Source organism: Paracoccus ravus, assembly GCF_004522175.1.
Taxonomy (GTDB): Bacteria; Pseudomonadota; Alphaproteobacteria; order Rhodobacterales; family Rhodobacteraceae; genus Paracoccus; species Paracoccus ravus.
Window position 1 is genome coordinate 1 of the sequence record NZ_SDEB01000027.1, and the last position, 50282, is coordinate 50282.

General features: G+C 60.8%; 42 protein-coding genes, 1 tRNA gene and 2 pseudogenes. 21 read left to right on the top strand and 24 right to left on the bottom strand.

The features are described 5' to 3' along the window. Nucleotides 1–492 precede the first annotated feature (492 nt). A complete protein-coding gene (locus tag ESZ60_RS17010) occupies nucleotides 493–2136 on the bottom strand; it encodes an alpha-glucosidase (RefSeq protein WP_134681955.1) in 1644 nt (547 codons plus the stop codon). A 124-nt stretch (nucleotides 2137–2260) separates the two neighbouring features. Between ESZ60_RS17010 and glgB the strand changes: the two genes are divergently transcribed. From glgB to ESZ60_RS17040, 6 genes are all read left to right on the top strand, one after another. Next, on the top strand, nucleotides 2261–4453 hold the full coding sequence (gene glgB / locus ESZ60_RS17015) for a 1,4-alpha-glucan branching protein GlgB (protein ID WP_134681916.1): 2193 nt from the start codon (nucleotides 2261–2263) through the stop codon (nucleotides 4451–4453). 15 nt (nucleotides 4454–4468) lie between these two features. Beyond that, entirely contained in the window at nucleotides 4469–5728 is a 1260-nt protein-coding gene (gene glgC, locus ESZ60_RS17020) for a glucose-1-phosphate adenylyltransferase (RefSeq protein ID WP_134681917.1), read from the top strand. Further along, complete coding sequence (gene glgA / locus ESZ60_RS17025) at nucleotides 5725–7158, top strand: glycogen synthase GlgA (protein WP_167620204.1); 1434 nt, start codon at nucleotides 5725–5727, stop codon at nucleotides 7156–7158. Before glgC ends, glgA begins: the two co-directional genes overlap by 4 nt. Next, nucleotides 7155–9245, top strand: coding sequence for a glycogen debranching protein GlgX (glgX, locus tag ESZ60_RS17030; protein ID WP_134681919.1), 2091 nt, complete (start codon nucleotides 7155–7157; stop codon nucleotides 9243–9245). The genes glgA and glgX overlap by 4 nt, the downstream gene beginning before the upstream one ends. 155 nt (nucleotides 9246–9400) lie before the next feature. Next, a complete protein-coding gene (locus ESZ60_RS17035; protein WP_134681920.1) occupies nucleotides 9401–11800 on the top strand; it encodes a glycogen/starch/alpha-glucan phosphorylase in 2400 nt (799 codons plus the stop codon). A gap of 136 nt (nucleotides 11801–11936) precedes the next feature. Next, nucleotides 11937–13358 (top strand): mechanosensitive ion channel family protein, encoded by a 1422-nt coding sequence (locus ESZ60_RS17040; RefSeq protein WP_167620205.1) that lies wholly within the window; start codon nucleotides 11937–11939, stop codon nucleotides 13356–13358. Nucleotides 13359–13394: 36 nt separating this feature from the next. Here the strand turns inward: ESZ60_RS17040 and ESZ60_RS17045 are convergent, their stop codons facing one another. Next, nucleotides 13395–13631 (bottom strand): chemotaxis protein chel, encoded by a 237-nt coding sequence (locus ESZ60_RS17045; protein WP_245155750.1) that lies wholly within the window; start codon nucleotides 13629–13631, stop codon nucleotides 13395–13397. A gap of 108 nt (nucleotides 13632–13739) precedes the next feature. Between ESZ60_RS17045 and ESZ60_RS17050 the strand changes: the two genes are divergently transcribed. From ESZ60_RS17050 to ESZ60_RS21410, 3 genes and pseudogenes are all read left to right on the top strand, one after another. Next, nucleotides 13740–15296, top strand: a complete 1557-nt coding sequence (locus tag ESZ60_RS17050; protein WP_245155752.1) for a flagellar hook-length control protein FliK — start codon at nucleotides 13740–13742, stop codon at nucleotides 15294–15296. Between the two features lie 5 nt (nucleotides 15297–15301). Continuing rightward, on the top strand, nucleotides 15302–15970 hold the full coding sequence (locus ESZ60_RS17055) for a flagellar hook capping FlgD N-terminal domain-containing protein (RefSeq protein ID WP_134681923.1): 669 nt from the start codon (nucleotides 15302–15304) through the stop codon (nucleotides 15968–15970). A 291-nt stretch (nucleotides 15971–16261) separates the two neighbouring features. Next, a pseudogene (locus ESZ60_RS21410) lies at nucleotides 16262–16474 on the top strand (IS110 family transposase); the annotation flags it as partial. A gap of 287 nt (nucleotides 16475–16761) precedes the next feature. Here ESZ60_RS21410 and ESZ60_RS21890 read toward each other — a convergent pair. From ESZ60_RS21890 to ESZ60_RS17090, 6 genes and pseudogenes are all read right to left on the bottom strand, one after another. Next, nucleotides 16762–16962, bottom strand: a pseudogene (locus ESZ60_RS21890) (hypothetical protein); the annotation flags it as partial. Nucleotides 16963–17304: 342 nt separating this feature from the next. Beyond that, nucleotides 17305–17607, bottom strand: coding sequence for a hypothetical protein (locus ESZ60_RS17070; protein WP_134681926.1), 303 nt, complete (start codon nucleotides 17605–17607; stop codon nucleotides 17305–17307). Continuing rightward, nucleotides 17597–17929, bottom strand: a complete 333-nt coding sequence (locus tag ESZ60_RS17075; RefSeq protein ID WP_134681927.1) for a hypothetical protein — start codon at nucleotides 17927–17929, stop codon at nucleotides 17597–17599. The genes ESZ60_RS17070 and ESZ60_RS17075 overlap by 11 nt, the downstream gene beginning before the upstream one ends. Then, nucleotides 17926–18483, bottom strand: coding sequence for a hypothetical protein (locus ESZ60_RS17080; RefSeq protein WP_134681928.1), 558 nt, complete (start codon nucleotides 18481–18483; stop codon nucleotides 17926–17928). Before ESZ60_RS17080 ends, ESZ60_RS17075 begins: the two co-directional genes overlap by 4 nt. Further along, on the bottom strand, nucleotides 18480–18911 hold the full coding sequence (locus tag ESZ60_RS17085; protein WP_134681929.1) for a hypothetical protein: 432 nt from the start codon (nucleotides 18909–18911) through the stop codon (nucleotides 18480–18482). The genes ESZ60_RS17080 and ESZ60_RS17085 overlap by 4 nt, the downstream gene beginning before the upstream one ends. Further along, on the bottom strand, nucleotides 18902–19606 hold the full coding sequence (locus tag ESZ60_RS17090; protein ID WP_134681930.1) for a hypothetical protein: 705 nt from the start codon (nucleotides 19604–19606) through the stop codon (nucleotides 18902–18904). The genes ESZ60_RS17085 and ESZ60_RS17090 overlap by 10 nt, the downstream gene beginning before the upstream one ends. Before the next feature lie 5 nt (nucleotides 19607–19611). Between ESZ60_RS17090 and ESZ60_RS21710 the strand changes: the two genes are divergently transcribed. Continuing rightward, nucleotides 19612–19746 (top strand): hypothetical protein, encoded by a 135-nt coding sequence (locus ESZ60_RS21710; protein ID WP_280634009.1) that lies wholly within the window; start codon nucleotides 19612–19614, stop codon nucleotides 19744–19746. Between the two features lie 210 nt (nucleotides 19747–19956). Here the strand turns inward: ESZ60_RS21710 and ESZ60_RS17095 are convergent, their stop codons facing one another. Next, nucleotides 19957–20325 (bottom strand): hypothetical protein, encoded by a 369-nt coding sequence (locus ESZ60_RS17095; RefSeq protein ID WP_134681931.1) that lies wholly within the window; start codon nucleotides 20323–20325, stop codon nucleotides 19957–19959. A gap of 494 nt (nucleotides 20326–20819) precedes the next feature. Between ESZ60_RS17095 and ESZ60_RS17100 the strand changes: the two genes are divergently transcribed. Next, nucleotides 20820–21431 carry a hypothetical protein gene (locus ESZ60_RS17100; protein WP_134681932.1) on the top strand — a complete coding sequence of 204 codons (612 nt, stop codon included), beginning with the start codon at nucleotides 20820–20822 and terminating at the stop codon, nucleotides 21429–21431. Nucleotides 21432–21774: 343 nt separating this feature from the next. On the opposite strand, the gene ESZ60_RS17105 is transcribed toward ESZ60_RS17100, so the two are convergent. The 3 genes from ESZ60_RS17105 to ESZ60_RS17115 all read right to left on the bottom strand — a co-directional run bounded on the left by ESZ60_RS17105 (nucleotide 21775) and on the right by ESZ60_RS17115 (nucleotide 25014). Beyond that, nucleotides 21775–23079 (bottom strand): sensor histidine kinase, encoded by a 1305-nt coding sequence (locus ESZ60_RS17105; protein WP_134681933.1) that lies wholly within the window; start codon nucleotides 23077–23079, stop codon nucleotides 21775–21777. Then, on the bottom strand, nucleotides 23080–23778 hold the full coding sequence (locus tag ESZ60_RS17110) for a response regulator (protein WP_134681934.1): 699 nt from the start codon (nucleotides 23776–23778) through the stop codon (nucleotides 23080–23082). A gap of 858 nt (nucleotides 23779–24636) precedes the next feature. Further along, nucleotides 24637–25014, bottom strand: a complete 378-nt coding sequence (locus tag ESZ60_RS17115) for a hypothetical protein (protein ID WP_134681935.1) — start codon at nucleotides 25012–25014, stop codon at nucleotides 24637–24639. Between the two features lie 717 nt (nucleotides 25015–25731). Here ESZ60_RS17115 and ESZ60_RS17120 point away from each other — a divergent pair. Further along, nucleotides 25732–26556, top strand: coding sequence for a hypothetical protein (locus ESZ60_RS17120; RefSeq protein ID WP_134681936.1), 825 nt, complete (start codon nucleotides 25732–25734; stop codon nucleotides 26554–26556). Between the two features lie 375 nt (nucleotides 26557–26931). On the opposite strand, the gene ESZ60_RS17125 is transcribed toward ESZ60_RS17120, so the two are convergent. The 5 genes from ESZ60_RS17125 to ESZ60_RS17145 form a co-directional block, all read right to left on the bottom strand. Further along, entirely contained in the window at nucleotides 26932–29604 is a 2673-nt protein-coding gene (locus tag ESZ60_RS17125) for a DUF3987 domain-containing protein (protein ID WP_134681937.1), read from the bottom strand. A 225-nt stretch (nucleotides 29605–29829) separates the two neighbouring features. Beyond that, a complete protein-coding gene (locus ESZ60_RS17130; RefSeq protein WP_134681938.1) occupies nucleotides 29830–30207 on the bottom strand; it encodes a hypothetical protein in 378 nt (125 codons plus the stop codon). 98 nt (nucleotides 30208–30305) lie between these two features. Beyond that, nucleotides 30306–31052 (bottom strand): hypothetical protein, encoded by a 747-nt coding sequence (locus tag ESZ60_RS17135; RefSeq protein WP_134681939.1) that lies wholly within the window; start codon nucleotides 31050–31052, stop codon nucleotides 30306–30308. 549 nt (nucleotides 31053–31601) lie between these two features. Next, a complete protein-coding gene (locus tag ESZ60_RS17140) occupies nucleotides 31602–31886 on the bottom strand; it encodes a hypothetical protein (protein ID WP_134681940.1) in 285 nt (94 codons plus the stop codon). Between the two features lie 218 nt (nucleotides 31887–32104). Next, complete coding sequence (locus ESZ60_RS17145; protein ID WP_134681941.1) at nucleotides 32105–32716, bottom strand: helix-turn-helix domain-containing protein; 612 nt, start codon at nucleotides 32714–32716, stop codon at nucleotides 32105–32107. A 182-nt stretch (nucleotides 32717–32898) separates the two neighbouring features. On the opposite strand from ESZ60_RS17145, the gene ESZ60_RS17150 reads away from it, so the two are divergent. After that, the gene (locus tag ESZ60_RS17150) at nucleotides 32899–33135 is read left to right on the top strand and encodes a helix-turn-helix domain-containing protein (RefSeq protein ID WP_167620206.1); all 237 of its coding nucleotides are present in this window, start codon (nucleotides 32899–32901) and stop codon (nucleotides 33133–33135) included. Between the two features lie 26 nt (nucleotides 33136–33161). On the opposite strand, the gene ESZ60_RS17155 is transcribed toward ESZ60_RS17150, so the two are convergent. The 6 genes from ESZ60_RS17155 to phaC form a co-directional block, all read right to left on the bottom strand. After that, nucleotides 33162–33380 (bottom strand): helix-turn-helix transcriptional regulator, encoded by a 219-nt coding sequence (locus tag ESZ60_RS17155; protein ID WP_134681943.1) that lies wholly within the window; start codon nucleotides 33378–33380, stop codon nucleotides 33162–33164. Between the two features lie 157 nt (nucleotides 33381–33537). Continuing rightward, complete coding sequence (locus tag ESZ60_RS17160) at nucleotides 33538–34746, bottom strand: tyrosine-type recombinase/integrase (RefSeq protein WP_280634010.1); 1209 nt, start codon at nucleotides 34744–34746, stop codon at nucleotides 33538–33540. 101 nt (nucleotides 34747–34847) lie between these two features. After that, nucleotides 34848–34937: transfer RNA gene (locus tag ESZ60_RS17165), tRNA-Ser, on the bottom strand. Between the two features lie 43 nt (nucleotides 34938–34980). After that, nucleotides 34981–35571, bottom strand: coding sequence for a polyhydroxyalkanoate synthesis repressor PhaR (gene phaR, locus ESZ60_RS17170; RefSeq protein ID WP_134681945.1), 591 nt, complete (start codon nucleotides 35569–35571; stop codon nucleotides 34981–34983). Between the two features lie 161 nt (nucleotides 35572–35732). Next, on the bottom strand, nucleotides 35733–36191 hold the full coding sequence (locus tag ESZ60_RS17175) for a phasin family protein (protein WP_134681946.1): 459 nt from the start codon (nucleotides 36189–36191) through the stop codon (nucleotides 35733–35735). Nucleotides 36192–36310: 119 nt separating this feature from the next. Continuing rightward, complete coding sequence (phaC, locus tag ESZ60_RS17180; protein ID WP_425331327.1) at nucleotides 36311–38524, bottom strand: class I poly(R)-hydroxyalkanoic acid synthase; 2214 nt, start codon at nucleotides 38522–38524, stop codon at nucleotides 36311–36313. A 120-nt stretch (nucleotides 38525–38644) separates the two neighbouring features. Here phaC and phaZ point away from each other — a divergent pair, with 120 nt between their 5' ends. Continuing rightward, nucleotides 38645–39970, top strand: a complete 1326-nt coding sequence (phaZ, locus tag ESZ60_RS17185; protein WP_167620207.1) for a polyhydroxyalkanoate depolymerase — start codon at nucleotides 38645–38647, stop codon at nucleotides 39968–39970. 558 nt (nucleotides 39971–40528) lie between these two features. Here phaZ and ESZ60_RS17190 read toward each other — a convergent pair. After that, the gene (locus ESZ60_RS17190; protein ID WP_134681948.1) at nucleotides 40529–41269 is read right to left on the bottom strand and encodes an alpha/beta fold hydrolase; all 741 of its coding nucleotides are present in this window, start codon (nucleotides 41267–41269) and stop codon (nucleotides 40529–40531) included. A 130-nt stretch (nucleotides 41270–41399) separates the two neighbouring features. Here ESZ60_RS17190 and thrS point away from each other — a divergent pair, with 130 nt between their 5' ends. The 7 genes from thrS to ESZ60_RS17225 all read left to right on the top strand — a co-directional run bounded on the left by thrS (nucleotide 41400) and on the right by ESZ60_RS17225 (nucleotide 49699). Further along, nucleotides 41400–43346 (top strand): threonine--tRNA ligase, encoded by a 1947-nt coding sequence (gene thrS / locus ESZ60_RS17195; RefSeq protein ID WP_134681949.1) that lies wholly within the window; start codon nucleotides 41400–41402, stop codon nucleotides 43344–43346. 223 nt (nucleotides 43347–43569) lie between these two features. Then, nucleotides 43570–43776 carry a cold-shock protein gene (locus tag ESZ60_RS17200; protein WP_011747293.1) on the top strand — a complete coding sequence of 69 codons (207 nt, stop codon included), beginning with the start codon at nucleotides 43570–43572 and terminating at the stop codon, nucleotides 43774–43776. Between the two features lie 141 nt (nucleotides 43777–43917). Next, complete coding sequence (locus tag ESZ60_RS17205) at nucleotides 43918–45384, top strand: class I adenylate-forming enzyme family protein (protein WP_134681950.1); 1467 nt, start codon at nucleotides 43918–43920, stop codon at nucleotides 45382–45384. Next, nucleotides 45381–46022 carry a DsbA family oxidoreductase gene (locus ESZ60_RS17210; RefSeq protein ID WP_134681951.1) on the top strand — a complete coding sequence of 214 codons (642 nt, stop codon included), beginning with the start codon at nucleotides 45381–45383 and terminating at the stop codon, nucleotides 46020–46022. The genes ESZ60_RS17205 and ESZ60_RS17210 overlap by 4 nt, the downstream gene beginning before the upstream one ends. Before the next feature lie 99 nt (nucleotides 46023–46121). Next, complete coding sequence (locus tag ESZ60_RS17215; RefSeq protein ID WP_134681952.1) at nucleotides 46122–48386, top strand: adenosylcobalamin-dependent ribonucleoside-diphosphate reductase; 2265 nt, start codon at nucleotides 46122–46124, stop codon at nucleotides 48384–48386. A 286-nt stretch (nucleotides 48387–48672) separates the two neighbouring features. After that, a complete protein-coding gene (locus tag ESZ60_RS17220) occupies nucleotides 48673–49140 on the top strand; it encodes a hypothetical protein (protein ID WP_134681953.1) in 468 nt (155 codons plus the stop codon). A gap of 289 nt (nucleotides 49141–49429) precedes the next feature. Next, on the top strand, nucleotides 49430–49699 hold the full coding sequence (locus tag ESZ60_RS17225) for a hypothetical protein (RefSeq protein WP_134681954.1): 270 nt from the start codon (nucleotides 49430–49432) through the stop codon (nucleotides 49697–49699). The last annotated feature ends 583 nt before the right edge of the window (nucleotides 49700–50282 follow it).

Consider the following 50282-nt stretch of genomic DNA (forward strand, 5'->3'; position numbering starts at 1 on the left):
GGTTTCCCTAGAGAGCCGATATGCAAACTTCTCAATCGTATAACGATCAGACCGCCCGCATATCTCTTCAGATATCTCGCAATGTCAAAAAGCAGGGGAAACAAAACAACCTGAACCGCGCCATTTCCTTCGTGGCGCCGTCAAGCCATCAGACTTCCCGATTTTCCCAGAACCAACCGCCGTTCCCAGCGCCCCGTTCCGTCCCGTCTCAGCGTCTCGCCGTTTCGGTGAGGCGGTATTTAGGCCGCAGCTCCAAAGACCGCAAGACGAAAAATGACGAAAATGCGAATTAAATGACAAGGCGCTGAAATTACTAAGATTTACCGTAGACACCCCGCACGACCCAGGCCACGGCCCCTTCCGCAAAGGCCAGCCACACTCCGCAAACCACGCCTGCCGAGCCTCCGGAAACCCGCTTCAAGGCCCTGCAATTCCTGGGCCAATCCCGTCGCACGGGCCACGCCGACCCGCCCCGTGAATCACCGCGAGCCATCAGATCCGGACCGCTGCCTTCGGCGCCCGCTTGCCCCGGAAAGCCGAAATCTCGACCGACGATCCCGGCAGCAGAGCATAGCCATTCCCCGGAAGCGTCACCCCCTCTGCCCCGATCTCGGCGACCGAGAGCGGGTCGAGCGACGCCTCCCCATGCAGCTTCACCAACTGCGGCCCGGGCGAGAGGTTGAAGATGCAGGTCGTCACCTCGCCCTCATACGTGCGGCGAAAGGCGAGGATTGGCTCCGGCATGTCAATGAAGGCAATATCGCCCCAGCGCAGCGATGGGCGCGACCTGCGCAGGGCCAGCATCGCGCGATAGGCCGAAAGCGTGCTTTCCGGCCCCGTTTGCCGATCCACGGCCAGAGCCGCCTGCGGTGCCTTCACCGGCAACCAAGGCTTGCCGCTCGTATAGCCGGCATTGGGCGCATCGGCCTCCCAGGCCATGGGCGTCCGGCAGCCGTCGCGGCCCTTGATCTCGGGCCAGAAGCGCAGCGCCTGCGCGTCGGTCAGTTCCTCATAGACCAACTCGCTTTCGGTCTGGCCGAGCTCCTCGCCCTGATAAAGGCAGATCGCGCCGGGAAAGCAGCAGAGCATCGCAATGGCTTGGCGGGCCAGCGCCTCGCGGCTGACCGCATGCCTTTCCCAGCGCGAGATATGGCGCACCACATCATGGTTCGAGAAGCTCCAGCAGGAATGGCCGTCCGGCGCACCCTGACGCACCCCCTCGATCGCGCGCCGAAAATGGGCGGCGCTGAATTCCGGGCTGAGCATCTCGAAGGAGTAACACATGTGCAGGCGATCATGGCCCGCCGTATAGGCCGCCATGATCTCGATCGCGGTCGGTCCGCCATCGCCCACCTCGCCGACCATCATGCGCTCGGGATAAAGGTCGGTCAGGGCGCGCAGGCGTTTCAGGAAGGCGACATTCTCGGGGCGGTTCTTGGAATGGACATGCTTCTGGAAGCCGAACGTGTCGGGGCCGGTATGTTCGGGATTGGGCGGGTTGTCGCGCAACTCGCGGTCATGGATGTAGTAATTCACCGTATCCAGCCGGAACCCGTCCACGCCCAGTTCCAGCCAGAACCGCATCGTCTCGAGCAGGGCCTCCTGCACCTCGGGGTTCCAGATGTTGAGGTCGGGCTGCTCGGTCAGGAAATTATGCATGTAATATTGTCGGCGCTGCGGCTCCCATTCCCAGGCCGGGCCGCCAAAGACCGAGGGCCAGTTGTTCGGCGGCGTGCCATCGGGCTTCGGATCGGCCCAGACATACCACTCGGCCTTGGGATTGCTGCGATCACGGCGGCTCTCTGCGAACCAGGGATGGACGTCGCTGGAATGGCTGATGACTTTGTCGATGATGACTTTCAGCCCCAATTCATGCGCCCGTGCGACCAGCGTCCGGAAATCGGCCAGCGTTCCAAAGATCGGGTCGATATCGGTGTAATTCGAGACATCATATCCCATGTCCTTCATCGGCGAGGTAAAGATCGGCGACAGCCAAATCGCATCCGCGCCCAGCTGGGCAACATGGTCGAGCCGGCGCGTGATGCCGGGCAGATCGCCGATTCCGTCGCCATTGCTGTCCTGAAAGCTGCGGGGATAGATCTGATAGATCACCGCGTCGCGCCACCATTCGACCATCACTGCCCTCTTTTTCACCGCATTCCCGTCCTGCCACCAAAGCACGCGCCGAACGTTCGGCAAATCCTGTTATGCGCGAATTAGGCCGATTGCCCGAATCTTCGGCCTTGGTAGAGTGGTTTGGATGGGAAAGCTCAAATCACCCCCATATCCGGGCGACGAAGACCTTGCGGCATTGCGTGAAGGCAGCCTTGGCATGCCCTTCGACGTGCTGGGTCCGCATGAGGCGAACGGGCGACGCTGGCTCACGGCATTTCATCCGGGACTGACGGCGCTCTGCGTCGTCACGCCCTCGGGACAGATCCCCCTGCCCCGTTACCAGGGAGATGTCTTTTTCGGCCCGATCCCCGAGGGTCCCTATCGGCTTTTCGCCGAAGCGGGCGACGGCACCTCCTGGGAATTCGAGGATCCCTATCGCTTTGGCCCCGTTCTAGGAGAGATGGACCTGCATCTCTTCGGCGAGGGAACCCATCGCCGCCTTTGGCAGGCGCTGGGGGCGCATCTCATCACGCATGACGAGATCGCCGGTGCGCATTTCGCGGTCTGGGCCCCGAATGCCCGCCGCGTCTCGGTGGTTGGCGATTTCAACGCCTGGGACGGCCGGCGTCATCCCATGCGCCGCCTGCGCGAAAGCGGTGTCTGGGAGATCTTCCTGCCCCGCCTGTCCGAGGGCACGCTTTACAAATACGAGATCCTCGATGCGCAAGGCGATGTCACCCTCCGGGCCGATCCCTTCGGATATGGCAGCCAGCACCCGCCAGAAAAGGCGAGTATCCTGCGCGACATCACCGGCTATGGCTGGCACGATCAGGACTGGATGGCGCATCGTGCGGGAAAGCAGGATCGCAGCGCCCCGGTTTCCATCTACGAGGTGCATCTGGGCAGTTGGAAGCGCCGCCGCGACGAAGGGAACCGTCCACTCTCCTACAAGGAGCTTGCCCGCGACCTCGTGACCTATGCCAAGGAGATGGGCTTTACCCATCTGGAACTGCTGCCGGTCAGCGAGTTTCCATTCGATGGCTCATGGGGATACCAGCCGGTCGGGCTTTTCGCCCCGACCATCCGCTTTGGCCCGCCGCATGAGTTCCGCGACCTGATCGACGCGGCGCACCGCGCGGGCCTCGGCGTGATCCTCGACTGGGTGCCGGGTCATTTTCCGACCGATGCGCATGGGCTGGCGCGTTTCGACGGCACGGCGCTCTACGAGCACGCCGACCCGCGCGAAGGATTCCATCAGGACTGGAACACGCTGATCTATAATTACGGCCGGACCGAGGTGCAGAATTACCTGATCGCCAACGCGCTTTACTGGCTGCAGGAATACCATCTGGACGGGCTGCGCGTGGATGCGGTGGCCTCGATGCTCTACCGCGACTATTCGCGCCAGCCGGGGCAATGGATCCCGAACAAGGATGGCGGGCGCGAAAACTACGAGGCGATCGATTTCCTGCAGCGCATGAACATCGCCACCTATGGCGCGGTCCCCGGCATCATCACAGTGGCCGAGGAAAGCACCTCCTTCCCAAAGGTCTCGGCCCGGGTCGATGCGGGCGGATTGGGCTTTGGCTATAAATGGAACATGGGCTGGATGAATGACACGCTGCGCTACATGTCGCGCGAGTCGATCCATCGCAAATACCATCACGACCAGATGACCTTCGGGCTGATCTATGCCTATTCCGAGAGTTTCATCCTGCCGATCAGCCATGACGAGGTGGTTCATGGCAAAGGCAGCATGCTGCGCAAGATGCCCGGCGACGAATGGCAGCAATTTGCGAACCTGCGCGCCTATTACGCCTTCATGTGGACTCATCCCGGCAAGAAGCTCTTGTTCATGGGCTGCGAATTCGGCCAGGCCGAGGAATGGAACCACAATGACCAGTTGAACTGGAACGCCGCCGAGCGCCCGCTGAATGCCGGCCTGCAAAGGCTTGTACGCGACCTGAACCACCTTTACCGCGACACCCCTGCCCTGCACATCCATGATGCGGATCCCGCGGGATTTCGGTGGATCCGCAACGATTCCGAGCAATCGGTGATTGCCTATCAGCGATGCGGCGACGACGGCGATGCCTCTGTGGTGGCAATCTGCAACATGACACCCGTTCCACGTCATGGATTTCGGATCGGATTGCCCCATGCCGGCGTTTGGAGCGAGGCGATCAATACTGACGCTGCCGTCTATGGCGGAAGCGGGCAAGGCAATATGGGCCGCGTCAGGGCGGCGGCAGAGCCGCTGGACGACCAGCCCGCCTCTGTCGAACTGACATTGCCGCCGCTTTCGGTGGTGATCCTGACTGGGACGGAAAATCGGTAAGGGAGGTGACGGGCGATGGTGGAGAACGGGCGACTGACACGCAGGGCCATGGCCTTTGTTCTGGCAGGCGGGCGCGGCAGCAGGCTGCACGAATTGACCAACAGGCGGGTTAAGCCCGCGGTCTATTTCGGCGGCAAGACCCGGATCGTCGATTTCGCTTTGTCCAATGCCGTCAATTCCGGCATCCGCAAGATCGCCGTCGCCACGCAATACAAGGCCCATAGTCTGATCCGGCATTGTCAGCGCGGCTGGAATTTCTTTCGCGCCGAGCGCAATGAGTTCCTGGACATCCTGCCCGCCTCTCAGCGCACCTCGGAAGAGCATTGGTATCGTGGCACGGCCGATGCGGTGACGCAGAACATCGACATCGTGGACAGCTATGACGTGGATTACATCATCATTCTGGCAGGCGATCATATCTACAAGATGGATTACGAGATCATGCTGCGCGAGCATGTGCAAAGCGGCGCGGATGTCACCATCGGCTGCCTGACGGTTCCGCGTGCCGAGGCCACCGCTTTCGGCGTCATGGGGGTCGATGAGACGGGCCGCGTCACCTCGTTTCTCGAAAAGCCCAAGGATCCTCCGGCGATTCCGGGCGATCCGGATCATGCGCTGGCCTCGATGGGGATCTATGTCTTCAACTGGGCCTTCCTGCGCGACCTGCTTCTGGCCGATGCCGAGGATGCGCAATCCAGCCATGATTTCGGCAATGACCTGATCCCCGACATCGTGGCACGCGGCAAGGCCATGGCGCATCGCTTCGATGTTTCCTGCGTCCGGGACGAGGGCGCTCCGGCTTATTGGAAGGATGTCGGGACGGTTGATGCTTTTTGGCAGGCCAATATCGACCTGACGGATTTCGTGCCCGAACTGAATCTCTGGGACCGGGAATGGCCGATCTGGACCAATGCGATCAGCGTGCCGCCCGCGAAATTCATCCATGACGAAAAGGACCGGCGGGGCGTTGCCATCTCGTCTATGGTCTCGGGCGGCTGCATCATCTCGGGCACCGAGATCCGCAACTCGCTGCTCTTCACCGAGGTCCATACCAACAGCTTTGCCGTTCTGGATTACGCGGTGGTGCTGCCCTATGTCACGGTCCATCGCTCGGCCCGGCTGCGCAAGGTGGTGATCGACCGGGGCGTCACCATCCCCGAGGGGCTGGTGGTCGGCGAGGACCCGCTGGAGGACGCCAAATATTTCCGCGTCAGCCCGCGCGGCGTGACGCTGATCACCCAGGACATGCTGGACAAGCGGGCGGCCATGCTTTGATGAGGGTTCTCTCGGTCGCATCCGAATGCGCCCCTTTCGTCAAGACCGGGGGGCTGGCCGATGTCGTGGGCGCCCTGCCCCGCGCGCTGACCGCCGAAAGGGTCGAGATGCGGACCCTGCTCCCGGGTTATCCTGCCGTCATCGCGGCGCTGGGGAGCGATGCCGCGCAGATCGCCGAACTCGATGACCTCTTTGGCGGAACCGCGCGGCTGATCGCCGGGCACGCGGCGGGGCTCGATCTGATCGCGATCGACGCGCCACATCTCTATGCCCGCACGAGCGGACTCTATAGCGACGCGCATGGCCATGACTGGCCCGACAATCCCGAGCGTTTTGCCGCCTTGTCCTGGGCCGCCGCCCATATTGCCACGCTTGGCGCGGGCGGTTGGCACCCGCAGGTCCTGCATGGCCATGACTGGCAGGCGGGCTTCATGGTCGAATATCTGCACCGGATGGGCAATGAGGACACGCGCAGCGTCCTGACCATCCATAATATCGCCTTTCACGGCATAGCCGGGGCGGAAAGGCTACACGCGCTGCGCCTCGATCCTTCGCGTTTTCATTCGGCGGGCTATGAATATTGGGGCAACATCTCGGCGCTGAAGGCCGGGCTGATCGGGGCCGATGCTCTGACCACGGTCTCGTCGCGCTATGCCGAAGAACTGATGACGCCGGAGTTTGGCCTCGGCCTCGACGGCGTGATGCGCTCGCGCCGCGAGGATCTGACCGGCATCCTGAATGGGATCGACAGCGAAGTCTGGAACCCCGCGACCGATCCCGCGATCACCCCCTATAGCACTGCGCGCGGCAAGGCCGCGAACAAGGCCGCCTTGCGGGCCGAGTTTGGGCTGCCCGAAGCCAGCGGGCCACTTTGCATCATTGTCTCGCGCATGACCCATCAGAAGGGGCTGGATCTGGTGCTGGAGGCCCTGCCCGCATTGCTGGATCACGGCGGGCAACTAGCGCTGCTGGGCTCGGGCGAGCGCGGGCTGGAACACGCCTTTACCTCGCTGGCCGAGCACCAGCCCAATGTCGGCGTCCGCATCGGCTATGACGAGGCGTTGTCGCATCGCATGATGGCCGGGGGCGATGCGATCCTCGTGCCGTCGCGCTTTGAGCCTTGCGGCCTGACGCAGCTTTACGGGCTGCGCTATGGCACCTTGCCTTTGGTCGCCCTGACCGGAGGGCTCGCTGATACCGTCATCAATGCCTCGCCCGCCGCCTTGGCGCGCGGCGTCGCGACCGGATTGCAATTCGCCCCCGTCACCGCCGAGGCGCTGCGCAACGCCCTGACCACGCTCTGCCGCCTTCATGCCGACCCCAGCGTCTGGGCCAAAATGCAGCGCAACGCGATGGCGCAGCCGGTCGGCTGGGACCAGTCGGCCCGTGCCTATGCGCAGCTCTACGAAAGGCTGATTGCGGGACCATGACACCGGGCTTTGCAATCACCGCCGGGCATCCGGCCCCCTTGGGCGCGACCTTCGACGGCGCGGGGGTGAATTTCGCGCTGTTCTCGCAATTCGCCGAGCGGGTCGAGCTGTGCCTTTACGATGCGCGCGGGGCGGAAACCCGGATCGCCCTGCCCGAGCGCGACGGGCATGTCTGGCATGGCTATATCTCGGGGCTGCGGCCGGGCCAGAAATACGGCTATCGCGTTCACGGTCCATACCTTCCCGCCGCGGGGCATCGCTTCAACCCGAACAAGCTTCTGATCGACCCCTATGCCAAGCGCCTGACCGGAGGGCCGATCCAGAACGACGCGCTTTTCGGCTATATGGCGAGCACCAAGGACGATCTGAGCTTCGACCCCCGCGACAGCGCGCCCTATATGCCGCGCTCGGTCGTGGTCGATCCCAGCTTCTCATGGGGCGCGGATTTTCCGCCGCGCTATCCGATGATCGACACGATCATCTATGAGGCGCATGTGAAGGGCCTGACCGCCGCGCGGTCCGATATCCGCGATGGCGGGACGTTCCTCGCCATGGCCTCGGAGCCGATCCTCGACCACCTGAACCGCCTCGGCATCACCGCGATCGAATTGATGCCAGTCCATGCCTTTGCCGATGACGCCTTCCTGACCGCCAAGGGCCTGCGGAATTACTGGGGCTACATGTCCTATGGCTTTTTCGCCCCCGAGCCGCGCTACATGCGCGATGGCGATATCGCCGAGTTCCAGCAGATGGTCTCGCGCTTTCATCAGGCAGGCATCGAGGTCATTCTCGACGTGGTCTATAACCACACCGCCGAAGGCAATGAGCTTGGCCCGACTCTGTCCTTTCGCGGTCTGGACAATGCCTCCTATTACCGGCTGGCCGAGGACCCGCGCTATTACGTCAATGACGCAGGGACGGGAAACGTGCTCGACCTCGACAAGCCCTTTGCGCTGCGGCTGGTGATGGATTCGCTGCGCTACTGGGTCGAAGTCATGCATGTGGACGGGTTCCGCTTTGATCTTTGCTCGGTGCTGGGACGCTCGGGCGGGGTGTTCGATCGGGACGGGTCGTTCTTTCGCGCCGTCGGGCAGGATCCGGTCCTGAACCGCGTGAAGCTGATCGCCGAGCCTTGGGATATTGGCGAGGGCGGCTATCAATTGGGCAGCTACCCTGCGCCCTTCGCCGAATGGAACGACCGCTACCGCGATCAGGTCCGGGGCTTCTGGCGCGGCGATGCGGACCGTCTGGGCAAGCTCGCCAAGCGCGTCGCCGGATCGGCCGCGCGCTTCGACCATGACGGGCGGGCGGCGACGGCCTCGGTGAATTTCATCTCGGCCCATGACGGCTTCACGCTGATGGATACGGTCAGCTACAGCGAGAAACACAATGAGGCCAATGGCGAGGACAACCGCGACGGCCACAACCACAACCTGTCGGACAATTGCGGCGTCGAGGGTCCCAGCCCCGACCCCGAGATCAATGCCCGCCGCGCCCGCAGGCGGCGCAACCTTATGGCGACGCTGCTGCTGTCGCAGGGCACGCCGATGATCCTTGCTGGCGACGAGCTTGGCAATTCGCAGGGCGGCAATAACAACGCCTATTGTCAGGATAATTCGATCGGCTGGATCGGCTGGGATGCGCAGGACGCGAATTTTCTTGAGTTCTGCCAGCGCGTCATCGCCTTTCGCAAGGCCAACCCGATCCTGCGGCAAAAGCGTTTCCTGCATAGCCAGCCCCGCGAACAGGACGGTATCCCCGATCTCTTCTGGCGTCGCGCCGATGGCGCACCGATGGAGGTCGAGGATTGGTCCGATCCCGAGCTGCGCCTGCTCGCCGCCGAGATGCGCATGGCCTCGGGCACGCCAGATTACGCCAAGCTGCGCGGCGCAGTGTTTCTGGTGCTGAATGCCGGACCCGATGTGACCGTGCATCTGCCCGACACCGCCCGGCGCGGCATCTGGCGCAGGCAGATCGACAGCAGCCGCTTTGGCCCCGTCGATGAGCCTGCGGGCGAAACCGAACATATTGCCGCTGACAGCGTCGTGGCCTTCGTGCTCGCAGATGAGCGGGACCGGAGCGCCTGAGATCGGCCTTCTTCCGGGGCAGAGGCGCTGTTTTGCGGGCAGTTCCGCTGGCCCCGCCCCCTCGGCCTCACGGCCGAGTATGCAATGCGGGGCAAAACTGGCAGCAATATGCTGTCAGCCTGTTCGACGAAGCATCCCGACCGATTTCACCAGCCATGAGGCCAGAATTGTCCGAGCTTCCTTCTGCCCAAGATCTCGCGGATCAGATCCTGTACCACCTGACCCATACGCAGGGTCGCGGACCCGAATTCGCCACTGTCTTCGACTGGCGGCTGGCGGTCAGCTATACAATCCGCGACCTGATCGTGACGCCCTGGATGGCCGGGCACCGTGCCTCGCGGGATGGCAAGCTGAAGCGGGTCTATTACCTGTCGATGGAATTCCTGATCGGGCGCATTCTGGGCGATGCCATCGTCAATCTTGGCCTCGATCAGCAGATGGATGCGGCTCTGGCCCAGCTTGGCCTCGACAAGACCGATATCCTCGAAGATGAGCCCGACGCGGCCTTGGGGAATGGCGGCCTCGGGCGGCTTGCGGCCTGTTTCATGGAATCCCTCGCGAGCCTGGGAGTTCCGGCCTTCGGCTATGGCATCCGCTATGAGCATGGGCTGTTCCGCCAGCGTTTCGAAGGCGGCCAGCAGGTCGAGACGCCCGAGGATTGGCTGAACCAGCCCCATCCCTGGGAATTCACCCGCATCGATTACAGTTACACGATCGGCTTCAAGGGCCATGTCGAGAACGTGGACGGCCACAGCGTCTGGCATCCCGGCGAAAGCGTCATCGCGCGGGCCTATGACACGCCGGTCATCGGTTGGCAGGGAAAATGGGCCAATACCTTGCGGCTTTGGGGCGCGCAGCCTACGAACCTGTTCGATCTGCACCGGTTCAACGCGGGCGATTATGCCGCTGCCGCCGAGCCCGAGGCTCTGGCCCGGACGCTGTCGCGCGTGCTCTATCCCGATGACACGACCGATCAGGGCAAGGAATTGCGGCTGAAGCAGGAATATTTCCTGACCTCGGCGGCGCTTCAGGACATCATCCGCCGCTTCACCGCAGAACATGGCGAGGATCTGGCCTTGCTGCCCGACAAGGTGGCGATCCAGCTCAATGACACCCATCCCGCCATTGCCGGACCGGAACTGATCCGTCTCTTGATGGACGAACACGGGCTGAGCTTCGATCAGGCGCTCGACATTGCCCGGCGCACCTTGAACTACACGAACCACACGCTTTTGCCCGAGGCGCTCGAGCGCTGGTCCACCTGGCTGATGGGCGATGTCCTGCCGCGACATCTGCAGATCATCCAAATGATCGACGAGGCGCATCGCGCGGCGACGCATCGCCCGCCCCATACCGGCATCATCGAGCATGACGAGGTGCGGATGGGCGAGTTGGCCTTCATCATGGCGGGGCATGTGAATGGCGTCTCGGCGCTGCATACCGATCTGGTGCGCAGCACGGTATTTGCCGATCTGCACAAGCTCCACCCCGAGCGCATCCTGAACCAGACCAATGGCGTGACGCCGCGACGCTGGCTGCGCCTCGCGAACCCGCCGCTGTCGCGCCTTTTGGACCATACGATCGGCGCGGGCTGGACCGGCGATCTGGACCAGTTGGAAGGCCTCGAGGCCCATGCCGAAGACGCGGGATTTCTGGCCGCGCTGCGCGGGGCTAAGCGCCAGAACAAGGTGGTCTTGGCTAACGGGCTGCTGTCGGATCTGGGGATCAAACCAGACCCCGAGGCGCTGTTCGATGTGCAGGTCAAGCGCATGCATGAATACAAGCGCCAGCTTCTCAACATTCTCGAGACGATCGCCCTGTGGCACCGCATCCACGAATCCCCCAATGGCGACTGGACGCCGCGCCTCAAGATCTTTGGCGGCAAGGCGGCACCCGGCTACTGGACAGCCAAGACCGTGATCCATCTGATCAATGACGTGGCGCGCAAGATCAATGACGACCCGGTGACCTCGAAATTCCTCAAGATCGCCTATCCGCCGAATTACAATGTCTCCATGGCCGAGCGGCTGATCCCCGCCGCCGACCTGTCCGAGCAGATCTCGACCGCCGGGAAAGAAGCCTCGGGCACGGGCAATATGAAATTCACCATGAACGGCGCATTGACCATTGGCACGCTCGACGGGGCCAATGTCGAGATCCGCGAAATGGTCGGGGCCGAGAATTTCTTTCTCTTCGGGCTGACCGCCGCCGAGGCCGCCGCAGAAAAGGCACGCCCCGGCCATGCTCGTGCGGCGATCGAGAAAAGCGAGAACATGAAAGTTGCGCTGCAACTGATCGCCGAAGGACGCTTCGGTCGCCCGGAACAGTACTTTGCGCTGCTCGACCGGACCTGGAATGACGATCCCTTTCTTGTCGCGAGCGATTTCGAAAGTTATTTCGCCTGCCAGCGCCGGATCGACGCCACATACCGCAATCATCGAGACTGGGACCGGATGACCGCGCTGAACATCGCGAGGTCAGGCTATTTCTCGTCCGACAGGACCATCCGCGGCTATATGGCGGATATTTGGAAGGTCGGTCCTGCGACGCCCTGAGGCGTGAACAAAAAGCAGACAAAAGCCGCACATGCCACGTTTTGCTGTGTTACCTTCCGTGGTTGAGGACGCAAAGCAAGGACCGGCAGGCTCGTCGCCTACGGTGACACGACATTTCGAAAAGGGGACGATCTGCATGATGTTCTTGGGAAATGACGGAAATCGAAAGAGCCGGCTTGTCGCCACCTTGGCCTTTTGCGGCGGGATGCTCTTTGGCGCATCCGGGGCTCTTCATGCGCAGGTGCTGATGCCCGCGGATGATCCGCCGCCCCCCGTCTCGCAAGAGGATGTCCGCACCGCCCTGACCGAGATCATCGCACCCGGCGACGACAGCAAGCCCATCACCAACGCCAATCTCGAGATTGCCACCGAAGAACTGGATCTGTTGCTGAAACCCCTGACGCTGGACCAGCTCAAGATCGAGATGTCGGGCTGGCAGGACAGTCTGCGCAAAGCCGTGGCCGATCTCAGCGCCGCCGAGGCGGATCTGGCGCGCCTGAACGCCGAATTGGAAAAGGACCAGCCCGCAGATGCGCAGCCCGAAGGCGCGGAAACTCAACTCACCCCGGAACAAGAGGCCCTGACCGAAGAAATCGGCGGGTTGCGCGAGACGCGAACCCATATCTCGGACCGCTTTCGCGAGGTCATGGACGCCTATGAGGACAAGGGCGGACCGCCCGAGGACACCGCCAATTACCGTGCCTATATCAAGGATGTCGGCGGCGTCGATCTGGACATGACCAACCTTCATTCCGCCTGGCTCACTCTCAAGGTCTGGGCCGAGGCAGAGGATGGCGGCAGACGCCTTGCACGCAGGATCGTGACGGTTCTGCTCTGGACGATCGGCGGGATCTTTGTCGGCTGGTTCCTCAGCCTCATCGTCAATCTGGGGCTGCGCAAGACGCGACTGACCTCGAAGCTGATGCGGCATTTCCTTCGCCGCTGGATCGCCAGGATCGGCGGGTTGATCGGATTTCTCATCGGCCTGTCATGGATCGGCACGAATATGACCCCGATCCTCGCGGGCCTTGGCGCCGCAGGCTTCATCCTGGCCTTCGCGCTGCAGAACACGATCAGCAATTTCGCCAGCGGCATGCTGATCCTGTTCCTGCGCCCCTTCGATTCCGGCGACGAGATCGAGGCGGCCGGCGTCGCTGGTGAGGTCGAGCGCGTTTCCCTGTTCTCGACCCATCTGAGCACAGCCGAGAACCGCAAGGTCATCGTTCCCAACAACAAGATCTGGGAGGATGTGATCGTCAACTCGACGGGTGCCGACACCCGCCGTCTCTCGCTGGAAATCGAGGTGGACGCCTCCAAGCACAGCCTCGAAGAGGCCGAGTCCATGCTGCGCAAGCTGATGGAAGAGCATCCGGACGTGCTTGACGATCCGGCCCCCAGCCTGACGCTGAGCGCCGTCAGCGGCGACGCCTATACATTCACCTGCTGGCCCTGGGTGCGCACCGCCGAGCGCGACCGGGTCCGCTGGGATCTGGTGTCACGGTTCGGCCGGGAACTGAACGTGGTCAAAGGCGCGACCAAGCCCGCCCCTGCCTCCTGACGGTGGCGCAACGGCCCCAGTTCGCGTGATCGGCGCTTACAGTGCCTGGCCGAGGCCCAGATCGATCCGTTTCGCAATGGACTCTGCGGTGATCTCATTTGCCCAACTGAAAAACTGCTCCTCGCCGATCCCGCCGCCGAACGCACCGGAGATCGGCTTGGGCCCCGCCACCTTGAGCATTTCCGCAAGGAACAGTTTCTCGATGCCTGTGGTCGCACTTGCTTTTTTGCCGGCGGTCGAAATGGCCGCCATATTGTTATTCTGGATTTCCATTGCCGTCATCCCTTTGCTCTCGGGCACCCTCCATAACCTGCCCGAGTAAAAATTTGGTAATTTCTCAAAGGTAAGACAGAGAGGCGATATTGAAGGAATCACGCCTTGATGGAAAATGTCAGATCGCTTTTGTTGCCGGGCATTCCGGTGCTCACCGGACAGAAACTGGAAACTCCCGAAAGCGAAGCTGTCAATTTCGAACAGTTCCTAAGGCAAACCATCGCGAAGGAAACCTTACCGGCTGAGGCCTTGCCATTGGCCGAAAGCGACGAACCGGCCCCTGAACTCGTGGAACTGTCCTTCAAACACGGCGACCCTGCCGGGGAAAAAGACGAAGGCCAGAAATCCCGGATTTCCCGCGTTGATGTCACAGCTGAAATCGTCGCCGATCCTGTCCAGCCGTCGATCGTGCCCCGGTCAAGCACCGAGACTGCCGATGACGAAGCATCGGCCCCCGGTGTTTTTGACACGCATTTTACCGATAAGGGCGCATTGGCCGAAATACCGAGGCCGAGGACTTCTCGGCCCGCAGATCAGACGGATCCACCATCGGCTTCCGAACAACCGACCGAGATTGGCGCGCCCCTACCCTTGCCGCATCCGGATTTCTCACGACGTGAGGAAAACCCAATTCGCCCGACACTCTCGCTTTCGGCGGCACCCGGATCCCTTCCCCAAGAGAACGGCGAAACCGCTGAAACGAAGCTGACCCCCGAGTTTTTGGAAGGCGAGGCTTTTTCCGCCGGACCCCTGCCCCCAACGATCCCGCAAGCCGTGAACAGCATCCCGGGCGCGACCGCGACCCTGGCTCCCCCATCGCAGGTCGGGTCGGAAAACTCCCTTCCCGAGGACAGCGCCCAACTTCCAGACATAGCGAACATCCCCGGCCCTCTTTCGGCCCCCGTCACGACCGCGACATGGCCGGTCCCTTCCGCAAATCACAGGCTGGTTCTCTCAAGGGGGTATGATCTCCAACCCATAATTCAGCCGCCCTCGCCTCGGGACATGATCTCGCCTCCCAGCGATGAGCCGTCCGAAACGGCCATGCCCCCCTCTCGGCCGATCGCGAAGGACGGCCCCCTTTCTGCGCCCTTGCCCCCATCCTCTGAGGCGACCCCGCCCCCGCCCCCGTCAGAAATATCCATCCCGATCGAGAAGATGGAGATCTCGGATAGATCAGAGCCAATTCCTTCTGAGATCATCTGGCACAAGGCAGCCCCCATGCCCGGCCATGTCGTTGCGCAAGCTGTCTCTCCGGTTCCGGTCGCTGCGGAACCGCGCGAAATCGCCCGCCATCTCACAGAACGGTTGAGCGCCGGCGATGACGACGTGATCGAGATCACGCTGACACCCGAGGAGCTTGGAAAGGTCCGGCTGATCGTGGTGAACGGGGACAAGCTGACCATCTCGGTCTATGCGGACAACCGCGAGACGCTGGAACTGATGCGCCGCAATGCCGACGCCCTCAGCCGCGAATTGCGCGACGCCGGCCTTTCGGGGGCCTCGTTGACCTTCGGAGACCGGGAAGGCGGCGCCCAGCACCCCAAGTTCACCCAACGAAACTCAGCATTCGTCGGGGCTGAACCCTTACTCGAAAGCGCTGCCGAACGGCCTGAGACGATCAGAGAGGCCCTATCGCTTCGCCGGCTGGACATGAGGATTTGACAGCAATGGTAAACAGCGTTTCCGGAACGGGCAGCGTCGCTGCGGCGACAACCAGCCTCGCATCCTCCTCGGCATCCGCAACCGACGGCAGCGATTACATGACGTTTCTTCGCATGTTGACCACCCAGGTTCAGAACCAGGATCCTTTGAATCCCATGGCAAGCACCGACTTCGCGGTGCAACTGGCGACATTCTCGGGGGTCGAGCAGCAGATCCAGACGAATAATCTGCTGTCACAAATCTTGTCGGGCACCACCGGCTCGACCCTTGCGCAATATGCCGACTGGATCGGGCGCGAGGTTCTCACCTATAGCCCTGCGGTATATGACGGCGATCCCATAACCGTGCAGACCGCTGGTTACTCTGCCGCGACCTCGGCAAATCTGGTGGTGCGGGACTCGTCGGGTACCGAGATCATGCGCCAGACAATTCCCGTCGAGGCGACCGAGTTCGAATGGAGCGGATTTGACGAGGCCGGAACGCAACTGCCGCAAGGCGTGTATCAGCTTCAAACAGAATATTTCGAGAATGATGCGGTCGTCGCGACCGGCGTAGCGGCCGTATTCTCCGAGGTCACCGGCGTCGAGGCATCGGATCTTGGATCGGTAATCCTCCTGAAGGGGGACACCTCTGCCTTGGTAGATGACGTGTTGAAATTGCGTAGTGCCAGGTAAGTGACCTGCGCGCCGAAGGACCGCTGAGTCTAGGGCCCGTGGACATGCAGATTCCTGTTGCGGCGGATGTCTGATTCGAGCTTTCCCAAAGCGACGCCTGAATGGACGAGCAGCGGTTTGTGGTGACGGGTGATATTAGGGTGCGGCTTGAACCGTATAGCCACCGTGGGGGAAGGGTGGCAGCGGTGCATCCGGCTAGGTCATGTTGATGGCGTGGATGCCCCCATCTGACGGCATCGCAATGTGCCAATGTGATGAGTGTTGAAGCCATCACAGAGGGAGGGAGCATCCATGTCCGGGGTTACAATTATTGGGATTGATCTGGCAAAGCGCATTTTCCACCTGCACGGAGCTGACGGCGACGGGTCTATCGTGTTTCGCAAGAAACTCAGCCGTAATCCGCTACTGGGGTTCAAGTCGCAGGTTCCTCGGTGTGTCATCGCCATGGAGGCGTGTGCCACGGCGCACGGCTGGGGCCGCGATTTCGAGAAACTTGGACATGAACTGCTGGATCTGCTTGGGCTCCTTGGAAAGCTTCCCAAGTTCGATGTGCTTGTCCTTGGCGTCGCTGAGCAGACGAGGAACCCGCCCCGTATCGAGGATGTCGAGGGTGAGCTTCTCCTGAGCTGAGAGCTCCCGGTCGCCGTCTTCTTCGTCGGAACCTCTCCGGCCAACGCCAGCAGCCTCCAACTGAGCCAGAGAGGCCTTGGGATCAGCATTGCCAGCCCGATGGCCTTCCACAGCGCATCAAGCCGCAGCGTATGGCTGTTGGCGAGCTTGCAGGCCCGAGCCTTGTCCGAGGTTTTCAGGGAGAAGAAGAGCTGATCAGGCTTCTTTCGCGTCACCGGATCACGGTGCAATTCACGACAATCGGCAGGGATGCGGCGGCGGAAATAGTCGGTATTGGACTTGAGCTGGATGTGCCGACACATGACACGAAAAGATCCGAATTCGAAGAGCAGGAACACGATGTGTAACCTGAGGCACCTCATCTGAGCCGATATTTATCTGATTATAAATAATAAATCATGATGTTATGGCGGACAGTGAGTCCTTGGTCAGTATTGGTAAAAAAGGATAATTCGCTGGACCCACACACAGACCCTCTTTGCGCGATCTGGCCGAAATGGAAAGGCGGCTCCAAAAAGGAACCGCCCCTAATCCGTGACCTACCACGCCTTGCCGTAACTTGCCCATCCATACCGTGACCGCCACGCCTCACCGAGCCACTCCAAACCCGGACGAACCACGACTCGCCGCGCCGCGCCCTGCATCCCGTTGCCGGGGCTGCATTACGTCAAGCCTAGCGCCACGGATTCCAGCCGGTCAAGCCGTCAGTTCAGGCTCCGCGCCCGCGCGGCCTCGGCGTCGGCCTCCAGCAACGCGGCCAGCCTCTTAGCACTTGGCATTCCGCATTCCATCAACGCCTCGGAAGTCACGGCGGCGCAATGCCGGTGAATGGTTCCATCCTCGCCCATCCTGACCAAAACCAGCCCCTCGGCACCGGCAGGCAGCGCGGTCTCGGTGGCCTCGATTTCGTGCCGCAACAAGGGTCGGACAAAAGGCCGATGGTTCGTAATACGCAACCAGACGCTATCAAGTTCGGCCAGCACGGCGGCAAAGGAGTCAGTTGTCATAGATATTCACGCGGCAATTCTTGACCAGCATCTGGGCGAAGGCTTCCACCGACCGGCAGGTGATCCCCCCAAAGTCCTTTTCCAGATCGCGCAGCATGGATTCCAGATCGTCGCCCAGCTTCGCCAGCATCATGTCGGTGCTGGCCTGTTCACTGTGCGGATCGCGCCGGGCAGCTAGGCGCAGGTCTCGAAACTGACTTTGGTTGTAGTGGCTGCGCAGGGTGCATTGCACGAATTCCCGTTCCGGCAGGTGCAGGAAGCGGGAAAAAGCGGCGGCGATGGCGGCGCGATCTTCAATGGCGTAGTGCGGTTGGTCGGTCATGTCGGGACTCCTGCTGTCAGGGCCTCACGGGCGGCTCGTAGCGCCCTCTCGGCTTCAAGGAAGGGTAGGAAGGCAGGCAAGCGAAGTGGCTCTCCTGCGGCTTCCTGCGTGGCTGTGGTGATGGCCTTGACCAACCGGGCGCGGCCCCTGAGTCCAATCCTCTGGTCGAGGGTTTGGGCCGCGCGTAGGACAACGCCCGGCGTCAGAGGTGGACCGCTCCAACCGGCAGCCAAGGCCAAATCGGCATCCGACAACATGGCGGCTATAGAGGCGCGGTGTTGCTTGCTGCCTAATTCGTCCATCGGGACCACGGCCAAGCGCGCAGGACCGTCTGGCAGGGCAGCCAGAGGCCCCAGCGCGGTCAGTGCCAGCACCTGCTTGACCAGAGGTTCGGGCAAGCCGTGGCCCTCGGCCAGCGCCACCGCGCCTTCCTCGCCATCGGCAAAGACCACTATCCGCAACAGGTCGTATTCGAGGCGGGTCACGCCTAGTTCGATCAAGGCAGGACCAAGGGCGAGAACATGCCGCATTTCGTGCAGGGCGATGGCGCTCATGCCGGTGCCCCCCGGCCAACGCGCAGGCTTGCAGCCAACAGGCCCTCGGCCACGCCTTCCGTCAATTCTGCGCGCTTTTCCGTCAGGTCGGCGCAAAGCTGATCGAGGCTTGCCAGATGACAAGCCAGAACCGCCTCGCCTGCCTGATCCACGGCCAGCTTGCGTTCGAGTTCGGTTTTCACCTCCACCAGTGTCCGCGCGACCTCGGCGTGAGTCTCAAGCTGCGCCGCCCGGACGGTCTTGCAAATGTCGTGCGCATTCCGAACCGAGAAGGCCACGATTCTGGCTTCCACAAATTCGATCAGTTCCCACGCATTGAGGCGCGCGAGAGGGGAATTCGGGGCTTTCTGTTTCCACGCCCACCAACGGTTTCGCAGGTCTTTAGCCTTCACGATCCGAGGGTCGTTTTCCAAGTCGGTCATTGCCACGCGGCCTCCGCTGCTCGCTCGATTTCATGGACCACCCTTGCAGCCCGCGACCTCTTTTCAGCCCGCGCAGCCTTCACCCTCGATTGGGCCGCCTCGGCGCAAATCTCGCGCAGTCGGGCATCCGAGGCCCCAGCAGCCAGCGCGGAGTCGATCTGGCTTTTCGTGACGGGGCTGCAATCGAACCGTTGCAAGATGGCGGTCGGATTGGAACCGGGATGCGCCAACGCGGACTCGGTGGCATATCCGAGGTGTTTGCGGATTTCCGAGGCGCGCTTATACGCGGAGTCTGCGGATTCGCTCATCGCATGGGCTGCCTTGCGCAGGCGCTCGATGGTCGCGGCGACCGATGATCTGTCGGCATCGGGGGCGAGGCGGTTCAAGAATTCCAAGGTCGCGCGGGCTTCCATCGCGCAGGTGGTGGCCTTGCCTCCGTCCAGAATATCCTCGCCAGCCAAGGCGCGGGCGGCGGCGTCGAGGTCTTTGGCTGCCTTATCGGCGCAGCGCACCAAATCCTCTAGGGTCCGAAGGTCGGCTTGCAGGTCGCGCAGCCGGGCAAGGGCGGCGTCGGGATCGAGGTTGCCAACGCGGTCCAGCAGGTCCAACGCGGCTTTATTCACGACGCGGCCAAGGATGCTGGGATACGCCGCGCTCAACGCGATCCGGCCTTTGCAGAAGCCGAAAACCGGGCGGCTCAATTTTCGTGCGATCATGGGGTTCGGGCCTCTCGGTCGAGATGCTGGGCGAGGTCGCGCAGGGTCCACAAGTCGCGCTCCAGATCGGCGGCGACGGTTCGGGCATCGTGGCAAGGCAGGACGGCAGCCAGTTCGGCAGCTAGTTCCAATGCGTTCTCGATGGCGATGATTGCAGATCGGCAGCGCGTGACGGCGAGTGCCAGCCCGAAAGAACGGGCGTCAATGTCGGTGTCTCGAAGGTGCCTCGTCATCGCTGGGCCTCATGGGTTTGAGTCACGTCCAGACCAGTTTGCGCCTGCGGATAAAATGAGTCAAGGCAATGAAAATACAGGAAAAGTGTATTACGATCGGGGCTATCTAAACCGCCCAATGCGGCCCTTTTCCGTTGATGTATTACACCAGAGGTCGGCGGCATCAGGATTAGGCCGCGCGAGGATGTCGGAGGCCCATGCCAGCATGTTGCGGCGATCATCGTCAGAAACCGGCAACCCGAATGTGGCCCTGTTTCTGATCTCCAGCGCACCGAGGGCGGCGATGGCGGCAGCCAGCCGGGCGAAAGCGTAATACAGTGTCACGCGGTCCTCGGTGCGGGCCGCAATACAGGCGGCCACATCGCGGTGAAGCTGGGCCGGTGCTCGGTTGTAATCCCATTGGTTCGCGCGCCAATGCGCAATCCATTCGTCGGCAGTCCAAGTGAAATGCGGTGAAGGATGGCGGCCCATATGCGCGGTTCCTAATCCTGGGGGCGGTCGAGGTGCGACGCATCGGGCGCGGGTGCGGTCAGTATCGGAAAGAGTGATAGGACACGTCAGAACCGCGCGCTCGGTCGAGTGGGTGCTGCGTTTCTCACATTGTCGTCGTGATTTCGTTGAGTATCTGGATCATCGCGGAAAAACGAAAAATCGCTTTGGCCCTTCCAGACATTAGGGCAAGCGGCAGGATAGTCCGAGTGTCGCAGTGCGACGGAAGGCGTGGCCCAAACCTGCCATCGGCCCGTGCGTCTATATGTTTCAGGTGCAGCCTTCATTTCCATTATTAACAACAAGCGTAGAACTTAACTTGGAGTACCATTGACAAAGCCGCCCTTGCCTGATTCCAACGGCGTTGGCTTCAGCTACCTAAGAGTGACCGGATGTCAGAACCAATAAAACATGACGCCCAACGGATAATCGATAATGCGTGGGATTACATTAGTTCAGACGACATGATCCTAAACTTGACCTCGGAACTCATTGGCATAATCGCAACTCTAGTCGTTGTTTCAATGCTTGGCGGGTGGTTTGTGCGACGATCTGCGGCAAGGATATTTGAACAAAAATGGGCCGCGTTTCGCAACGACTTAGCCTCGTGGATCCTTGTTAGCCAGAAGCAATTGGAAGAAGATTTCTTCTACTTAGGCAAAGATATGATCCGGATTGCAGAAAAACCTGTAAGTGAAATAAATGCAGAAGACATTGATTTTTTTCGACGAAAACGAAAGTCATGCCTGATTCGTTGCTCAGAACTTCTGGCGATATTCGAGCGCGCTCACTTTTCATTGAGAACCCGCGACATTACTCCAGCATCAAAATACATCACGGCCTTAAGGACGGAGTTCCTTCAAAAACTGGACAGCGGCGCTTCACACTTCGAGCAATTTGACGCACGGTTAACTATGCATCTCCAAGGATTATGCGACTTGCAGTCTTACATGGTAGTTGATAAAGGCATAACTTACAGGGATATCTTAATTGCCTCGGCAAATGAAGCGGATACCGAAATTATGGGGACAGATCGAGAAGCCGTTCTGCGGTTGGGTAGAGCACTGGCAGAACAGCTGAAAAAATAGTTTGAACTAAGTAAACGGCAATTGAATTTTATGTGCTGATGCTGCGATCTCGGTCATTTATGAGACGCGCAGCGAAAGATCGGTTCCCGTTCACTGATTCATTCATGTCACAAGAGTGAGAATCCATTTGCCTCGACTGCAACGGCCCTTCTTTCCGGCTTAGACACCGCTAGGTTTCACCGCCGCTCTCATTGGACATATAATAAGATTCGAGCCATCAGAGACATTCAGACCCGCCTCAGCGAAATCCACGTGCTGACGTTAGAAAATTAGGCAAATTCAATTGGAGACTCGTGCATTTCTGAGGTTCGATGGCAGAATATTGCCTCCACCTCAGGGAATCTTATTTTTTTGACTCGGAGTTGATTGGGGACTTGCCTCGCTTCTTCCATCTACTCCGTTTGATGTCACGATTCTGATCTGACTTTGAAAACTCCTTTCTAACAGCCAGAGGGTCATTTGGTAGTTTCGGTGGAACTTTCCGAACTGAAGCTTGAGGCAATGGACTTTGAGCAGGTGCATTAGCCTTCGTACCGCTCTTGGAGCCCCGTCGTTGCGGTGGAACAAGTTGTTGCGCCGGACCCTTCCTCTCCTGATGAGTATGAACCGGGCGTTCCAGTCTCTGGTATATTGGGAAGTTAACTCTAAAAACAGTGTCTCTATAGACACCCTTTACGGTAGTTATCGCGTTGCCAGTTTGCTCCACAGAAATGGCACCCTTGAAGCGAGATACAAGAGAGCGGGCCAAATATAAGCCGAAGCCTGTGCCACTTGCTTCGATGTCCCGTGCCGCTTTGCTCCTAAAGCCTTTCTCGAATATAGCTTCCATCTCATCCAGGCCGATTATTGGACCAAGCGAGGTGATCGAGATGTCAACGCTGCCATCGACCTCAGCAACTTCTACTGAGATACTATGATTTGTTGGAGAATACTTGATGGCGTTATCAATCAAAATGTAGGCGATGATCTCGACGCAGTCTGGCCCCAAGATAAGGCTGTGGGATGATCCAGAAATCTTCAGGTCTATTCTTTTCAGCAGACTTCCTGGCTGAAAACTTTTTACGACCTTATCAAACTTCCGATAAACTGGGACCTTATCCTCGTCAAGCTGCGTTTCTCGACTTTCTGCGAGGTCCAGAATGTCGGTGCGTATACTCAGCATCGCTTGGGCTGCAAGCGTATTCTCTATTTTTATGAGAGCTTCTTCGCCCGCCCCTTCAAATAAAGCCTTTTTAGTTGCGACCGCATTTTGGTATATCGAGTTGGAGAACCTTCTCAAGTCATGGATGAGTAGAGAGATTTCATCCTTTATGCTGTCGTGCCTCTGTCTCTCTGAATCGACAAGACTTTGAACGTAATTTTCGAAATCATTTTTGGTGTATGGGAGGGGAGTGTTCGTTAATTTTCGCGGCTTCGAATCCGATGGGAGTAGACCTATGAAACGAACTAAACCGAGTTCGTCACTTTTGTGTATATACATCCAATGTTCAAAATCTATCTTGTGCCAACCGAGCCGCGTCTGAGCTGCATATTGCCGAATTTTCGCAACGCCGCCCAGTTCGGCATGCAGCTTAAAGAGAAGCCCATCCGAAAATTTCAGTTCGTCAGCTCTATCGATCAAGCATGGTACAATGTAATTTTCAATCATTCACTTTAAAGCTTCAAAAATGGCAGAGGATGCCAAGCCAAGGACAATATTCTTTGCTGCTGATGCAATGTTTTCTTCGTTGATAATCTTTCGAACACGACTTAGGTCTGGAATGGGACTCTGAATAGACTTAACGTATGCATCTTCGAGTAAGAGTATAGTCTTCGTATCAATGTTTTCAGCTATCATCGCAGCGCGAGTTCGCAACCAGACATTGCGCGGGTCAGTTGCCTCGGAAATCAAGTCATCGAGTTTCTCGACCCAACTTTCAATTTCCGAGTCTTTCTTGATAAATGTATCTGCGTGTTGCTTGGCTTTTTGTGCCTGTGTTGATGTAGCACTGGCGCCTGAATACGCTGCAATATATTTTGCAGGATAGTTTCGTCTAATTTCTTTAATGAGTGATGCTCCTTGAGCATCCGTATCGAAAAACATACCCACATTCATGAGGTCGCAAAGGATAATAGGGTATTCCTCAATCTCGCTTAGCTTCTTGACGTCGCCCTTCTCCTCAATAGCATACCCATAATTCCTTAAAAGACTGCCAGCCTCGAAAGGTTGATCGTCAATCACCGCGATTTTTATTCTGGCGCGCTTGCTTTGTTGTATTGGTGGCTTAAATCCGTGGATCTTTCGCGTGTCTATGTCGTCGCATACTTTGTAGGAGTTCAAAGCTAGACGTTTTGCAGCTTCTATCATTGATTGACTTGCTATTGGGGCCGTGTGTGGCTCTTTACTGCCAGTTGCAGAGGCAGCACGGGTTGCTGTTGGCGACGAATCTCGTCGATTCTCCACCAACATAGCTTCGGGCTAGGTCGGATCAACGGCATTCTAGTTGCGAAAGACAGTGGACCAAATCTTTAACTTTGAGCCGTGACCACAGGCCCCTTTGTCGCTGACGTGCAACGGGTGCCTTACAAAGCGTGCGCAAGGAATGGTAGCGAGGTCCGCATTGCTGCCGATGAGCGCGAGCTGAGGTGTAGTGGATAGGCAGAAAGCTAGCCAGATCGGGTGCCGACCGGGTTAGTTGCGGGCAGAACCGATCAGAAATGCCGAGTCCAGAGTGTATTGCGACTGGCAACCGTTTGGCGAAGGTGTCGGGTGCTTTTGGGCGGGGTTTTAATTTTCAGAATGGACCCCGGCACGGTCCTTGGGGTTCCGTTCCGAAAAAACGTAATACACCCCCCGTAGTCTCTTGACCGGGCCGGGGGGTAACTGGGGTGAAGCGGTGCGAATCAGGTTCGGAATACGAATCGATTCGCATTACGATGATCGAGGGCAAGGGCATAGGACCAAGACCGCAGGACCAAGTGACACGTTGACAGCCAGCACCAAGACCGGGGGCTGTGACCTAGCCAAGCCTTCACATTGTCACGGGGCCACCAGCACGGCAGGACCGGGGCACCACCTGCACCAAGGACGCTGGACCTTGTGACACATCGACTCCGCTCTCGATCCTCTCAACGTCCTGTCGTCCTCGCATTCGCACAGTCACGCGACCAGCAGGACCAGCAGGACCAGCCGGGCACGGGGCCACAGCCGCTACGGTCGAGGTGGTCATTCTGGCTCAATGGCCTGTTGATCCATCCCGAGTTCGCGGATTGCCAGTTCCGCGCGGGTAGAGATGCCGCGCATCTGCGCGGTAAACTTGGGATCAATAGGGAATGGCGGATTGCGGATTTCGACTCCGTAAATGACCTCGCGCGGGCGGGCATCCCATTTCTGGCGCTCGATGTTGAGCCGGTGCAATGCGTGGGTGGCCTTATCAAGACCGGCGTGGGCCTCGGCCCAGAGGCGACGGACTCGCTCGTCTGGCGTCTCGCGGGCTATGGCCTCGGCCCGGTCCTGCTTGCGCTGGCGCTGGTTGGCAAGCCGGGCCTCATGCAAGACCATATCGACTTGGGCGGAAATCTTGGCTTCCGGTGTAAGGGGCATGGTGCGGTCCTTGGTTCGGTGTCGGTCGAGTCTCGCCTCCGCGCGGGCAGGTGGTCAAGACTGCCAACGCGCGGCGGGGTCGAAGGGGTGACGGCTGCTACGGTCGAGGCGTGAGGGCAGCGACAGCCGGGCGGGTCCGTCCACCGTTGGTGGTTGGACGGCGGCGCGGGAGGTTTCCGACCGACTCAGATTTGGGGGCGTTGCGGGGCGGCAAGCGAAAGCCCGAACCGCGCGAGGCGATCCGGGCCAATGTCCCTGCCTTGGAACGGGGGTAAGCCTAGCATGGCTGCGCGAGATGGAAGGGAGGCGGCGGGGATTTGGCGGGAAATGTGCGGGGGCGGCCTAGCGCGTCAGGGAATTGTTCAGAGGCCAATGGTCCATGGACAATCGCCCCTCGTTCCATCAGAGCATTGGGTATTAGAACTCGCGTCTGCACGATATGCACAAACGCCAATTCTGCGCTAAGTTGTCAGATGGTCGACAGGACCCTCGTGCACACATCATTGTCCTGCGCGAAGCCATCCCCGCCGATTACTACACATCGGCCGAGACGGCTGATGACCTAGCACACCAAGTCTGATTATTGCCGATCTCACAAGCACGAAGGCCCTTATGTGGAAATATTCCTTGATGCGAATCGAGATTCTTCGCCTTATTTATCGCAAGAGTTAGATTTGTCCTGACATTGCTCTGCCCCACATCGCGGAGGTCTGTGAAATGTTGGCCATTTTTCGTAATCTATATATCCTCACATTGATCTCATTCACCGCCGCTTGTGAAACGACACCCAAGCTTCAGCAGAATTTCGATTCCGAACCTGTTGGCAATAAACCCGTGATTACCCCAGATCCAAATCCCCCAGATGATTCATTACTATGGACATCTCAGTTTGCCACCTCACGTGTGGTCATGACGCCTGGGATTGGCAATGAAGTACGGACAATAAGAGGCGGAAATCAGGGTATTCGAGAGAATGCTCAGGTGCTTCTTGCTTATACCGAGCCTTTCACTGAGCCTGGCGTCAAAGTCCGAGGGGGCATTGACATACGCTTGATTGGCTCAGGGAAGGTTTGGGTGGGTATTCGGGCAGAGAACTCCAGCCCTGGGGAAAGTGGTCCAGGTAGCTATCTGGGTGGGTTTTCCGTCTGGGGATATCGCGGCGGTGGAAGCATCGGCAGCCTGTACTCTCATCAGCTCGTCGGCGGGATAGACGAAGGGAACATCGGTACTTGGTGTTGTGCCGGAACGGGAATGACAAGCTATTCCACCGAGGGCGCTCCGATCAAGCTTAGATGGCTGATAAGGCAATCAGAACGCGGCACCATAGAACTGAGCACTTCCGCCCCTGCATTTTCGAATACCATTCAAAACTTTCCGTTAAAAACAATTGATGGGGTTAGTAACTTACCGTTGAAGCGGCTGCAGCTGGTGATTTGGATATTCGACTTTGATGATAACACGATACTCTATGTCGATAACGTCAAGGTAGAAGAGGTAGAGTTTGCACCTTTTGGGAAGGCAAAGGCCATAACACAGCCATAATTACCAACATATTCATCTTTGATCTGGACCACTCGCAAATTAGATATCGGGCCACTGGTCCCTTCGGCCAAGATGGCGGCTAGGAGAACCGGTGGTGCGTTCCATCTGACGCGCAAAATCGTCAGGGATCAGTATCAAGCGAGATTTCCCAGCATTTTGGCGAGTGCTGACAGTGCTGCTTGCGCGCGCGCGAGTGAAAGTGCGGAATAAGAGAAAAAAGAGAGTGGATAGCCACTAATCGCGCGCAAGCAGCGCTGTCAGCACTTCCCACCCCGCGCGGGATTGTTTTCGACTTATCAAGGGCCTGCGCGCGGCTATCGCAGGCCCCAAGTGCTGACAGTGTAAAAAACCTGTCAGCACTGTCAGCACTTGCCCTCATTTCGCTTTCCTCCGCTGGGTAAAGGCCCGGCTCATTGCCTTCTGGGCAGCCTCCAACCGCGCGGCCTCGATCAGGGCCCGCTCGGCAAAGAGGTCATGCACGGTCGGGTTCACGTCCCAAGCCACCGAGTCCGATCTCACCGCCTCGGATTTGGCGATCCAGCCGAACCGCGCGAGGTTATCCATGACCGCCTCGGCGGTCTTGCTATCCACCTTGCGCAAGGCCCTGATCGAGGTTGAGAGACCACGCATGGTGACGCGCTCTAGGCGCTTGGTCAGGATATGGGCGGCAACCGCCTCCATCAGGTCGGAATTGCCTGACAGGTCCAGAGTGCCGCCATAGAAAGCCAATGCCTGCGGCAGGATGAATTGGCGCATGAAGTCGGCCACGCGCTCTGCCGTCCTGCCGGTGATGGTGGTCGGCAGGTTTACCGGACGGCGCTTGTTCTGAATATATTCCGCGCAATGCCAGATCACGCATAGCCGGGCGAATAGGCCATCATACTTGCCGATATGCGAGGCCAGCTTGGGGCTGATTTGCTCCAGCGCCTGGAATTCCGCATGCTCCTTGGCGACGGCGTGCCGGATCGCCTGTGCCCTGTCATCAAAGCGCAGCGCCTCCACATCTTCCGGCATCTCGATATGAAACAGGCAGGCGACGGCCTCGTGATAGGCTTCCGATTCAGTCCCGGCTGGAATGTCCTGATCGTCGCCTGCCGGGGCCATCAGGACCGGCAACATGCGCTGGATAAGCCCATCATCCACCGACTCTGCCGTCAGCTTGCGGATAGGCTCAGGCTGGACCGCGCCAAGCATGGACGCGCTCAGGTTCGAGATATGCACCGAACCGCGCTTGATACGCTCCACCGCATAGCTTCCGCCATCATAGGTTTGCAGCCAATATCCTCGGTCGCCTCCCTTTCCGCCTCGGTATCGGTCCATATCGCCCAGAAACTTGGTCATTTCGTGCTGGATCAGGATCACCCCGTTAGGCGATCCGGCGAAGATTTCATGCGTGGCCTCTACCGTGGCGTCATTGAGGATTAGGCGCGTCTTGCGCGGTTCCGGGGTTCGGGCCTTGTCCTCCTTATCCAGCGCGTCCCATGCTCTCCATTCCGCGTTGTTGTGGCGGATCGCGTTTTCATTGAGCGAGACCAGCGGGCGAATGACGGTATTGATCACCGGGCTTTTCCGCGCGCTTGGCGGCCCGACCAGCAGCACCCAGATACGCGCGGATTCCGTCCAGTTGTCGTGGCGCTTCACCTTAACGCAAACCGAGTCAGGGATCGCGGCGGCGCTTGCTGCCAAGGCCGCCATAGCGAATGCGCCCGCCTCCACGCCCTTCATCTCACCCTGCGCGCGGGCATAGTCCTCGATCACCTGCGGCAGCAATCCGCGCGGCAATTCCGGCGGCTCGAAATTGCCCCAGAGGTCCACGGGATCAGAGGGGAACCGCTCATCTCGCGCAGCTTGGGCCCCTGCATCCTCGCGCATCACCTCCAGCATCAGGCGGCCATCCTTTCCCATGTACTGCCACCGGCAGCCCAGCATGATCTGGATTTCGCGCGCCTCATGCTCGGTCATCTCCACAGGATCGGCAAAGATTGTGCCCGGCAAGGTCCAAGGCCCGACTCCAATGTCCTCGGGGTCGAAGTCCTCCGCCTCGATCACGGTATCCCGCGCCTGTTGCTCCAGTTTCTCGCGCGCGGCTTTGAAACTGATCACCACCGCCTTAACCTGTGCCCGTTTCTCGTCGCTGATGCTTTCGGCGCGGTATCCACCTCGCTCCACCACCCAAGCGAAAGCCCTCTCAACTGAGGTCGCGCGGGCGGTCCAGCGTTCCGGTTCCTCGATCCGTGCCCGGCTCTGGTCAAAGGCCCCTTGCACCAGTTGCCGGGCCTCATCCAGCGGCATCAGGCGGGCCGCCCGCACCGCTGCGGCCATGATGGCAGGATGTAGCGCAGCCCCGCTCACAACGTCCTCCAGCGCCACCTCCAGCCCTTCTGCGCCCCTCGGGTATCCGTCGCCCCTTTCGCCCGGCGTCCATTGCCGCACCCCGGCTACGCGCCACCTCTCGCGCAGGGCCTCGGCAACCTCCAAGGGGATTTCCCCGATGGGCCGAACCGCACCCGCGCCGGTCAATGTCAGGAATTTTTTGGCCTTGGTGCCGTAGACGCCAAAGGAACCGCGCTCCAAGCCATTGCTGATTTCCTCGAAACAGGCGGGCGGGTTCTCGATCAGGACGCGATAGCCTTGGCCTGATGGCGACATCTCGGCATAGCTGCATTGGGTCGCGGGCAATGCCCAGCCCATCAGCTTGCCGGTCGTCAGCACCACATCGTCAAAGTCCAGACCGGCCAACCCTAGCCGCTTGGGCAGGCAGCCCAAGCCCCGCTCCATGCCGCGTTTGGCAAGTTTCCTGATCGCGGCCTCGGCCTCATCCAGCGTCAGCACCGCGCGGGCCTCCGCGCTATTCGGCCTTTCCGGTTCCCCGCTTTCCGGGTTGATCGGCTGCTTGTCGAATTTCGGGGTGCCGGGCCTCGGCACCAGCTTCCACAATAGGAAGGCGCGCAGCTTGGCGCGTTCACCTAGAACCGCGCGCAGCACCTCGAAATTCGGGGTGATGATGATCTTGCCGGAATTGGTGGGTTGTTCGGGGATAGTCAGCATTGGCGTAGCCTTTTGCGCAGAGTTGTTGCGTTGAAGGCCGGAACCGCGCTAAAATCTTCCTGTCCTCGGGAATTCAGCTTTTCGCAGTTCCGACCTAGTGCGGCCCTCGGTTTTCCGGGGGCCGTTCCTGTTTCAGGGTTCGGTTCGTTCGGTTGCTCGGGGCTTGTCAGGTTGATTTCGCAGGACCGCTGCGCCGGGGGTGCCAGCCCCGGATCGGTCGTCAGATCAGATCACCCCTTTCATCGAAGGCCATTCCAGCAACGGCCAAAATCCGATGTTCAGGATTGCAATCCCGCCATATCCAGCCCGCAACCAGATAGGTGCAGCCTTACGCGCAATGCGAAGTGCGGTTGTGCAGAATTCCTCGTCGGGTTCCCCGCGCCCGATGATGATGTTCAACGCATCATCTTCGATGAAGAAGTCCTGTATATCTGCGCGGTCCTCCGCATTGAGCCGAAGCCAGATGCGCCCGATGATGCCGGCCAGATGCGCTTTCCTGATGGGATCATCTTCAAAATTGCATATGGTTCTGATCATACGCGCGGTGCTTTCGCGCAGATGCTCGGGCACAAGGATGCCGTTGACGCGCATTTCCTCGGTCATGGTTCCTCCGTTGGTTCAGATCGCGCGCCGCGCGGCGATTGTTTGCGGTTCGGCGTCCACTCGATCAGGATTTGCCTTGAGGGCGTCCAGTTCCTCGGTCAGGCGTTCGAGTTTCTTGCGCAAACCGTCCCGTTCACGCTCCAGCTTGAGATATTTTTCTCGGTGTAGAGAGTGGTCAGCCTCTTGTTCTCATCGCGCAGGATCGAGTTTTCATCCCAGAGCATCCCATGTGCGTTCCGCAGTCTCGTGTTCTCATCCACCAGTCTCGCGTTCTCATCCCGCAGCGCCTCCAGTTCGCCTGCTGGGGCTGTCTGGGGCATCTCGGCGGGTTCGGGCGCGCTCTCGATGATCACGGCATCCTCGATCACCTGCGCGGCCTTCGCAGCAGGTGCTGGGGCTGGGTCAGTCTTGGTCTGGAGGGTCACCAGCCTGCGCGCGTCCGAGGCGGTCATGCTGCCCCCGCCTTGAACAAATTCGATGACCTCGGCGCGAGTTTCTTCGGGTGCCAGCGCGAGGCTGTAACCATTCGTCAAGCCGATGCGCGCCACCTCGGCAATGGACAGATGCCCGAAGGCTTCATAAAGGGTGCGATAGCGATGCGCGGCTTTCGTGTTAAGGGTGTCGGACATAATGTCCGAGACCCACCGGCCAAAGCGGGCATCGGGGTTGTCGCCCTTGATGCCGCAATCCGGTGACTCGCAGATTGCCCGGCCTGCCGAAAGGATCGCCCCGGCTTGGAGGGCGTAGCGAATGCGCTCTTGGGCGTGGACGCCAGTTGCTTCGCGTAGCATCCCGGCCAGTTCCGTCAGGTCTTTGCCTTTGGGGCGTCGGATGACGTTATTCATTTTAATCCCCTCCACCGGCATATTCCGGCATCCTTCAATTTAAGCTGGACGGGAAAAAGGAACCGACCTAGATTCCTATTAGCCGTCCAGCAAACGGCCCTTTAGAAAGCCGCCCTTTGCCAGAGGGGCGGCTTTCGTAATTCACGGTATGGTGCGCCGGTTTATCGAGTCAAGCTGAGTCTAGGCATACCATTGCATACCGTAGATAGGCCCATCATCCTCAATATAGAGAAACCGTAATACGGTTCTATACCAGACACTTACCGTATTACGGTGCGAACCTCCGCAGGTTTACCAGTCCCGGTAAACCCTGTAACCATACAAACCATACATTCTGTTACCCTACAGGATTTCAATTCCGTATTACGGCTGGTTTATTTAGGGCTGACCGTAATACGAAAAGGACCGCGCCGGAATAGCGCGGTCCTGTAGGATAATGGAAAGGCTTGACGTGCTATTCAGATCGGGTAATCTGGCTGGGCATCCAAAATGCGCGATGGCGGGTCGGAGTGAAGCGTTAGCCACTCCGGCCCGTTAGCGTTTTGGGGGTCAGGGCTTTCCGGTGGCCTGATAGGTCAGCCAATCCAGCTTGGTAAAGCCGTTGATCGAAGGACCGACGATGCTGCCCTTCGTGGCGTCCGTCCAAACGTCATCCCGGCAGATCGCGCGAGACTGCATCGGCACCCCGAAAGAGTTCTGCGCGGTATAGGTGAGGATCGACTCCTGCATGGCCGGGGCCATTTGGTGAAATTTGCGCGTGATCTCGTCAGACTTGCGGGCATCCTCGCCACCCATCGAAAGCCGTTCCTCGTCGCCAGCCTTCCTGTCGGGCACAAGGTCATAGTTCCGGTATTGGTCAAAGGTGCTGTCGAATACGCGCGGGGCGCTGGCCTCGATCCGGCGATAGGATGCCGGGGCTTTAAGGCGATCTTTCAGGACGCCCTCACAGGCCGTCAGAAAGGCTTCCTAGGGGGTTGGGCTGGCATAGGCCCAGAAAGCGGCTCCAGCGGCCACAGCAGCGGCTCCGAGGGTCAGGGCGAGGGTCTTGGTATTCATTCGGTGGTTTCCTTTTCGGGGTGGTCGGTGGTTTCGGGTGCCGGGTCGCTGGGCCGTGGGCCTGCCCCCGGTTTTCTGTGCGAGGTGAGATGGGCCGTGGCCTTGCCGGTCATCTCGGAAATGAGGCGTTGGCGGGCTGCCATGTCGGGCAGTTCCCGAGGTGCCGGGGGCGCGTCGTCAGAGGCGCTGGCCCCCGGCTTGGGCGAGGCGTTCGCGCGCCCGCGCTGTCCTTCTTTATATTTCTTTATATTTCCCCCGCAGGATTTGCGGGGGTTTTGCGCAGAATCTGCGGGGGTTTCGCGCAAACTTTGCGCCTCCGCAGAATCTGCGCCCCCGCAAACTTTGCGGGGGTCACCATGCAGAATGTAGAGGTTCTTGCCGTTTGGCCCCTCGTTCTTCTTGACGGTGATGTAGCCCTGTTCCTCCAAGGCGATCAGCGCGCCCTGCACGGATCGGTCCTTGTATCCGGTCTTTTCCTTCAACCGTGGCACAGACGGGTAGCAGGTGGTTCCGTCCTTCTGGCAATGGTTCGCCAAGGCCAGCAAAACAATGCGTTCGCGCGGGTCCAAATCGCTGTCAAAGGCCACCTGTATCAGCGCGAAGTTCATAGGCGCGGTCCCTGCGTTCGTATTACGGCGGGCACCGGGCCAACCTGATTCGTGGTCAAATTACCATCATTTGAATCCCTATTGGAGTCATGTGATTCCATAGTAATACGATAGGCCATAATTCCCTTGGCCTGCCGGGGGTTTTTGTGCATAAAACAAGGCGAATTGAGAGGAATTGCGCCTTGATCACCGGCCCCCAAATTCGTGCCGCCCGTGGCCTTCTGCGCTGGTCGCTGGAACAACTCGCCAGCGAAACCGGCCTGTCCCGTAATGCTTTGCAAAAGATCGAAGCGGCAAACGGCATCCCGCCCGGTCGGGCGGTCACGATTGCCACCATTGAGGCGACAATCAAACGCGCGGGCATCGTCATCATTGAGGCCGATGCCGAAGGCGGATCGGGCGTCAGGTTCCAGAAATGAGGAAAGGCAGCGCATTGCGCTGCCCTCTATTCCTGCCGCACTCGGCGGGTCTTGCTGTCGGCATAGGCGCGCAGGTCGGACAACCTCCAGTTCGTCAAACCGGCAGAAATTTTCACGCAAGGGAAGTGCCCGGCTTGGTGCAGGCGGTAAAGGGTCTGGCGGCTCACGTTAAGGTAAGCGCAGGCTTTAGGGGTCGTCAGCAGGCGGTCAGAGGGCAGCGCGGCCCCGGTGTCGTCGTCGTGCATGGTGCATCTCGGCATACAGGTCAGGCGGGCTTCCCTGCCCGCGTTGAGGGACCATGTATGCCGCGCTCGGCTGGCGGCTGGTCAGGCGGCCTTTTCAAACTCGGGACCGTGGCCCCGTTCCGAGTGCAGCCAGCCTAGCCGGTCCAATCCTAGCCAATCAAGCCCGTTGTTCCTCATCGCCCAGCAGGAAGGCCGCCCATGCTTCCAAGAGGGGGCGGCGCTGGTCTAGCAGATCGGTGCTACGCAAATAGGCGGATTCCACGGCGGTTTTCGCAAGGCTATGGGCAATGGACAGTTCCGCCAGATCGCGCGACCAGCCGTTCTGGGCGCACCATTCTCGAAAGGTGCTGCGCCAACCGTGGCAGGTTTCCTCCACCCCTATGCGTTCGTGACAGGCGGCCAACGTGTTGTCCGATAGAGGCTTGCCGCCCGATCCGAAAAAGACCGTCTCGGCCAGCCTCTCGCGCTCCAGCAACTCGCGCATGGGTGCGGTGATCGGCACCCGATGCAGGCGGCCAGCCTTCATGCGTTCGCCCTGTATGACGATCATGTCAGGCTGCACCTCATCCCAGCGCAGGCCCCGAACCTCACCGGGCCGGAAAGCCCCGAGGATTTGCAGGGCCAAGGCCGCTGCGCCTTGACCTTCACGTCGGCGCTCCCAGATCATCCCAAAGACCTTGGGCGCATCTGCGACGGCGACGGCGGAAAAGTTCTTCTTAACCTGCTTGGTTTTGGGAAGGCCCTGCCGAATCACTCCGGGGCTTGCGGGGTTCGGCCCCGGTTCTCGGTGACCATGCGCCACGGCGTAATCCAGCACCGCCTCGATGCGCCCCCGCACCCTGCGCGCGGTCTCGCGCTTGGTGGTCCAGATCGGAATCAGACAGGCCAGCACGTCAGCCGTGCTGATCTCGGCCACCGGCATCTTGACCAGTTCGGCGGCATGGGTGCCGATTGAATTCCGCCATTGCTGGGCATGTTTTGGGTGCCGCCATCCCGGCGAGTTCACCGTGTAGAATTGATCGAATACTTGCCCGAAGGTGATAGCGCGCCCTGCGCCATGCTTGGGCGGCTCGGGTGCCCCCAGCGGGTCCACACCCTGCGCGACCAGTTCGCGCAACTCGGCTGCCTTACGGCGCGCGACTGCCAAGGGCAGGTCATCGGCATTGCCTAGACCTTTCTCGCGCCTGCGCCCGGTGCCCGGCTGGGAATATCGGAAGGACCAGCTTTTGGACCTCGGCTTGATCGTCAAATACAATCCGCCTCCGTCAGCAAATAGGCCCGCCTCGGCGGTCTTGACGATGTTTGACGGCAGCTTGTGAATCGCACCACGGGGCAATGCGTCCTCCGAACCCTTGCACAGACCCACACAAGTAGCGCGACAAGCTGGACGTAATCCAGACAGGATGGACAGGTTTTTACTGTATTTGCTGGGTTTTTCTACCTATTGGCCCGTATTGGGCAGGTAGATGGCGGACAGTGAGGGATTCGAACCCTCGAGACGGTTCCCCGCCTACACACTTTCCAGGCGTGCGCCTTCGACCACTCGGCCAACTGTCCGTTGCGGCCCCGTCTAGCCTGATCGCGAGACGGGCGCAAGACGTCACATTTTGGAAATCCGCTTCTGTAACTCGGCCAGCTGCCTGCGTATTTCTTCCATATCCTCGCCTCCCGATGAGCCGCGCGAGGATGGCGCCGCCGCGGCATCATCATCCGTTTCTGCCATAGGTCCAGAAGATCCTGCCGCGCCCCAGCCCGAAGCCATCGCCTTGAGAAACATCTGCTGCTGGCGGCGCATGGCCTCGAAACCGGGCATCGACGACATCGGATTCGGAAAGGTCGAGAGGTTTTCGAACATCTTGGATTGCCCCTCGCGCAGCATCTCAAAGCTTGCGGCGAGGAACTGCGGCACGACGGATTGCGCCTGGGTGGTATAGCTGCGCACCAGATCCGTCAGCACTTCGAGAGGAAGGACATTTTCACCCCGTCCCTCATGCTCGGCGATGATCTGAAGCAGATACTGTCGCGTCAGATCGTCGCCGCTTTTCAGATCGACGATCTGGACCTGGCGGCCGGCCCGGATCAAGCCTGCAATGTCCTCAAGCGTGACATAGTCGCTCGTCTCGGTATTGTAGAGGCGGCGGCTTGCATAGCGTTTGATCAAAAGCGGAGACGTGTTGTCTATCCCGGCCATGGGCCCTCCGTAATGCATTGGCAGCATGATGGAAAATCAGCCGCAAAAATGCAAAGAAAATCGCCGCAGCGCAAAAAGACGCGGCAAGCGCCGAGGTGGCAGGCAGGGATGGCATGGCAAGGGGCGGTGCCGCCCCCTGCATCAAGCAAATATGGTCGGGATCAGACCTTGGAAGCGACCCCGGCCGTCGCGCGTTTCACGGCGGCCTGCGTTTCGCGGCTGGCCTGCTCGGCCACTTTCTGGGTCTCGGCGGTCATGTCCTTACCCGCGGTCAGCATCAGGTCGACAGTGTCCATCTGGACCTTTTTCGCGACTTCGGCAAAGGCGGCCATATGCTCGGCCGCAACCTCGGCCGCAGCCGAGGCGAAGTCGCTCATTGCCTTGGCATATTCCGCGGGTTCTTCCTTGGAGCTGGTCAGCTCGCCCATGCGGGCGATGGTGTCCTTGGCCCATTGTGCCGAAATCTCGGTCGAGCGTTCGGCAGCGGCCAATGCGACCTTGGCCATCTTTTCGCCCAGAGCGGTCTGGGATTTGAAGGCATCCTGCAGCGACGAGGTATCCACGGGGAATTTCGCCATCATTTCTTGCATCGTCTTGGTGAAGTCAGGGGTCTTGGCCATGTATCCGTCTCCTGAGAAGGCGCGGGAACCGAAAGCGCCGGTGAAGTTTGCTGGTTCCAAAGATACATGCTGCACTGCAGCAATTCAAGAGTTTTTGCTGCGCCGCAGCGAAAACTGGCTCATGCGCGCTCATGCACATAGGTTCCGGGCGCAGGCGCAAGTCCGTCGCCCGGATCACGCGCCGCGACCATCGGCCCGGAACGCTGCGCCAGCCACTCGGCCCATCTAGGCCACCAGCTGCCCGGCTGGAAACTCGCGCCGCTGCGCCAGGCCTCGAACGGGCCGGACACGCCTTGGGGCGAGGTGAAATGCCCATATTTATTCTTGTTGGGGGGGCTGATGATGCCGGCGATATGCCCGGATTCGGCAAGGATGAAAGTCTTGTCGGGCGAGGCCATCATCTCGATCCCGCGCCAGCTGTCCGCGGCGGGCGCGATATGGTCACTCTCACATGCGATCGCGCAAAGCGGCACATCCACATCGCGCAGATGAAGCGTTTGGCCGAAGAGGTCGTAACCCTCGCTGGCAAAGGCGTTGCGCTGGCACAGGCTCCGCAGGTATTGCCGCGCCATCCGTCCGGGCAGGTTGGTTCCGTCGCCGTTCCAGAACAGCAGATCGAAAGCCGGAGGTGCTTCGCCCAGCATGTAGCTGCGGATTGCCGGAGCCCAAATCAGGTCATTCGCCCGCAGGAAGCTGAAGGTCCGTGTCATCAACTGCGCGCTCAACACGCCTGTGCGGTCAAGCTCGGCCTCGATTCCCGAAACGAAATCCTCTTGCAGAAAGGCCGTGAACTCGCCCTGATCCGAGAAATCCGTCAGGGTGGTGAAGAAGGTCGCGGAATTCACACGCGCGTCACCGCGTCTCTTCAGCAAGGCCAGCGTCAGGGCCAGGGTCGTCCCGGCGATGCAATAACCGACGACATTCAGTTTCTTCTGGCCGGTCTGCCGCAGGACATGGTCCATCACCTCAAGATAGGCAGAGACATAGTCCTCCATCCCCTTCTGGGCGTAAGAGGCGTCGGGATTCTTCCATGAGACCACAAAGACGCTATGGCCCTGCTCCACGAGCCAGCGGATCAGACTGTTCTGCGGTTTCAGGTCGAGAATATAGAACTTATTGATCCAAGGTGGAAAAATCACGATCGGCAGCGCGTGGACCTGTTCTGTCAGGGGGCTGTATTGCACCAGCTCATACAGATCCGAGCGCGCGACGACCGCCCCTGGCGTCGCGGCAATATCCTCGCCGACCCGGAACGCATTGCGGTCGGCAAGCGAGACGATCATCTCGCCGCCATGCTGCTCGACATCGCGGACCAAGTTCTCGAGGCCACGGACCAGGCTTTCGCCTTCGGTTTCGACGGCCTTTTCCAATGCGTCCGGATTGGTCGCCAGGAAATTCGTCGGAGACATCATGTCGATGATCTGCCGGGTGAACCAATCGATCCGCCTGCGGTCGATGCGGTCATCAATGGTCAGATCGGCGGCTGCCTGTCGCAGCGCATCGGCGTTGATCTGGTATTGTCGCTTGACGAAATTGAAGAACGGATGGCTTTCCCACAATGGGTTGGAAAAGCGCCGGTCCCCGGGGTGTGCGTCGGGCGGCGCGCGAAATTTGCCTCGGGCAAGCGCGGCCTGCGCCTCGGCGAAGTGGCGCAATGTATCGCCCCAATAGCTGACCTGTTGGCCGATCACCCGCTCGGGCTGACGGGTCATCAGCTTCATCCAGGCCGTGGCGGCCGTCGCATAAAGGTCGGGTCCCGGCCCCTCTACGCCGGGGTCCTTGACCTCGCGCGCGGCCAGTGCGGCGACCAGGCGCTGGGTCAGCGTCTCGATCCGTTCAATATTGCCCAGCAACTGTTCCGGCAGGCGGCTGCTAGGGCCAAAGGCCGCCTCCATGAATGCCGCGCTGCTCGGAGCCGCAGACGCGGCCGACGCAGGCGTGCCGGGCGCTGCGGGGGGCGAGCCGGGCGCGATTTCGTTGGCGGTTTCGACCGGCGGTTCGGCGTCGGGCTCGGGCCCGGCCGCGCGCGCCTTTGCGGTCTTGCGATGGGTCGATGTGCGCGTGTCGGCCCGCGGCGCACTGCGCGCGCGCGTCGCCGTTTGGCGCTTCGCCGGCTTCGGGCCACTGGCCTTTGAAGCGGCGCCGACCGGAGCCGTCTCGACCTCTTTGTCCTGCGCGGCAAGGTCCGCCTTGGCCTTGATCCTGCGCCGAGGGGTCACGGTTTCGTCGGCCTCGGGCAGAACGGGCATCTCGGCCTGCTGCTGACGGTCGCCGGCCTCCGCTGCATCCTTTTTTTGCGTTTTGCTGCCGCGTTTGCCGTCTTTACTCGTCATAATTGACAATCCTCCCTGACCGTCAAATCATTATGCCTGTCCGGAAACGCAGGTAAAGGCGAGTCCTGACCGGCACGACACCAAAACAGGCGGGTTTCTTGGATGGCGGCATATAAAGGCGTGAAGGGCATTGTTTCCTATGATGCGATGGAGACAATCCGAAACACCAATGAGTGGCTTGGCGCCACGGCGCGGGCGATCGGCTCTAGTCCCGCCTTCGCGCTCATTCCCCATCCCATGTTCAAGCTGATGGCCGCCTGGGGGCGCGTCACCGAACGCAGCTTCTCGCGCATGGTCATCAAGCCGGACTGGAACATTCCACCGATCGTCTCCGAGGACGGGCAGGATCACATCGTCTATGTCGAACACGAACTGACGCGCCCCTTTGGCGATCTGGTGCATTTCCGTGTCGCGCGGCGCGAGCCGATGCCCCGCAAGGTTCTGCTGGTCGCCCCCATGTCCGGCCATTACGCCACCCTTCTTCGTACCACGGTCACATCACTGCTGCCCGATTGCGAAGTCTATGTGACGGATTGGCACAATGCCCGCCATATCCCCGTCAGCGCCGGCAGTTTCGATATCGAGGATTACACCCAGTATCTCGTCGATTTCATCCGCCATCTCGGTCCGGACACGAATGTCATCGCCGTCTGCCAGCCTGCGCCGCTTGCGCTGGCCGCGACCGCGATTCTGGCCGCCGAAGAGCCGGCCGCGCAGCCCCGCTCGCTGATCCTGATCGGCGGGCCGATCGACCCCGATGCCGCCGCGACCGAGGTGACCGATTTCGGCAATCGCATGACCATGGGCGAGCTGGATTTTCTGCTGATCCAGCAGGTCGGCTTCAAATATCGCGGCGCGGGCCGGATGGTCTATCCCGGCCTCGCCCAGCTTGCCTCGTTCATTGCGATGAACGCCGACACCCATGCCAATGCCTTCGTGAACAAGATCTATGCCGAAGCCCGCGGCGAAGCCTCCGAGGGCGATAAGCACAATACGTTTTACGATGAATATCTGGCGGTGATGGACATGACCGCGGAATTCTACCTCTCGACGGTCGAGCGCATCTTCAAGGGTCTCGAGATTGCGCAGAACCGATTCACGGTCAAGGGCAAGCCCGTCGATCTGACCAAGATCCGCGATGTCGCCATCATGACGGTCGAGGGTGCCAATGATGACATTTCCGCGCCCGGTCAGTGCGTCGCGGCCCTGAAACTCTGCTCGGGCGTTCCCGAGGCGCGCAAGCAGGAGCATCTTGAACCCGGCGCGGGCCATTACGGAATCTTTGCCGGGAAAAGCTGGCGGCTGAACATCCGGCCTCTGGTTCTCGACTTCATCGACGAGCAGCTTGCCACCCCGACGGCGCCCGCCCGGCGACGCCGCAGCACGACGCCGGTCGATTGCGGACGCGGCTCGAGCAATGACGCCGATGGCATGATCGCGGTCTGAACTGGTCCGGGCTCTGTGGGCAGTCACCCTCCGGCTATGTTGCTTGCAACGAGATGCCAGTTGGCGGCGTCATTGCCATGTCGTCTTCCGTAACGTGTGGCGGCAGCCCCTCCGCTGCGGATGCCGGGCCACGAGGCCGGTCGGAGCGACGCGCCTTTTGACGCCGATGCGGCCACCCATCGGAGGGGCAAGATGCCCGGCAGCGGCGTCACGCCCGCCAACGCACTTGCTCTGGCCGAGGGGGATGCAAAGGATGTCCCCTACGGCTATCGCCTGAAGCGCGAAACGAGCTTGGGCGGGATCAAACGACATGAATGATGCCAACCCGGCCAAAGAGGTATTCGGAAAGACCTGACCGGTCCGACGCGCTGCAAGCGCGACCGATTGATGACGGCCCGATCCACCAACATGGATAGCCAGCGGCCCTTCGCCCCGCGCGAATAGGTCGGGCGCGATGAATGAACCTGACCATGCCGAAGGCCATCCCGCGCTCTTAGCGGCGGCCCTCAACCTGAAACAGAGATCAGCCGCGACAGGAACCCTGTCCGCCCAAGGGCCCTAGCGCGGCAAGAGTTCCGAGACTGCCGTGCCGACAAGCGCCAGACATTCCGGCGAGGAGAAGCGGTGATCCGCCGCTTTGACCAGCGTCAGCCGCAGGTCCATCCCGCTCGCGTGATCGAGCAAGCCCAGCGCCCAGGCCACGGGGACATCCAGATCCGCCGTGCCCTGCAGAAATCGCACCGGGAAAGGCAGCTCCAGCGGCGATTGCAAGACCAGATGATTGCGCCCATCCTCGATCAGCCGGCGGGTGATGACATAGGGGTCGCCATAATCGCTGGGGATCGCGACATGCCCTTCGCGTATCAAAGCCTCGCGCTCTACCGGGCCGAATTCCGCCCAGAAGCCCTGCTCGGTGAAATCCGGCGCGGCGGCGATGGTCACCAGCCCGGCGATCCGCTCGGGCGCATGGCGCGCGATGAGCAGGCTGATCCAGCCGCCCATGCTGGATCCGACGAGGATCTGCGGCCCCTCGGTCAGGGCCTCGATCGCGGCAAGCGCATCCGCGAACCAGTCGCCAATGCAACCCTCCTCAAAGCGGCCATCGGATTGGCCATGGCCGGAATAGTCGAACCGCAGAAAGGCCTGTCCCCGCGCCCGCGCCCATTCCTCCAGCCAGATTGCCTTGGTGCCCTGCATGTCCGAGCGGAAGCCGCCCAGAAACACCACGCCCGGCCCCTGCCCCGCGATCCGGTTATAGGCAATGCGCCGACCCTGCGGCGTTTCGAGAAAATCGGTCATGTCCCTGCCCTTGCTCAGCCTTCCCCACCTCCCTAGCCGCATTGACAAGCCGCCTCAATCCGTCCAAACCCGCCCGACATAACCCGCAACCGGGCGTTCCGTGGGCGCCAAACCGACGAGGAGGACCGACATGTCCCAGATCTCGCTTACTTTCCCCGATGGCAATTCGCGCGACTATCCCGCAGGCATCACCGCCGCCGAGGTCGCAGCCTCCATCGCCCCCAGCCTTGCCAAGAACGCGATTTCGGCCAGCCTTGACGGCGCGCATATCGACTTGGCTTGGCCGATCCAGAATTCCGGCAAGATTGCAATCAACACGATGAAGGACAGCGCGCCCGCGCTGGAACTGATCCGACACGATCTGGCCCATATCATGGCCCGCGCCGTGCAAGAGATCTGGCCCGACGTCAAAGTCACCATCGGCCCGGTCCGCGATCAGGGCTGGTTCTACGATTTCGACCGCGCCGAGCCCTTTACCCCCGAAGATCTTGGTCAGATCGAAGCCAAGATGAAGCAGATCATCGCCGCCCGCGAGCCGGTCCGCACCGAGGTCTGGGACCGCGCCCGCGCGATCGCCCATTACGAGGCGCAGAACGAGCCCTTCAAGGTCGAGTTGATCAACCGCATCCCCGAGGGCGAGGATCTGCGGATGTATTGGCACGGCGATTGGCAGGATCTCTGCCGTGGCCCGCATCTGCAAAATACCGGGCAGGTCCCCGCCGATGCCTTCAAGCTGACCCATGTGGCTGGCGCTTATTGGCTGGGCGATGCCTCGCGTCCGATGCTGCAACGCATCTATGGTGTCGCCTTCCGCAATCGCGACGACCTGAAAGCCCATATGACCATGCTGGAAGAGGCCGCCAAGCGCGACCACCGCAAGCTGGGCAAGGAAATGGAACTCTTCCACTTCCAGGAAGAAGCGCCGGGCATGGTCTTCTGGCACCCGAATGGCTGGTCGATCTATCGCGAGCTTGAAGCCTATATGCGCCGCCGCCTGATCCGCGCAGATTACAAGGAAATCAAGACGCCCCAAGTCGTCGACCGCATCCTGTGGGAGAAGTCGGGCCATTGGGAAGCCTATCGCGAGAACATGTTCATCGTCGAAGTGGACGAGGAAGGCGCGAAGGAAAAGCGCATCAACGCGCTCAAGCCGATGAACTGCCCCTGCCACGTCCAGGTCTATAACCAAGGCCTGAAATCCTATCGCGATCTGCCGCTGCGCCTCGCGGAATTCGGCTCCTGCCACCGCTATGAATCCTCGGGCTCGATGCACGGGCTGATGCGCGTGCGCGGCTTCGTGCAGGATGACGCGCATATCTTCTGCACCGAGGACCAGATCCAGGCGGAATGCGCGGGCTTCATCGAACTCTTGTCCTCGGTCTACAAGGATCTCGGCTTCGAGAAATTCGACATCAAGCTCTCGACCCGCCCCGATATCCGCGTCGGCTCCGACGAGATCTGGGACAAGGCCGAGGCCGCGCTTGCCGGTGCCATCGAGCATCTTGGCCTGCCCTACGAGGTCAATCCGGGCGACGGCGCCTTTTACGGCCCGAAGCTTGACTTCAAGCTGACCGACGCGATCGGCCGCGAATGGCAATGCGGCACGTTCCAGTGCGACTTCAACTTGCCCGACCGTCTGGGCGCGGAATTCGTCGCCGAGGACGGCCACAAGCGCATGCCGGTCATGCTGCACCGCGCCGTGCTGGGCAGCTTCGAGCGTTTCATCGGCATCCTCATCGAGAACTACGCTGGCAAGATGCCGCTGTGGCTCGCCCCGCGCCAGATCGTGGTCGCCTCGATCGTCTCGGGCGCTGACGCATATGTGAACGAGGTCGTGCAAACGCTCCGCAAGGCGGGCCTGCGGGCAGAAGCCGATACGCGCAATGAAAAAATCAATTACAAGGTGCGCGAACATTCGGTTGGCAAAGTGCCGGTCATCATGGCGATCGGCATGAAGGAAGTCGAGGAACGCAGCGTTTCTGTCAGGCGGCTTGACAAGCAGGGCAGCGAAGCGCTGAAATTGGAGGACGCGGTGCAGTTGCTCTGCTCGGAAGCAACCCCGCCTGACATGCGCTGAAATTGGTGGCGACGATCAGCGATAATTCGCCCATGACACCGAACGCGCCTTTCGCGTTCGGTGCTTTCTTCCTTGCCTTTTTTAACGAATCGTTCATCCTCTCGAACGCGTGAGCATGACTTTCTACCGCCTCCCTACCTTACGGGCAGCCGGAATGGACGAGAAAGGGCTGCACGGCCCGGGGCAATATCGCACCGGGATGATTTGAAGGAGAGACGGTATTATGGCTACCGGCACCGTTAAATGGTTCAACGCCACCAAAGGCTATGGCTTCATCGCACCCGATGATGGCGGCAAGGACGTTTTCGTCCATATTTCGGCCGTCGAGCGTGCTGGCCTGACCGGCCTGAACGACAACCAGAAAATCGCCTATGAGCTGCAATCGGGCCGCGACGGCCGCAGCTCGGCCTCGGATCTGAAGCTTCTCTGAGCTATCTGCCCGACGGCGCTTTCTCACGGCCCGCGATTTCGCGGGCCTTTTCCGTTCCGCAGCCCCCGTGCAGCTTCACCCCCTCTTTTCGCTCCGGCCCATTGGCCCTATCTCGCGCTTCTAGGCAAGAAGGGTGGCAGCATGAATCTGGCTGAACATGTATTGGCGGCAGGGCTGAACGCTCCGGATCGTCTTGCCATGTCGATCATCGGGTTGAGCCGCGCCGATCGCTGGTCCCATGCGCGGCTGCGGCAAGCCGTCTTGGGGACCGCCACCGGGCTTCTGGGCGCAGGTCTAGAGCCCGGAGACCGGCTGCTGATGCGGCTGGGAAACAGCGCGGCCTTTCCGGTGACTTTCCTCGCCGCGATCACTGCGGGGATCGTGCCGGTCCTGACCTCGGCGGCGCTGACCGCGCCCGAGATCACCGCCATTGCTGCGACCATCCGGCCCAGGCTGATTGTCGCGGATGAGGGCATCGCTTTGCCCGATCATCCCGCCCCGGTCCTGAACGCCCGCGCGCTTGCCGGTTTCGACGCGCTGCCCGCCGCCACATTCGCCCAAGGTGATCCCGAGCGGCTAGCCTATATCGTGCTGACCTCGGGGACATCCGGCGCGCCGCGCGCGGTCTGTCATGCCCATCGCACGATCCTTGCTCGGCAGTTGATGTTCCAGGGGTGGTACGGCCTTACGGCACAGGACCGCCTGCTGCATGCCGGGGCATTCAACTGGACCTTCACCTTGGGGACAGGGCTTCTTGACCCTTGGACCATGGGCGCGACCGCACTGATCCCCGCGCCCGGTATCACGCCGGAACAGATCCCCCTGATCGCATCGCGCCATGGGGCGACGATCCTTGGCGCAGCACCCGCGATCTATCGCCGGATGCTGCGGGCGAATTGGCAGCCTTGGACCGCTTTGCGCCACGGCTTGACGGCAGGTGAACGCCTCGACCCGCAATTGCGGGCGGCTTGGCGCGCGCGCACGGGCACCGAACTGCATGAGGCCATGGGCATGTCGGAATGCTCGACCTTCCTGTCAGGCAGCCCTAACCGCCCCGCCCCCGAACGCACGGTTGGCTATCCCCAGCCCGGTCGCCGCGTCGCATTGCTGGACGATCAGGGCGCGCAGGTCGCCCCCGGCGAGGCAGGCACCATCGCCATTCATCGCAGCGATCCGGGCCTGTTTCTGGGCTATCTCGACCAGCCCGAGGAAACCGCCGCGTGCCATAAAGGCGACTGGTTCCTGACCGGCGATCTGGCCCGGAGCCGCGAAGATGGCGCGTTTGAACTTCTGGGCCGCAATGACGATATGATGAACGCCGGCGGCATCCGCCTCTCGCCCGGCGAGGTCGAGGATTGGCTCGCAACCCTCCCCGAACTCGGCGAGGTCGCCGTGACCGAATTGTCCCTGGACGGAGGCCGCAGCATCATTGCCGCCTTCTGGACCGGAGCCGCCGCACCCGAGACGCTGCGCGCCCATGCCGAGGCGGGGCTTGCACACCACAAGCAACCGCGCGAATACATCCGCCTTGAAACGCTGCCCCGCACCGCGACGGGCAAGATCAACCGCCGCGCCCTGCGCGAAACCTACCGCAAGGACCGCCCATGACCGCTCAAATCCGCCTTGATATTTTCGCCGACCCGGTCTGCCCTTGGTGCCTGATCGGCAAGGCCGAGCTTGACCGCGCCCTCGAAAGCCGCCCGAACCATCCCTTTGCAATCACTTGGCAGCCCTATCGGCTTGACCCGCAATTGCCGCAGGCCGGGATGGATTATGTGGCTTACATGAAAATGAAATTCACCGACGAGAAAGGCATCCTCGCTGCGATGAAGCCGGTGATGGAGGCCTCGGAACGGTTGGGGCTCTGGATCAACCCCTCGCTGATCGAGCGGGTGCCGAACACGCTGAACGCCCATCGCCTGCTTTATTGGGCGGGGCTTGAGGGCGCGCAGACTCCGGTCATGTCGGGGCTGATGCGGGCACATTGGCGCGAGGGCAAGAATATTTCCAACCCCGATGTGCTGGTCGCGATTGGCGAAAGCGCGGGCATGGACGGCACGATGATCCGCCGCCTGCTGGCGACGACCGAGGATCGCGATGAAATCGCCTCGCGCGAGATCCATGCGCGACAGCGCGGCATCAGTTCCGTCCCGACTTTCATCGTCGCCGATACCCATGTCGTCTCGGGCGCGCAGCCCGCCGCCTTGTGGCAAAACGTCATCGACGAGCTGACCGGGGCGGCCTAGGTCTTTTTGTCGCGGCAAAGCGGGCGGCTTCGGGGTTACGACATCGGCGCGGGGGGATTATCTGCTATCCTCCCAATTCCAGAGCCGGAGGAATCGCCAATGACCCGCTTCGCCGCCCCAATCGCAGAACAGATCTGGGACATGAAATACCGGCTCAAGGAGGCCGAAGGACAGGCTCTGGACCTTTCTGTCGAGGATAGCTGGCGGCGTGTCGCGCGCGATCTCGCCCGCGTCGAGAAAGACCCCGCCGCATGGGAAGATCGCTTCTATGCGGCGCTTGAGGATTTCAAATTCCTGCCCGCCGGGCGCATCCTTGCGGGTGCGGGCACGGGTCGCGATGTGACGCTCTTCAATTGCTTCGTCATGGGCACGATCCCCGACAGCATGGCGGGCATTTTCGAGATGCTGAAAGAAGCCGCGCTGACCATGCAGCAGGGCGGCGGCATCGGCTATGATTTCTCGACCATCCGCCCGCGCGGGGCCGAGGTGAAGGGCGTCGCCGCCGATGCCTCGGGGCCGCTTTCTTTCATGGATGTCTGGGACGCGATGTGCCGCACCATCATGTCGGCAGGCTCTCGCCGCGGCGCGATGATGGCGACGATGCGCTGCGACCATCCCGATATCGAGGCCTTCATCGCCGCAAAGCAGGACAGCGCCCGGCTGCGCATGTTCAACCTTTCGGTGCTGGTCACTGATGCCTTCATGCAGGCGGTCAAGGATGACGGGCCGTGGGACCTGCAATTCGAGGGCAAGGTCTTCCATACCGTGCAGGCCCGCGATCTGTGGAACCGGATCATGCGCGCGACCTATGACTATGCCGAGCCGGGCGTGATCTTCATCGACCGGATCAATCAGGCCAATAACCTGAACTATGTCGAGAATATCTCGGCGACCAATCCCTGCGGCGAGCAGCCATTGCCGCCCTATGGCGCCTGCCTGCTGGGTTCGGTGAACCTCGCGCGGCTGGTCGATGATCCCTTCACCGCCAAGGCCAAGCTGAACCCCGAACGGCTGGACGAATTGGTGCGCACCGCGATCCGGATGATGGATAACGTGGTCGATGCCTCGAAATTCCCGCTGCCGCAGCAATTGGCCGAGGCCCAGGCCAAGCGCCGCATCGGCCTTGGCGTCACCGGGCTTGCCGATGCGCTGCTGATGCTGGGCCTGCGCTACGGCGCGCCGGATGCGGTCGAGCAGACCCGCGCCTGGATGAAGGCCATCGCCCGCTCGGCCTATCTCGCCTCGGCGGATCTCGCCAAGGAAAAGGGTGCCTTCCCGCTGTTCGACGCCGAGCCCTACCTGAAATCGGGCTTCATGTCGCGGATGGATGAGGATGTCCGCGACGCGATCCGCGAGCATGGCATCCGCAATGCGCTGCTGACCTCGATCGCGCCGACCGGGACGATCTCGCTTTACGCCGGCAATGTCAGCTCGGGGATCGAGCCGGTCTTCGCCTATGCCTATACCCGCAAGGTGCTGCAGAAGGATGGCAGCCGAACCGAGGAAGAGGTCGTCGATTACGCCGTCCAGATGTGGCGCGACCTCAAGGGCGACGCGCCCCTGCCCGATTACTTCGTGAACGCCCAGACACTTGCGCCGCTCGATCACGTCGCCATGCAGGCGGCGGCGCAGGAATGGGTGGACAGCTCGATCTCGAAGACGATCAACTGCCCGGAGGATATTTCCTTCGAGGATTTCAAGGACGTCTATCTGGCCGCCTGGGATCAGGGCTGCAAGGGCTGCACCACCTATCGCCCGAATGACGTGACCGGCTCGGTCCTGTCGGTCAGCGAAAAGACCGAGGCCGCCCCCGAGGCCGATACCGGCGCGGATGTCGTCTATCTGACCGAGCCGCTGGACCGCCCGGCGGCGCTGGAGGGCGCGACCTATAAGCTGAAATTCCCCGGCAGCGAGCACGCCATCTACATCACCATCAACGACATCGTGCAGGCCGGCCATCGCCGCCCCTTCGAGGTCTTCATCAACTCGAAGAACATGGAGCATTACGCTTGGACCGTGGCGCTGACCCGGATGATCTCGGCGGTGTTCCGGCGCGGCGGAGATGTCTCCTTCGTGGTCGAGGAACTCAAGGCCGTTTTCGATCCGCGCGGCGGTGCATGGATGGAGGGGCGCTATGTGCCCTCGATCCTCGCCGCGATCGGCGGCGTGATCGAGCGCCATATGATCGCCACGGGTTTCATTGCGGGCGAGGGCATGGGCCTGAAATCCGATCCCAAGGCCGAGGTCATGGCGGTGGGCGAGCGTCCGCGCGGCCCAGCCTGCCCCTCTTGCGGGCAATTCGGAATGCGTATGATCGAGGGATGCATGACCTGCCCCTCTTGCGGCCATTCGAAATGCGGCTGAGAGCGTTGGGGGCGGCTGTGGCGACAGGCAAAACAACGCCATTTCTGCGATTTTTCCGCCATTCTCCAACCAATTCGTGACCATCGCACGAGGGCCCTCGGGTTTCGACGAAATCGCATTTCTGGCCCGCAGGCGGGCTCACCTTCACACGGACAGCAAACGGGATTGTGGTGGAAGTTGCAGCGGGCTGCCTCCGACTGAACACCGGCAGCACGCAAATCAGCAAGCGCATCCCAGAAAGCAAAAAAGGCCGCGGAGCAATCCGCGGCCTTCTTGATGGCACAAGATGCCCGATCCGGCCCTGACGACCGCGATCAAGCGTATATGTTGGGCCTTAAGCCCGCAGCGCCTGTGCGACATGTCGCTCTGCCATTATACGCGCCCAGAGAATGTCCCGCAGGTGGCTCATCCGACGGCTTCTTCCGAGCAAAGGGGCGAGTGCTTCACCGCGCGGCGTGAGATGGCGCAGCTCGACAATATCGCCAAGCTGGCCGAGCTCGGAATCGAAGCGCCCGTCGCAATAGCTGCTGCAGCCGGTGGTCTCTTCATCGACCGCGACCTCGAGAAGGCGCTGCATCGTCGCGAGATTGGCTGCAAAGCCATCTCCGAGAGGAGGTCCCTCGATCAGCGCCTGAGCCGCCGCACGGAGCTGCCGGAGATCATTTTCAGGCCAAAGCTCGGGTTGCGACGCAAGATCGTCGGCGACTCCCTTCGCCGCAAGCAGAAGATCGGCACAGATGTCGAGTGGAGTTGAAGCTTGTCTCATGGGATCTTTCCCCTGTTCTGGCCAGGGGGGGCGCCCGACCTTCAAGCCGCCGCCCACTCGGGCGGCGACGCTGTGTGGGTGATGCCGCGCCCGTAAGTGGAACCGCCTGCGCGTCCGCGGCGCGGTCGTCCTCCATCCTGGCCAGCGCTTCGAGAAGGTCCCTCAGCCGGTCTGCAAGCAGGCAGATTTCTTCGACTTCGCGACTGCCCGGGTCGAGCATCAGGCAGTCGTCCCACACCTCCGGCTCCAGACCTAGCGGGTCGAAGGTGAGAAGGCGGTGCAGCGCCAAAAGCTCCGCCTTGGCATGCCGCGTCAGACGGTTTGCCTCGCGCAGTTCGGTCACGAGGCGGAGCACGCGCCGACGCGCCAGCTCGCCGCCGATCAGGCCCGAGGCATTCATCATCGCAACGCGGTGGTCATCGAAATGGGTGCGGACGGCCTCAAGCTGCGCGTCGATGCAAAGGCTTTTCCAGTTGCGATTGAACATGGCGTATCTCCTTCGAATGCCCCGTCGATCGTGACGGCGGTCAAGCAGCGTGATTTCTGAGTTCGGTTCTCTTTCGTTGGTCTATCTGTCTGTCTTTCTGCCCTCTCGCCCTCTCGCCCTCTCGCCCTCTCGCCCCGCGCGCCGCCGACTTTGCGGGGTAGAGGGCGAGAGGCAGGGATACGCATCCGGCCCGTCTCCTTCGACGATTGCGCTTTGACTCCACCGCTCGAAGGTGTGGTGCTTTGCCTTTCGAAATGAAGATTGGCTATTTTCGTCAGGACGAAGAAACTCGCCCGGGGGAAAAAGCTAAGATTTTAGAGATCCGATCCGCCGGAAGGCGCGCGATTCCCATTGCGCCGGATCGGACAGGGCAGCGTCAGGGCATGGCCTGCGAGGTTGCAACGCCAAGGCGCCTGTGGAACAGCGCACTATTCGACAGCCCATCTCCGCTCCCGGCCAGACCCGCCCTGGATGCGTTTCAGAAGTAGCGATACCGCGCCGCAGTCTGACGCGAAGGAGCGGTAATCCTCCCCGTTTTAACGGGGCGCAGAAGTAGACCTCAGGCAGCCATTTTCAGTTTCTGGGCGGGTGTGATGCCGCCGATGCCCATGTTGGGGCGCTCGTTGTTGTAAGTCCATAGCCA

Excerpts from the sequence above, each read along its gene's own strand:
- ESZ60_RS17075 (WP_134681927.1), bottom strand. The coding sequence starts at position 17,929 with ATGACCGACCAACCGCACTACGCCATTGAAGATCGCGCCGCCATCGCC.
- ESZ60_RS17080 (WP_134681928.1), bottom strand. The coding sequence starts at position 18,483 with ATGAGCGCCATCGCCCTGCACGAAATGCGGCATGTTCTCGCCCTTGGT.
- ESZ60_RS17115 (WP_134681935.1), bottom strand. The coding sequence starts at position 25,014 with ATGCCCCTTACACCGGAAGCCAAGATTTCCGCCCAAGTCGATATGGTC.
- ESZ60_RS17035 (WP_134681920.1), top strand. The coding sequence starts at position 9,401 with ATGAGGCCAGAATTGTCCGAGCTTCCTTCTGCCCAAGATCTCGCGGAT.
- ESZ60_RS17220 (WP_134681953.1), top strand. The coding sequence starts at position 48,673 with ATGCCCGATCCGGCCCTGACGACCGCGATCAAGCGTATATGTTGGGCC.
- ESZ60_RS17055 (WP_134681923.1), top strand. The coding sequence starts at position 15,302 with ATGGTAAACAGCGTTTCCGGAACGGGCAGCGTCGCTGCGGCGACAACC.
- ESZ60_RS17040 (WP_167620205.1), top strand. The coding sequence starts at position 11,937 with ATGATGTTCTTGGGAAATGACGGAAATCGAAAGAGCCGGCTTGTCGCC.
- glgC (WP_134681917.1), top strand. The coding sequence starts at position 4,469 with ATGGTGGAGAACGGGCGACTGACACGCAGGGCCATGGCCTTTGTTCTG.
- ESZ60_RS17010 (WP_134681955.1), bottom strand. The coding sequence starts at position 2,136 with ATGGTCGAATGGTGGCGCGACGCGGTGATCTATCAGATCTATCCCCGC.
- ESZ60_RS17120 (WP_134681936.1), top strand. The coding sequence starts at position 25,732 with ATGTTGGCCATTTTTCGTAATCTATATATCCTCACATTGATCTCATTC.
- ESZ60_RS17050 (WP_245155752.1), top strand. The coding sequence starts at position 13,740 with ATGGAAAATGTCAGATCGCTTTTGTTGCCGGGCATTCCGGTGCTCACC.
- ESZ60_RS17205 (WP_134681950.1), top strand. The coding sequence starts at position 43,918 with ATGAATCTGGCTGAACATGTATTGGCGGCAGGGCTGAACGCTCCGGAT.
- ESZ60_RS17070 (WP_134681926.1), bottom strand. The coding sequence starts at position 17,607 with ATGACAACTGACTCCTTTGCCGCCGTGCTGGCCGAACTTGATAGCGTC.
- ESZ60_RS17175 (WP_134681946.1), bottom strand. The coding sequence starts at position 36,191 with ATGGCCAAGACCCCTGACTTCACCAAGACGATGCAAGAAATGATGGCG.
- ESZ60_RS17130 (WP_134681938.1), bottom strand. The coding sequence starts at position 30,207 with ATGACCGAGGAAATGCGCGTCAACGGCATCCTTGTGCCCGAGCATCTG.
- ESZ60_RS17190 (WP_134681948.1), bottom strand. The coding sequence starts at position 41,269 with ATGACCGATTTTCTCGAAACGCCGCAGGGTCGGCGCATTGCCTATAAC.
- phaR (WP_134681945.1), bottom strand. The coding sequence starts at position 35,571 with ATGGCCGGGATAGACAACACGTCTCCGCTTTTGATCAAACGCTATGCA.
- ESZ60_RS17200 (WP_011747293.1), top strand. The coding sequence starts at position 43,570 with ATGGCTACCGGCACCGTTAAATGGTTCAACGCCACCAAAGGCTATGGC.
- ESZ60_RS17215 (WP_134681952.1), top strand. The coding sequence starts at position 46,122 with ATGACCCGCTTCGCCGCCCCAATCGCAGAACAGATCTGGGACATGAAA.
- ESZ60_RS17105 (WP_134681933.1), bottom strand. The coding sequence starts at position 23,079 with ATGATTGAAAATTACATTGTACCATGCTTGATCGATAGAGCTGACGAA.
- ESZ60_RS17210 (WP_134681951.1), top strand. The coding sequence starts at position 45,381 with ATGACCGCTCAAATCCGCCTTGATATTTTCGCCGACCCGGTCTGCCCT.
- glgX (WP_134681919.1), top strand. The coding sequence starts at position 7,155 with ATGACACCGGGCTTTGCAATCACCGCCGGGCATCCGGCCCCCTTGGGC.
- ESZ60_RS17135 (WP_134681939.1), bottom strand. The coding sequence starts at position 31,052 with ATGAATAACGTCATCCGACGCCCCAAAGGCAAAGACCTGACGGAACTG.
- ESZ60_RS17145 (WP_134681941.1), bottom strand. The coding sequence starts at position 32,716 with ATGAACTTCGCGCTGATACAGGTGGCCTTTGACAGCGATTTGGACCCG.
- ESZ60_RS17155 (WP_134681943.1), bottom strand. The coding sequence starts at position 33,380 with ATGCACGACGACGACACCGGGGCCGCGCTGCCCTCTGACCGCCTGCTG.
- thrS (WP_134681949.1), top strand. The coding sequence starts at position 41,400 with ATGTCCCAGATCTCGCTTACTTTCCCCGATGGCAATTCGCGCGACTAT.
- ESZ60_RS17045 (WP_245155750.1), bottom strand. The coding sequence starts at position 13,631 with ATGGAAATCCAGAATAACAATATGGCGGCCATTTCGACCGCCGGCAAA.
- ESZ60_RS17125 (WP_134681937.1), bottom strand. The coding sequence starts at position 29,604 with ATGCTGACTATCCCCGAACAACCCACCAATTCCGGCAAGATCATCATC.
- ESZ60_RS17110 (WP_134681934.1), bottom strand. The coding sequence starts at position 23,778 with ATGATAGAAGCTGCAAAACGTCTAGCTTTGAACTCCTACAAAGTATGC.
- glgB (WP_134681916.1), top strand. The coding sequence starts at position 2,261 with ATGGGAAAGCTCAAATCACCCCCATATCCGGGCGACGAAGACCTTGCG.
- phaC (WP_425331327.1), bottom strand. The coding sequence starts at position 38,524 with ATGACGAGTAAAGACGGCAAACGCGGCAGCAAAACGCAAAAAAAGGAT.
- ESZ60_RS17095 (WP_134681931.1), bottom strand. The coding sequence starts at position 20,325 with ATGGGCCGCCATCCTTCACCGCATTTCACTTGGACTGCCGACGAATGG.